The sequence below is a fragment of the Formosa sp. S-31 genome, from assembly GCF_051172795.1.
GTDB lineage: Bacteria > Bacteroidota > Bacteroidia > Flavobacteriales > Flavobacteriaceae > Formosa.
Genome location: NZ_JAENDK010000002.1, coordinates 865,073 through 922,743, shown reverse-complemented (window position 1 = coordinate 922,743; position 57,671 = coordinate 865,073). Strand labels below are relative to the sequence as shown.

Here is a 57,671-nt window from a genome sequence, read left to right as displayed (position 1 = left end):
CCCATATGAAAATGTTATTGCCAGATCATCGAAAAGTGTTTGGAATGGAATCGCAACCTTGGGGAGGTTCAAGTTGTAATCCTCAATTTATAGATAGTTATCATGCTGATGATAAGAGACTGGGAGATACTTGGTTGATTGGTGATCAGTTGAGTGCAGCTGATGGTAGTGTGATAATGACATTAACCAAAGAAATGCCAAGTATTTATTATTGCGAATTTACACAGGGATATAGAGTAGGAAAGTATGAGATAGAGTCGGGTGCAACATCATCTCTAAATAATGATTTTCCATTCCTGAGATATACGGATGTTTTAATGATGAAGGCTGAAAGTATGTTAAGAACGGGGAAGAGTGAAGCGGCTGCACAGATTGTTACAGAAGTAAGGTTAAGGTCTTTTGAAACCCCTGAAGCAGCAGCAGTAACAGGAACAGAATTGTTAGGAGATACTACCGTTAATTATGGAACATTAGCTGAGGATGGTTCTATTAGTCAGCCAGGAGATCAATCAAGTGTTCAATATGGTCGATTCTTAGATGAATTAGGTTGGGAGTTTGCTGCAGAAGGAAGAAGAAGAACTGATTTAATTCGTTTTGGAGTATATCAAACAAAAAGTTGGTATAACCACACACCACAGGGAAATCATACAATATTATTTCCTATTGGCTTAGAGGAATTAAATACCAATTCAAATTTACAACAAAACCCCGGGTATTAATATTTAAGTGTGTTTGAGTTAGTTATTGAAAACCAAAGAAGAAGGTGATTTACCTGAAGCTTTGGTTTTTTTTATTAAAAAAGATTTGTTTTACTTTAAGGAAAAAATGTCATGAAACTATTTGTATTGCCGTTAAGGCTAAGTTTGCTGGTTTTGCTGAGTTTAAGCTGTTTGTCTGGTGCTGCCCAGGTGAAATTAAATTATAAGGCTTCTTTTAAAGAACCTGAAAAGCATTATGTAGAGGTAGAATTGCATTGTGAACAATTAGAAACTGCAGAAACCAGCTTTATACTTCCGGTGTGGTCACCAGGCTATTATCAAATATTGAACACTCCAAAAAATATTGTCGATTTTAGTGTGAAAAATGAAGCAGGTCAGGATCTTGGCTGGTTTAAACAATCTAAGAATAGTTGGGTTATAAAAAATGAAGCAGAGAAAAGCATAATTATAAGTTATCGCTATTTTGCCAATGATAAATCGGTAGCCGAATCGATGGTTGATGATACTAAAGCATTTGTTATGCCGGGGAATATGTTTATGCATATAAAGGATCAAATTCAACTGCCGGTAAATCTAAGTATTTCACCATTTAAAAGCTGGTCATCAATTTCAACGGGCTTAAAGCAAACAGATGCGAAGTTGCATACTTACTATGCTGAAAATTTTGATGTGTTATACGATAGTCCCATTTATATCGGTAACCAAAAAGTCATTTCTTTTCAGCATGAAAATAAATCTTATACAATGGGGTTAGCTACACCAGAAGGTCTGGATGAAAAGACTTTTGTGGCTGATGTAAAGACTATAATCAGCACCACAACGGAGCTTATGGGGCATGTGCCCTACGAGAATTATTGTTTTATTATGATGGAACAAGGCGGAGGCGGACTCGAGCATTTAAATTCTCAGGCGGTATTTACTAATGGTGATTTTTTATTTAGTTCCGGTAAATCGTATACCGATTTTATGAATTTTATCACCCATGAATATTTTCATTTGTATAATGTAAAAGCCATTCGACCTATAGAATTGGGACCTTTTGATTATAGTAAAGAGAATTATACCGAAATGTTATGGGTCTCCGAAGGTTTAACCGTGTATTACGAGTATTTAATAATGTTGCGTGCCGGTTTGCTTGATGGGGTGGAAGCCTTAAAATATCTGGGTGAATCTATGGCGAGTTACGAAAATTATGAAGGAAAAAATCATATGTCCTTGTCCCGTTCCAGTTTCGATATCTGGTTAAATTTTTTCAATAGGGACGAAAACGCAAAAGATGTTACGATTTCGTATTACAATAAGGGACCGGTAATGGGCTTATTGCTCGATCTGGAGATAAGACAACTTACGGCGAATAAAAAATCTTTGGACGATGTGATGCGTTATTTATATAATACTTACTATTTACAAGAAAAAAGAGGGTTTAAAAAGGAGGAATTCTGGCAGGCGTGTCAGGAAATAGCCGGGCAACCACTTACTGAATTGCAGCATTATGTAGATACCGTAGCTGTTATAGATTATAACAAATATCTTGCTTATGCCGGGCTAGAGTTAGAAATAGAAACCGATTTAGAAGCGACTGAGGATTCCGGGAAAAACAGCTATAATCTGGTTCCTGTAAAAGGGGCAAATAAGCAGCAGTTACAAATTAGAAAATCCTTATTTCAATTTTAATATTGCGCTCGGAATACCGATGGAGATACCCCTTTTAACTGCTTGAATTTTCTGTTGAAATTAGCAATATCCTGAAATCCGCAAAGTTCAGAAATGGTCGAGATGGTATGCTCGTTGTTTTTATTTAAAAGTAATTTGCAGGCATTTTCGATGCGGACCTCTATTAAAAACTGAAAAAAGGTTTTATTGGTCCGCTTTTTAAAATAGCGGCAAAACGCATTTTTACTCATATTGGCAATTTCTGCAACCTCCTCCAGTGTTATGGATTTGTAATAAAATTTCATGGCATGTTCAATCACTGCACTCATACGTTTACCTTCGTCATCTGTATAGCGTTTTCTGTAAACAAACGAGGAAAGCGGGGTTGTTTCAGAATTCGTAACTAAATCTATAATGGTTAATAAGGAAGCGATTTGGTTGATTTTGTTCTGATGCTTCAGCTCATTGAATATTTTAATGATTTCGTGACTATTTTCATTTTTATTCATCTTCATACCATAAGTTGACCGTTTAAAAAAATCTTCAACTTCATTTAAATCCGATAAAAGAAAGAAATCCTTACCAAAGGACGTTTTGGTAAAAAACAAAGTATACATAATAACATGGTCTGATGCAGCCCGATCGCTCCTGAAAACATGTGGTATATTTTCACCAATAATTAATATATCATCTTCTTTATAATCGTTTATCGTATCACCTACAACTAAAGTACCGGCGCCTTTAACCACATAACTTATCTGTATTTCTTCGTGTTGATGTAACTGATCGTATAGAATTTCACCAAAGTCTTCCTGATAAACTAAGGCTTCTTGTTTGGGTTTCGGGATTTTGAATGGTAATACTTTCAATGGGTTACTAGTTTTGATTAATATATGTTCCTTCAGTTTACTCCTTATAATTACTATTGTAAATTATGTGTTGAAACCAATCTTTTTTGTTACAGAAAAAATCAGATTAGTCTTGATATAGATTCAGTAACCAAATTTTTTTAAATGCTTGGTGTTAAACTAATCTTAATTTTTTTTGTTTTAAATGTAAGGTCTTTTTTGATTCTTTGTGAAAAAACATCTGTTATTTAACATTTATGGCGTAAATGTGGTAATATAGTCTTAGTACGAGCTAATATAAACCAATAAGTCTGATACCTATAATACCTAAATTTAACCAAAGTTTAATGAGAGATGTATAGATTAAAATTAAGTGTAATTTTTACACTTTTAAATTATGTAATTGGATTTAGCCAGGGGTCTTTAATGGAATATAAAAAGGCGAACGCTGTGGATTCCATGTTTAATAATAAGGTGGAACATGCTCCAAAAGCTTTTAATTGGATAAGTAATACCTCATTTTGGTATGTGGATAATACTAATGACGGAAATAGATACCTTATAGTAAATGCTGAAGAGAAAACCCAGCAGGAACTGTTTGATGTAATACAATTGACTGCACAACTCAATAGTCTTGTAAATGCGAATGAAACGGTAAAAACTTTAAAACTGGAAGAGTTGAACGTTGATTTAGAATCTGATTCTGTTACGTTTAATTATAAAAAGTATCGTTTGTCTTATGAAACAGCACATAATAAGCTGAACTTAATAGATAGTTTAGATAATAAATCGGAGAGAGATTACGGATACTGGGGGAGTTTTTACGATGAGACTAAAGGTGAGCCGGTAAATGCTCCAGACTCCTGCAAAGTGGCCTATATTAAAAATTATAATCTATATATTAAGGATTTAAGCAGTAACAAAGAAAGTCAATTGAGCTACGATGGTTCTCAGGGGAATTTTTATTCCACGCATATTAAGTGGTCCCCAGATGGAAAGAAAATCATGGCTTACAAAGTCAGACCAGGAGAAGATCATAAAATTTATTTTGTAGAATCCAGTCCTTCAGATCAGTTTCAGCCTAAATTGCAATCCCGGGATTATCTGAAGCCAGGTGATCAGTTACCGTTTAAAAGTCCGCAACTTTTTTTAGTGGAGTCACAAAAACATATACCGGTTTCTACTCAGGAATTTAATAGCCAATATGGATTATCGAAGATAGATTGGAGAGCAGACAGCAGAGCGTTTACTTTTGAGTATAATGAACGCGGACATCAGAATTATAAAGTTATAGAGGTAGATGGCAATACGGGGAAAGTAAATGTTCTGATTCATGAATCTAGTCCGACCTTTATTGACTACAGCAGTAAAAAATACAGATATGATATTGCTGATGGAAACTCTATAGTATGGACGTCTGAGCGCGATGGGTGGAATCACATTTACTTGTATAATGGCGATGGAACGCTTAAAAAGCAATTAACCAAAGGGAAATGGGTCGTTCGCAAGGTAATTAAGGTTGATGAGGAAAATAAGCGTATTTATTTTACTGCGAGTGGATTGGATAAAGATCAGGATCCGTATTTTATACACTATTGTAGTGTAGGTTTTGATGGAAAAAACTTTAAACGATTAACATCTGAAAATGCAAATCATAAACTAACATTTTCAGAAGATTACAAGTATTACGTAGATCAGTATTCCAGAGTAGATATGGCGCCGGTATCAGTGTTAAAATCTACAGATAAAGGGAAAACGGTAATGGAACTTCAAAACGGAGATTTATCTGAACTGAAAAATACCGGTTGGATTGCTCCGGAGGTCTTTACCGCCAAGGGGAGAGATGGTGTAACCGATATCTGGGGTATTATAGTAAGACCTACTACATTCGATCCAAACCGCAAGTACCCAATTATAGAATACATTTATGCGGGACCACATGACTCTTTTGTGCCTAAGGATTTTCATTCCTATTATTGGTCGATGTCGGCTTTGGCAGAATTAGGCTTTATAGTCGTACAAATAGATGGTATGGGAACTTCAAATCGATCTAAGGCATTTCATGATGTATGCTGGCAGAATTTAAAAGATGGCGGATTTCCCGATCGAAAATTATGGATGAAAGCTGCGGCTAAGAAATACCCTTATATGAACATTGATAAAGTAGGTATTCACGGTACGTCTGCAGGTGGGCAAAATGCAGGAGCAGCTTTAGTATTTAACTCCGATTTTTACGACGTAGCAGTGGCTTCCTGTGGATGTCATGATAACCGAATGGATAAAATGTGGTGGAATGAGCAGTTTATGGGCTACCCTGTAGGACCACATTATGCTGCCTGCTCCAATGTGGAAAATGCGTCACAAATGGGCGGACATTTAATGCTTATTTTAGGCGAGGTAGACGATAATGTAGATCCGGCTTCGACTATGCAGTTTGCCAATGCTCTAATTAAAGCCAATAAAGATTTTGAATTAGTAACCATACCAGGAATGGGGCATTCTGCAGGAGGCGATTTTGGTGAGCGTAAACGAAGAGACTTTTTTGTAAAACACCTTATGGGGGTTAATCCGCCTTCTTGGAAGGAGGTTTATAATTAAAAGAAAAAAAGAATTTTAGAATAACTATAAGATTTAAAGACATTAATATGAAACGACGTAAGGTATTTATTTGTGCATTGATAGGCTTTTTAGGCGGAAGCTTTTTAAGTGTAAATGCGCAAAGCGGAGACCAGATTTTAGATGGCATTGGAGAAACAGGATTAATCGCACGGTATGTGTTTGAAGGCGATGTTAAAGACTGGTCTCGCAATAATTTACATGCGGATTTAAAAGGCAGTGGTGGAACTTTTGTTAAGGATGAACAGTTTGGTACTGTACTTTCACTGGCAGGGAACGGCAGTAATTTTATTACAATTCCAGGAGCTGCAGTAACAGGGGAAGAATCTGTAAGTGTTTCTGGCTGGGTGTATTTAAAATCGGCTGAGGCAGGACAGCCGTTATTAGACTTTGGAAAAAACAAAGGTTCTCATGTTGTCGTGTATCCATTAGGAATTAATAATGAGAAGGGGCTGTTGACCAAAGTGCAAACAGAGTCCGGTAAAAATTATGAGACTAAATCCAGTGTTATAGCGCCTTATTCATGGAATCACGTTGTGGTGGTAATCGATGTGCCTTCAAAATCTCTTAAAACTTATGTTAATGGAAAGTTAGCTGCAGAGACTAAGAATGTAGACCTGGAACTGGATGAATTACTGGCTGCTAACGGGAATGATAATACGGTTCTTTTAGGGAAATCGTTACAATCTGATTCTGCTTTTTTGAATGGACAATTACACGATTTTAGAATTTACCGAATTCCTTTAACTGCCACTCAGGTTGGAAGAATTCACTATAATGGGTTACACGGGGAAGAAACTGTTGTCAATGAGCATAAGGAAGCAGATGATAATCTACCAGAGTTTTCGGAAGCTTATCCGCAACTGTATAACCAATACCTTACAGGTGTTTCGGATGTAAAAGTTGAGACTGTCGTAGGTTACCTGCCACGTTTACCGCGGTATGTTAACGGAGTTTTTAGTAACGGTATTAAAAATGGAAAAGTAAGAGTATTATGGCCGGCTCCTAAGGATAACAGTGAAGTTTTAAACGCAGGAACATATACGATTACAGGTCATGTTCCGGGTACAAATTTAAAGCCTAAAGCTCAGGTTACCGTTAAAGCGACAGAGGCAGAAAAGACGCCAGAGCTTAAATTAGCTTCTTTTAATTTAGAACAGGTTACTCTAAACTCAGATGGTCATGGTCAGGCTACAAAGTTTATCGAAAATCGCGATAAGTTTATAACGATACTGGCGGAAACAAATCCGGATGCTTTCTTATATATGTTCAGAAATGCTTTTGGACAGGAACAACCAAAAGGTGCCGAAGCTTTAGGAGTTTGGGATTCTCAGGAAACAAAATTAAGAGGACATGCCACAGGCCATTATTTAACGGCAATAGCACAGGCTTATGCTGGAACAGGATACGACAAAAACCTTCAGAAAACATTTGAAGATAAAATGAATTATATGGTGAATACACTGTATAGTTTATCACAAATGTCAGGTCAGCCTAAAGTAGCCGGTGGTGTTTCTGTATCAGATCCTACAGCTGTACCTTTTGGACCTGGAAAATCAGCTTATGATTCTGATTTAAGTGAGGCAGGAATTAGAACAGATTACTGGAACTGGGGTAAAGGATTTATTAGTGCATATCCGCCAGATCAATTTATCATGTTAGAGCATGGCGCAACGTATGGCGGACAGGAAACACAAATCTGGGCGCCTTATTACACACTTCATAAAATTTTAGCAGGCTTAATGGATGTCTATGAAGTGAGCGGAAATACAAAAGCATTGGAAATAGCCAAAGGTATGGGAGGCTGGGTACATGCCCGATTAAGCCAATTACCTACGTCTACTTTAATTAGTATGTGGAATAGCTATATCGCAGGTGAATTTGGAGGTATGAATGAAGCTATGGCCAGACTTTACCGACTTACAGATGAAAAGCAATATTTAAAAACGGCTCAATTATTCGATAATATTAAAATGTTTTTTGGAGATGCGTCACATGCGCATGGCCTGGCTAAAAATGTAGATTCTTTTAGAGGGCTGCATGCCAATCAGCATATTCCTCAGGTTATGGGCGCTCTGGAAACGTACAGAGATTCTCAGGATGCAGACTATTTCCGCATAGCAGATAACTTCTGGTATAAAACGACCAACGATTACATGTATAGTATTGGCGGTGTTGCCGGGGCACGTAACCCTGCAAATGCAGAATGTTTTATTGCACAGCCAGCAACTCTCTATGAAAATGGATTATCCGCTGGAGGACAGAATGAAACCTGTGCAACCTACAATATGTTAAAGTTATCTCGTAATCTGTTTTTCTACGAACCACGAGCAGAGTTAATGGATTACTACGAACGCGGATTGTATAATCATATTCTGGCGTCTGTAGCAGAAGACAGTCCGGCAAATACTTATCACGTGCCTTTAAGACCTGCATCGGTTAAGCACTTTGGTAATCCAGATATGAAAGGCTTTACCTGCTGTAACGGCACAGCGATAGAAAGTAGTACGAAACTTCAGAATTCCATCTATTTTAAAAGTAAGGATAATAAAACCTTATATGTAAATCTGTATGTGCCATCAACTTTGGAATGGAGTGAGAAAAATGTGACTATTAAACAAACAACTGCATTTCCAAATGAAGACCATACGACCTTAACGGTTAAAGGAAAAGGGAAGTTCGATATTAAAGTGCGCGTACCACAGTGGGCTACTAAAGGGTTTTTTGTAAAAATTAATGGTAAGACAGAAAGGGTAGATGCTGTTCCTGGTACCTATTTAACTTTGGCTCGTAAATGGAAAGATGGTGATACTATAGAATTACGCATGCCATTTACGTTTCACTTAGATCCTGTAATGGATCAGCAGAATATTGCCAGCTTGTTTTATGGGCCTGTATTATTGGCGGCGCAGGAAACAGAACCACGTAAAGACTGGAGAACCGTAACTTTAAATGCAAAAGATTTAGGGGAGTCTATTACCGGAAATCCAGAAACTTTAGAATTTACACTGGATGGTGTTACGTTTAAACCGTTTTACAATACGTATGAACGTCACTCGGTGTATTTAAATGTAAATTTTAAATAGATCTTAATTTAAAAACACAAAACAAACCCAAACCATAACATGAAAAAAGTATTAAGCAGCTTTATTTTACTGTGCATATTTACTTCTGTTTTGAACGCTCAATCTGCAGGATTGCCAGATGTAGTAGATGAATATTCTGCAGATAAATGGGCGCTGAAGCGATTTTATAATGTAACCGAGTCCGAAGAGTATTATGATAGATTTTCGAAGTTTTACAGTACTTGGAAATCCAGACTTGCGGCCATTGATTTTAAATCGCTTTCACAGCAAGGCAAAGTAGATTATGTATTACTGAAAAATGAAATAGATAAGGCTAATTACTTTTTAAACTTGGAGTATAAGGCGTATAAAGAAGTGGCCTATGTTGCCGATTTTGAGGAAAATCTGTATCCGTTTATCAGTAATAGACGTAGAGGACAAAGACCGGATGCCAAAGCATTAGCAGAGGAAATGACTAAAGTAGCCAAGGATTTAAAATTGAAAATGGAAACTTTAGAGGCACAGCCATTTAAAGATTGGTTAGCTGCAGAAAAGGCCTCGGATATAGTGAGTTCCTTTAAAAAAGGACTGGCCGAGGCTTATAGTTTTTATTTTGACTACGATCCGGAATTTACCTGGTGGGTAGAACAGCCTTATAAAAAATTGGCAGGTGTTTTAGATGAATATGCAAGCGTATTAAAAACAAACTACAGCAAATCGAGTGTTAAAGATGACGGAAGTGGTATTGTTGGGAAACCTATTGGTAGAGAGGCGATAATTAAGAGTTTACAGTACGAATTTATTCCGTATTCTCCGGAGGCCTTAATAAAAACGGCAGAGCAGCAGTTTGATTGGTGTAAAGCAGAAATGATTAAAGCGTCTCAGGAACTGGGATTTGGTAAAGACTGGAAAGCGGCATTGGAGCATGTTAAGAATACGTATGTTCCTGTTGGAGATCAGCCGGCAGAGATCACTAATTTATATAATCAGTCAGTAGCATTTATAGAAGAGCGCGATTTGATAACCATTCCGGATCTGGCTAAAGAAACCTGGCAAATGATTATGATGACACCGGAGCGCCAGAAAATAAATCCGTTTTTTACCGGAGGCTGGGAAATTAGTATTTCCTATCCTACAATGGGTATGGCTCAGGATGATAAATTAATGAGTATGCGTGGTAATAATCCTAATTTCTCGCGCGCTACCGTTCAGCATGAATTGCTACCAGGGCATAACCTTCAGTTTTTTATGAACAGTCGTCATAAAACATATAGACGCGCTTTCGACACACCGTTCTGGATGGAAGGCTGGGCTTTGTACTGGGAAATTAATTTATGGAATAAGGAATTTCCACAGACTCCGGAGCAAAAACTGGGTATGTTATTTTGGCGAATTCATCGTTGTGCACGAATTATTTTCTCGTTGCAATATCATTTAGGAGAAATGACACCTCAGGAATGTATTGACATGCTTGTTAATGAAGTAGGACATGAGTACGCTAATGCTGAAGCAGAAGTAAGACGTTCTTTTGCCAGTGGAGATGCCCCTTTATATCAGGTTGCGTATATGACCGGAGGATTACAGTTTTATGCTCTAAGAAACGAAATGCTGGCCAAAGGATGGACGGAAAAGCAATTTCATGATCGTGTCATGCAGGAAAATATGATGCCGGTAGAGCTGTTAAGAAGTTTACTTCAGGATCTGCCGATTAAGGAGAATTATAAAACAAATTGGAAATTTTCAACAGAATTTAAATAAAAACTAAATAGATAGAACATGAAATATTGGTATTGCGTGTTGTTTTTGGTAACAGTGTTACAAGTTCAGGCCCAGGGCTATTGGGGTAAAATAGAAGAGCGGGAGCCTACTTTAGGTATCGCAGAAGTGTATCAGAAATTTAATACACCAGCGTTTCAATTAAAACTGGTAAAGGCTTCTCAAACCGTTGCCTGGTTAAGGCCGGTTAAAGATCTGGCATTTGATTTTACGCCTAGCGACCGACTTGAAATCAGGGATAAAGATGGGTTATACCATTTAGGAGATATTAATTTAAGAATCAGATCTGGTGAAGCCGCTTGGAAATCGTATTCGACAGCAACAAAGCGAGGAACAGTGACCCCTATAGAAACTTCGGGTAATGTTCTGGCCGCCGCAGATTTAGCTAATACCTTACCTGCAGATATTCCTGTGTCTGTAAAACGCTATTATGAAAGTGATGGAAACGATTTAATATTACGTTTTGTAATAAGCAATACATCGACTGCAGACATAGAAATTGGGGCTTTAGGTGTACCAATGATCTTTAATAATATTTTAGAGGGGAAGTCATTGGATGAAACACATGCTCAAAATGTCTTTTTCGACCCTTATATTGGCATGGATGCCGGTTACCTTGAGGTGAAGCGTTTAAGTGGACACGGACCCGCATTGGTTGTATTGCCAGAAGAGAATATGCCTTTTGAAGCCTATCGTCCGTTAAACGACGATCCAACACCGAGAAGTATTGTTTTTGAAGGTTTCCACGAATGGATGGTATATTCTAAAGCCTATGCCGAAAACGAATGGAAAGGAGTACACCCTTGGAATACACCAACATCTTTAGTTTTAAAACCAAATGATTCTAAAAGTTTTGCTGTGAAATTTGCGCTTGCAGAAGGAATAGAAGCCATACAAACAACATTAAAAAATGAAGCCCGACCAGTAACTACCAGTGTGCCTGGTTATGTGATTCCTAAGGATATAAATGCACAGTTATTTTTAGATTATAAAAGCGATGTTGCAGCTTTAGAAATAGAGCCAAAAGGAGCTTTAAAAGTTAAGGAAGCAGGCACAACAGCTAAAGGTGTGAATAAGTACAGTGTATCTGGTAAAAATTGGGGACGTGCGCGCTTAACGGTTACTTATAAAGACGGTTTAAAGCAAACCATTAATTATAAAGTTATTAAGTCGGAGGAAGACGTAGTAAAGGATTTTGGTCACTTTTTAACAACAGAACAGTGGTTTGACGAGCCAGATCCTATTTTTAACAGAAACCCTTCAGTTATAAGCTATGATTATGAGACAAAACAAAAACTAACTCAGGATAGTAGAGCCTGGGTAGCCGGTTTAAGTGATGAAGGTGGAGCAGGAGGCTGGTTGGCGGCTATTATGAAACAGCTGGTGCAACCCGATAAAACAGAAATAAATAAACTGGAACGTTTTGTAGATAAAACCTTGTGGGGCACTATTCAGTATAAAGATGGTCCGCGTAAATATGGTGTAAAACGCAGTGTGTTTTATTACGAGCCAGATTCTTTACCTAAAGGAACTTATAGCGATAAGATAGATTATTCATCATGGGCGGCCTGGAGTAAGGAGCACGCAGATCAGCCGGACCGGTCATATAACTATCCTCATGTCGCAGCAGCGTATTGGGTAATGTATCGTTTAGCGCGTTACAACGAAGGTCTGGTAGATAACAGAACTTGGGACTGGTATTTAGAACAGGCATACCATACATCTGTAGCTATGTTGGAACAAGCGCCTTATTATGCCCAATTCGGACAAATGGAAGGGTCTGTGTTTTTATATATTCTTAAAGATTTAAAACTTGAGAAATACGCAGAAATGGCTACAGATCTTGAGGCCAGAATGAAAGAACGCACCGACCACTGGAGAGCATTGCATTATCCGTTCGGGAGTGAAATGCCTTGGGACTCTACAGGTCAGGAAGAAGTATATATGTGGTCAGACTATTTTGGATACGAACAGAAAGCCAACGTTACTATAGATGCTATTTTGGCCTACATGCCTACTATGCCACACTGGGCTTATAATGGAAACGCTCGCAGATACTGGGATTTCCTATATGGCGGAAAACTGTCGCGTGTGGAACGTCAAATTCATCACTATGGATCGTCCCTAAATGCGATCCCGGTATTAGAACAATATAGAAAGAAAGGTGATGATTTATATATGTTGAAAGTAGGGTATGGCGGATTACTGGGGGGAATATCCAATATTACTGAAGATGGGTTTGGTCCGGCAGCTTTTCACTCTTATCCATCAACCTTAAGAATCGATTATTTATCTGGAGATTATGGCTCTGGTTTTTACGGGTATGCTGTAAATACAAGTTCGTATTTAACCAAAGACGCAGACCTGGGCTGGTTAGCATTTGGCGGAAATTTAGAAGTTAAGGGCGATGTAGTAGAAATGGATATTACAACTGCAGCAAAGTCTAAGGTCTATTTTGCACCAAAGCAATTGTGGCTAACACTGGATGCAGGACAGTTTGAACGTATTGTTTACAATACTAAGACAGGAGAATTAACGCTTACTTTGGCAGCAGCAACAGAGTTTACACCTAAGGCATACCTTAGAGTTAATAAAGAGATAACATTATCATACAAGCAGGTTAGAGAAGCTTTTGAAATTCCATTGAATAAGAAATCTATTCAAATTAAATTGTAACTGCTTTCCTTGAACGTATAATTCTGGTAAACGTTTTTTTTGATTGTTAACGTTTTAGAATTTGGTTGTATTTATGTTTTCAAAGGCAGTTTTAATTTAAAATTGCCTTTGTTTTTTAATGACCTTTTAATTAAATATTAATGAAAAATAAAAGTTTATCAGCCTTTGCTGCTCTATTGGTTTTGTGTTTTGCATCATGCGGGAAAACGGCCCAAAAGGAAATGGAAACCACAGATGTTTCTATACATACACTAAACGATAATAATAGTCCCGGAGCAGGAAACCCTGTGTTACCTGGGTATTATGCCGATCCAACAATTAAAAAGTTTGGAGATACGTATTATATCTATGCCACTACGGATAATGAAATGCTGGCTTCTGGAGCCCCTACAGTATGGTACAGTAAAGATTTAGAGAATTGGTATAATTATACTATGGAAATTCCATCTTTAGAATCTGTGAACCTGCGTAATTACTGGGCACCTGATATTATAGCAGGCGATGATGGTAAATATTACCTGTATTTTGGAAATTGCCAGGCAGGCTGTAATATTTACGGTTATGTTTCCGATAGCCCAATTGGGCCTTGGGAAAAATTAAATGCCGATGATACTCCGGTTATTGCCCATAACTATCCAAATCCGGGATTCCCCTCACTGGATGCTCAATTTTTTAAAGATGACGATGGAAAAATTTATGCCTATTGGGGTACCTGGGTACATTATAATAATGGTTATGCCGTTGGAGAATTGAACGCAGACACGATGAAGGATATGATGCATTCAAAGCAGATTCCTTTAGAGCAAACGCCCGAGCCTTTTGAAGCCGCTTATATGATGAAAAAAGGAGATAAATACATTTTAATGTATTCCGGGGCTTCTTGTCATGATGAAACGTATAATGTAAGGTATTCGTATGCCGATAATCCTTATGGTCCTTTTACTCCCGGAGCGAATAATCCAATATTAAGCACGAATGAAGATATGACGGTTCATGGGCCAGGTCACCATTCTGTATTACAGGAAGACGATAAGGCTTATATCGTATACCATCGTCATGATTATCCGATGACTCGTGGCGGTTTATCCAGACAGGTATGTATCGACGAGATGATTTTTGAAAACGATTCCACCATTAAAAAGGTAGTGCCATCTCATAAAGGCGTTGATTTTGGTCTTAAGTCTCAGGTGCCTGAAAATATCGCATTTCAGGCTAAAACAAGTGCATCGTCAAGTTATCATTTAAAGTCTCCGGAATATGATTATGGCGCACACTATGCAACGGATGAAAATAATGCCACAATGTGGAAAGCTGCAGATAACACATTTCCACAAAATGTAATAATTGATCTTGAAGAAGTAAAACCGGTAAAACGTGTTATGACGCAATTTGAGTTTGCCAGTTATTATTACCAGTACACCATCGAGTATTCCATAGATGGAAACACCTGGCAAATGTATGCCGATAAATCAGAAAACAGAACTTCCGGAAGTCCGGTTATAGATGATTCCAGTGTAGACGCAAGATATTTAAAACTGACTGTTTTAGGAACAGAGAAAAATGGATTACTTGCTGCTGTCTGGAATGTTAAAGTGTATAGTTCACTATTCGATATCCCATTGCAGTTAACAAATAAGCCATCACTAGCTGAACCTGCAAAGCCAGCGTCAAAAACGAAGCTTGTAGATGTCAATTCCAAAGTATTACAGGCAGGAGAGCAACTAGCAGAGGTTGCTAATGCCGGTAGTTTGGGAGGTGTATTTAAAAAAGTAGGCGATGTCGCTGTAGTAAAAGATTCAGAAACCAATGCTACTGTAATAGATTTTAGAAAAGGAGCCTTGGTATTAGACCAGCCGGTACCAGAGAGTTTGTCTTGGAATGGCGCTTTTACAGTTTCTGCCTGGGTAAAAAATCCAGACATAGCTAAAGAAGGCGAATTTTTGGCATCCTGGTGCAACCGTCATGAATTAAATCTGGCGTTGTCTTATAATGCCTTGGTTTACAATAGCGGTCACTATGGTGCAGCAGCACATTTAGATGGCCATTTTGATATGGCATATAAACAGCTGCCAGAAGCAAATAAATGGCACCATATCGTGTTAACATTTGATGGTGTTGTTGAGAAAATTTATATTGATGGCGTTTTAGATAATGCCCAGAATATGTTGCTGTCTTCGGTAACCCGAAATGCGAAAATTATTATCGGGGCATCAGATGTAGGCGAACATTTTTCTGGACAGATGTCTTCACTTCAGATGTATGATTTTGCCTTAGAGGTAGCCGATATTAAAAACGTGATGCAGGCTACTAAACCTTGATTTATTTTAAATAGTATAAACGACTAAATAATAAAGTAATGAGATTTTATAAATTACAACCTGTCCAATGTTTTGTTATTGCAGTACTACTGTTAATTGGCTTTAAAATACAAGCACAGGAGTATACACTTGAGTCTCCAGATGGTCATCTGGCTTTAAAGGTCAATATATCCCAAGCCATTTCCTGGGTTGCATATCTGGATAATGAAGTGGTTATTGAAAAGGCTGTTGCCGGAATGAATTTTTCTAAAGCAACGGATTTTGGAGTAAATCCACTGGTTAAGAAACATAAAATAATAGAAGAATCAGAGCTTATTACTCCGGTTGTACCTCATAAAAATGCTACGATAAAAGATGAATATCGGGAGTTGATACTTAGCTTTAAAGGAGATTATAAGTTAAATTTCAGAGTTTACAACGATGGTGTAGCCTATCAGTTTGTAGATGAAAGCAAGCAAATAAGGGAAGTTGTTTCGGAACAGGTCAACCTGACTTTTCCAGCAAATTCAAAATCGCTATTCCCAAAGGAAGAATCCATGTATTCCCATAACGAATGCTATTATTTAGATACAGCTTTGGATGCTATAAGTTCAGATGAGTTTTGTAGCCTTCCGGTATTATTTATTACCAATCAGGCCAAAGTTTTATTTACCGAAACGGCATTGCACGATTATCCGGGACTGTTCTTGAAAGGAAATGGTAATACCACTTTAAATGCTATGTTTCCTAAATATGTTTTGGAGGCTGTTGACAAAGACGGAACATCCGATCGTGTACAGACCATTACGAAAGAGGCAGATTATATTGCTAAAACTAAAGGGAAACAGGAGTTTCCTTGGCGTGTATTTGTTATAGCGAAAGACGATGGTGCTTTGGTCGAAAGTAATTTAACGTATCAGTTGGCAAGACCAACAGCTATAAAGAATACGGATTGGATAAAACCGGGTAAGGTAGCCTGGGACTGGTACAATAATAACAATATTTATGGTGTCGATTTTAAATCGGGGTTGAATACAGCGACTTATAAATATTATATTGATTTTGCTTCAAAAAATAATATCGAATATGTGATTCTGGACGAAGGCTGGACAAAATCGACAACCGATATTTTAAATGTTAATCCGGAAATGGATGTACAGGAATTAATTAACTACGGAAAGGAAAAAGGAGTGGGTATTATACTTTGGGTACTATGGAAACCTCTGGATGCAAATCTTTCCGAAATTCTGGAAACTTATAAAAGCTGGGGAGCTAAAGGGATTAAGATCGATTACATGCAGCGCAACGATCAGTATATGGTAAACTCGTACGAAGCGATTGCGAAAGCATGTGCTGATTTGGAATTACTGGTAGATTTTCACGGAGCGTTTAAACCTTCAGGATTAAGAAGAACCTATCCTAATGTTATTAATTACGAAGGCGTAAAAGGGAGTGAAAACAATAAATGGAGCGATAGGATTACTCCCGAACACAATGTAACCTTACCATTTATAAGAATGGTAGCCGGACCAATGGATTATACGCCTGGAGCGATGTCTAATAAACAGGCAGTAAATTACGCGATTAGTTTCGACAGACCAATGAGTCAGGGAACGCGTGCGCATCAGGTGGCCATGTACACAGTGTACGAAGCGCCTTTACAAATGCTGTGCGATTCGCCATCTGTATATTATGAGGAACAGGAAACGGTGGATTTTATTACGCAGATACCAACGACCTGGGACGAAACAAAAGTGTTAGAGGCTTCAGTTGGAAATTACATAGCTGTAGCCAGAAAGCAAGGCGATATCTGGTATATCGGGGCTATGACAGATTGGGATGAACGTAATTTAACGCTTGATTTGTCGTTTTTGGAACACGGCAACTATACCATGACAGTGTATAAGGATGGCATAAATGCCAATACCTTTGCAGAAGACTATAAAATTGAAACTCTGGAAGTAAGTCCTATCGATCGCGTAGAAGCTATTATGGCAAAAGGAGGCGGATGGTCAGCTATTATTCGAAGAAAATAAGAGCATTTTAAGATGCTGTCTTTAATATAAACTTCCTAAAAGAGAGCTAATATCGTTTTAAATTAAACCCTGGAAAATTCCAGGGTTTAATTTTTTTTTTAGGCTTGTTATTTTATTCCACAAGCAGGTTTTTAGATTTAGGGTATTTTACAGAATATTTCAATTCCAGCATTTTGTCTGTGTTAGGTTCTAATTCGAATTCCCATGTAATTATTCCGGTGTCCTGGTCTTGTTTTCCTCCGGTTAGTTTTTCAATATTAACCGTAATCTCTTCGAGCGTAGCTACCGGAACCTGATCCAGAATAATCATATTAATGGTTTGGTTTTTATTGTTTTTAACCGTGGTTTTCCAGGCACGTGTTTCTTCTTTTTTGTTTCCTATAAATTGTTTAGAGGTATAATCTTTAATTTTCTCACGGTTAACAGTTATCTTTTTATCGCGACCCAGAGAAATTTCCAGCGTATCCGAGGCGTAACGCACATCCATGAGTGTTTTTCCTACATAAGTGTCTTCGAAGAATACGTTAGCTTCGCCTTCCAGTAAATGGTATTGCTCCCAGTTTACAATATTGGCGATTAAGAAAGCATCTTTGTCTATTTTAGGTACGCTGTAATACTGGTAGAAGGCTGGTAACTCGTAGTTTTCCATATCTACCGAATAGTTTTTATTGTCTGAATTGATGGTATACGGCGTTTTAATTTCAAAATCTACTGTCGTCTGGTTTTCAATTTGTGCTACCGGAATAGGTTGACTGTTTTGCTCAGTTTTATCAGATAATTGTTCAGTTATAGCAATACCAGTAGCTCTACTTCTTAACATTTTTAAATTATCTTTCTTTTTACTTCCATAACCAACGACTACAACTTCATCTAGACTAACGGTATCCTCTTCCAGAGAGACATTTATCACAGCGGAGGTTATAGGCTGGGTTTTCGAGAGAAAGCCCAGGTATGAAAAGCTTAACTGGCCTGCATTATTAGGGATAGTGATGGCATAGTGGCCGTCAAAATCTGTTGTTGCTCCTATGGTGGTGCCTTCCACTAAAACATTAACACCGGGTAGTGGCTCTCCATTCGCGTCAGTAACCTTACCATTAACACTGTTTATGTTACGGTTATAAGACGGAGGTAAAGTATTGTAGTTAATAAAATAAGTTTCTAATTCCGGAGCTACACCAGATACATTTGGAGTTGCCGAAGAGAATTTCAGTTTAACATCAGTCCAGTCTACTTTTGTGTCCTGTTTAACATTGGCCTTATACATAAGTTGTACAGGTTCGTTTATGTTTTTTGCGCGGATATCGTAAGACGGATACCAGCCGGCATTGCCAACAACATAGGTTAATTCCAGAGGGTAAGTGCCTGTTTGTTTTACTTCGGCCTTTACTAAAATTTCTCCGGTAGGATAGGTCTTTTTGCTGGTTAAAGTGTTTATCTGATTTTGGATATCTCTTCGCTGATTATGCAGGGCTTTAATCGTTTTATTACGTTCAATTTCCTTTAGTTTCAGGCTAGTTAATTTTGTGCTGTAAAAATTAGAGGCCTGCTGAAGATTGTTCACACTCACCTGGTCGTTTCTTCCGCCTACATCTTTGTTTTCTTCTAAAAAAGAGAGTTCGTCTTTAATGATAGCGAGATAGGTGCTTTCTAATTGTAATTTGTCTTTAAGGTCTTCCAGTTGAGTTTCCAGCGCTGTAAGTTCTTCGGATTTTTCCAGTTTGTCCAGAAAGTTCTGTTGGTGGTTAACAGCTAAGACTGTTAATGCCCCCTGAGCTTTTACCTGTACACTTTTGGCATCGATAAAAGGCGATAAATTAATAAACTTTAAAACGGTGGTACCACGTGATAAGTTTACAGATTTTTGTCTTACAATCTGTGCGCCATCCAGGAATACAGTTACTTCATTGACTTTTGTATCAATCTTTTTTTCTGAAATGTCTTGAGCGGATAGTGTTGATGTCAGTAAACTAAAGAGCAGGGCATATACTATTTTCATAGGTTATTTTAATTTAGGTTAAGTGAATAGTTTCAGTAAGGTAGTACAGTTTAGTAGAAGAGTAGAAATTTTAATTATTACTATTTCATGTTTCTTGAACAAGATATATTAATTTTTTAATATTCCAGTACCGGTTCTCCATTAACACAACTTACACCGCTGGGTTGTGCTGGGATACTGCAATCGCTGAATATATTCCATTTGATGTTAAAAGCTTCACGAGCCTTATTATAGGCTTTTATTTTTTCAAGAAAAAGCCTGGTGTCTATTTCGGTAGAGTATGCGATATAGCCTTCGGGACCACCACAGGCTTTACTGCCAAAGGCCGTAAAAGTCCAGTTTGAAGCATCGGTGCAGGATAGGCTGTTAGCTAAAGTTTCAATGTCGGAAAACATGCGGTGTAATTGCTGTGCGTCTTGTTCCTGAGTGGTGTCATCATCATTATTATTACAGGAAAAACTTATGCAGGCCAGCATAAAAACAGCGAGTAGGTGTCTTGGTTTCATCATATGGTTTTCTTCTTAGATGTAGAATGGTCGATTTGGTTGCGTTTCGTTTTAGTGTTTTATCAAACTTAGGTTTTAATTGTTTTCAGTTTTACTATCAATTATCCTGACGTGATTTTAGATACAATCTATTGATTTTCTGATTTAGACTTATGTGTTTTTTTGTAAAAATTATTACTTAAATCGTCAAATTGAAATCCCGTAATTTCAGTCCCTGTTTTTGTAAAGCGGATTGGCGCATACATGCCCATACTATAATAATTTTCAGCAATAGGAATTAGTTTGACTTCGTTACCAAAAATAGTGGTGATAAACGTATCTCCTTTTTTATCAATATTTACAGTATCTGCATTTAAAATACTTTTGTATGTTCCCGAAATGTCCTCCCAAGGTAATCCGTTTACCGACTTTATGTCGGCGGATGTATTAGCAGCTCCCAGGCCGTGTTTGGTGTGGCAGACTTCGCAATAGGTGGGTTCAACGCCATTAGCCACAAGATGTTTCACAGGAGGTGTGCTTTTTAAGGCCTGATATATAGCCCCAAGATCTTCATCGGTCATAATCTGAAAATATTTCCAGGGCATTACTTTACTTAAAGTGCCGCTTTTTCCGGTTTTAATAACGTCTATAAAATCCTGTTTGGTCCAGCTACCAATGCCACTGCTGTCTGATGTGATATTGGTAGAGTATACGTTACCTTCTCTGGTGCCAATGGATAAACCTCCGGCATAAAAAAATTGGCTGCGACCTTCCCAGTTGGTATGACAGGTAAGACAGTGTCCTATATTTACCAGATACTTTCCTCTTTCAAGCGGATTGTTCATATCGGGTTCGGGGAGCAGGGTATCTGTTACCTGACGGAAGGGATCAGATTCTATTCTATCCTCCATGCTTTGGGTTAGTTTTCTTTTGGGGATTGTTTTGTTAACAGGATTTAGTGTTTTAAGGTACACGACAACCGATACCAGATCTTCGTTCGTTAACTGCATATAATCGTAAACCGGCATTCTAGCCAGTTTTCTGCCGTCTTTACCAATGCCTTTTCTTATGGCCGTAGCAACTTCGGCATCGGAGTAACTTCCAATGCCAGTGAGGGTATCCGGCGTAATATTCATGGAGTATAACCAAAGGGAATCCGTTTTTTTCATCATACTAACACCTGCACCTTTTCGGGCTTCAAACAGGGAATCGCCGGGTTCTGATTTATAGAAATTAGAATGGCAGGAAAAACATTGTAAAATGCCATTGGCCAGATAGGCTCCACGAGCTATACGTTGTTCTGTTATCTGAAACCTTGCATCGGGCAAGGGAATATTGGTGCCGGTTTTAAAATACTGGGCCGCGTCAGGCTGGGGGATAAGCCTGTCGTTTTTTGAATGACAGGAGATTAGGAGAATCATTATGGCTATGGCCATAAGGGACAATGAAATAGTATGGAATAATCGTTTCATGGCTTACCCGTTTATTGTAATTAAACGCGGTTAAATTCAATACGATGTTGAAGCAGATGTTGAAAACGATTAGTACTCAGGAAGTTAATTGTAAAGTTAAGATTTTTTTTTGTTTAAAATAATGAAAATCAATAGGTTAAATAGTTGTTGGGTTCTGTGGGAGATAATTTTAGGCGTCTTACTGTTCAAACTTAATCTATTGGTTTCCTTCAATATAGAAAAGGAACTTTGCGATTACGGGAGTGACTACATGGTATTAAATAAGGTTTTAATGTGAAAAATGACGAAGTGCATCTATTCTAATTCCATTAGTTTCATTTTGGCGTGCTCCAGATCTGGATTTAAGCGTAGCGCTGTTTTATAATTTTTAATGGCGTTTTCTTTATCTCCCGTGATGTCATAAGCGTCTCCCAGACTGTCAAAGGCGTTTGCAGAGTCCGGGTAATTTTCTGTGTTGAGGATAAAAAAATCAAGAGCCTTATTGATATACGCGGGATTTTCGCTGCGCAGCATAGTGTATCCAATCTGGTTTACCAGATATTCCGGAGGACTGAAATCATACGACAGTCTGTTAGATAAATTTTGAAAGTGTTGAAGGAGTTGTGTTTTGCTTTCAACATCGCGATAAGAAATGCCATAGCCTTCAAATACGGCAGAAATACCATTGTGAAATGCAATAAGTGGCACCGAGCTATGGTTCTCGTTTTCGAAGTATTCCAGTCTGCCCGGCAGTTCACCACTGCATTTACTGCGTAAGGATTCATAGAATCGGACATGTCGATCTCGGTTTCTGATATTCCGTTTTCCCCAGTTGGCCGTCGCGATGTAAATGTATCTCTTAAAAGCCTGTTCAGGCAGAAGCTTTAACTTTTTATCCATGGTTTCCGAATCCCAGGTTCCAAAACTGGGGTCGATAGCCAGAAACGCATTAAAATCAGTGTTTTCTTTCATATAGGCATGGGTGCTTAGCAGGCCTCCTAAAGAGTGCCCAAACAGCAGACGATACGGTGTCGTTCTGTAAGTTTTATCCAATTCTGGTAAAAGTTCAGTTTCCAAAAAGCTCAGAAAACGATCGCCACCACCCGAATTATTGGCTCTGGTGGTAATAATTTTGTCCGGAGTGTAGTCCCGTCTTCGGTCTACATTCTGAATGCCAACCACAATCATTTCAGGGATTTTCATGGTTCTGTACATCTCCGCACTCATATAGTCTACCATGCCGGAAATCGATTTAAAGTGTGAATTTCCATCCAGTACTATAAGTAGGGGATAACGTTTATGTGCAGCGTTTTTGGTGTTATACGACTGCGGAAGACTAATATAGTAGCTGCGGTCTTCATTAAGAATTTCTGACCGTAACACGTGTTTTGTGCCGATTATGATGGGATCTGTATTTTGAGACCGTAGTTGACTGATTCCAATAAGGACGAACAGGGTGAGTAGCATTTGTTTACGCATCGTGTGGGTTTTTAAGCTTCCAGATATCATAGGTCATTTCAAATTTTAGTTCATTTTTACTGTGCCTCCCTATTTCTGTCCAGCCTGCAATGCGATAAAACTGTTCGGCTCTGGTGTCAGGAGCTGTGCTCAGCCATACGGTTTCGCGGGTCTGACTAAAATACCAGTGTAACATCTGGTCGTGTAATGTTCTGCCAATACCCTGTTTATCGAAATCTGGATGTACAAACAGCGCCCAGATGTTATGGGCTTTTAAATCTGCAATGGCAAAACCAACGATGCGATTGTTCTGCTCGCAAACCCAGCCTTTGCCCCGTAGCGCAATAAATTCCAGACAATCTTCATCTGTTACGAAATCGGGGTTGGACAAGGTGTTTTCGGTTACGGCGTTGCGTACAACTTGCATCTGGGGTATATCGGCTTTATGTGCTTCTCGGAATATCATACAGAAACTAAAGATATACGAAATTTAAAAGTTTCAGCCTGAAGAGCGCCGTTTTTTAAAGATGAGTTATCAGGTTTGTAGTAGAAAGACCATTGCTTTGTTGCTAGAGTAGTCTAATCACTTACAAGATGGTTAGTTTTTAATAAGAGCCCCGTAAATAATTTCTTTTAGTCTGGTATTCATGTTGTTATTGTAAGGAGAATCAAATACCTGTCTCAACTGAATAACAATCAAATCGTTTTTTGGATCTATCCAGAATTCTGTGCCAAAAGCGCCGCCCCAGGTATACGTCCCGTCGGGGAATACAGAATGTCCTTTGGAAACGGCAAATCCATAACCAAATTTAGCCGGCCACCAGGGAAAAGAGACGGTATCAATCTGATTGATGTGCATGAGTTGTGCTGTTTCCGGTTTCAGGAGTTTTACGTTTCTCAAGTTTCCATTATTCAGCATGGCCTGGCAAAACAGGTAATAATCTCTGGCAGTACCTGTCATTCCGCTACCACCTGAAAAATAGTATTGTTCTTTTTGAACAGGGTAATCGGGTTTTAAATGTTCAAACCGGGTTTTCCATTCTATGAATGTGCCATCGGGGGTTGTTAGGTAAGGCTTCACCAAATCTTGCGATAGTGAATCGGGAAAGTAAAAGTCGAGCTTTTCTATTTCCAATGGATTGGTAATGTTTTCTCGGATATAATCATTTAATTGTATACCTGAAGCAACTTCGACCACGCGTCCTAAAACATCTGTATTTAATCCGTATTGCCACTGGGTTCCCGGCTCAAAAGTAATGGGAGCCCTGCCTAGTTTGTCCATGGATTCTTCAAGAGTTTTACCCGACTCACATGTATTAGCTGCAGGTACACGGCCAAGTTTTAAATATATTGCTGAAAAGTCTGTCGAACCCCAGACTAAATCAAGCTTTTCGCCATAAGTAATGCCTGAAGTATGAGTGAGAAGATGATGAATGGTAATAGGAGTATTTGCCGGGCTACTGGTCCATGTTGTATCTTCTGGCTTATAACTGGTAATAATACCAGTATCTTTGAAGGAAGGAATATATTTATAAACAGGATCGTCTAGTTGTATTTTTCCGCTCTCCACTAGTTGCATTATGGCTACAGATACTATAGGCTTGGTCATGGAAGCCAGTCTGAATAGGTGATTTTTGCGATACGGTGTTCTTCGTAATGAGTCTGACCATCCCACTTCCGATTCGTAAATAATTTTTCCATTTTTAGCGATTAAGGTCACTGCTCCGGGAAATTTTTTAGCATCTACAAAGTCCATCGCCTGCGCAGTCGGCAAAAACCTGTCCTGTCGTAATAAAACTTAGAAGTAAAATTAGAACTGTTCTCATGTCGTTTCTTTTAATGGAGGCCAACGTTTTGGCTAAACTGCGTTTTAATGCAGTTTAGGTTTTGTTATCATTTGTTTTTGAATGGCCTCTAAATAAGTTCTTATAGAATAGTTCTCACAGTGCCCACAAGTAGGAGAGAAAACTATTTCAGCATCAGACTTGGGATTAGTCGTGGATTGTAAAAATTCATCAAAATCGCGCATAGCATTATTCAAATAATAATTATCCATATCTCCCATCCAAATATGAATTTTCCCTTGAATCTTTGTACCTAATTCAGGCCAATTTTCTTTAGCATACATTAATAAATCATATTTCTTCCAATATTCTGCAACCGAGGAGTCTATTTCCCCTGTAATTGGATCAAAGATTGGTTTTGGCAAACCGTTAGTGTCTTTTGGACTGTAGACGGCATTCCAGCCTCCCCATTGATTTCGAGAGGTGATATAGGAATCTGTATATCCCTCAACGTTTTCAGTTTGAACCTCTTTCTTAATAGTAAATTCAGGTTCTCCCATCGTATTCCTTTTACTTGGGCGCTCAATAGAATTGTTATTGTAAAAGGCATTTGTATTTTCATAGATATTTATAAGTTGCATTTTATAGAACGATACGGCATCAGCGCTATAAGAAAAACAACCACCAAAATGTTCAGGATAATATAATTGTAGAGCCAATGAAACCCATCCTCCAGTTGAACAACCGGCAGTATAGCGAGTATCTGAAGTCCCTTCGGTTCTATATGTTTTGTCAATTGCAGGAATTAGTTCCTCAATCAATGCTGAACCATATGGGCCATTGTTTGCAGAATTTATTTGGTAAGAATCACCAAACTGACCATAACCATCAAGAAACACGGTAATGATTTGTGGAGCATCTTTTGATATCCACCACTCATTTAACGTTGAATCTCTAACAATTTGATTAACTCGCGTATATCTGCTGCCATATCCCCCAATGTTATAGCAAACAGGATATTTCTTTGAAGGATTGTCGGCATAACCAGACGGGAGTAGTACAGCAGTGTTTATGTTGATTGGTTTATCCCACCATTTAGAAAGCACTTTACTTTCTATTGAAAACATCTGTATGAGTTCATGTTCTTCTAATGTCCACATCCTTCTACCTTCGAAAAATTCAGCTGGAATAATTGGAGCGCTTTCGTTTGTACGCTCAAAAACTTTGGTGAACATCCTATAAGGGTGTTCCGTTCGATTTTCAATTTTAGATTCATCCCACATCACTTGGAGGTAATATTTATCAAAAGGAATGTTATTTAGTTCCCAATTGGCTGTAGATGTCCACTTGGAGCCAGCATCCAGTTCTAATATCTGATCCTTTTTCCAATCCTTAATGTTTATTCCAAATACCCAAGTACTATCTTGATTTGCCGAAAGACTTGTTGGTTGTATGTTATTTTTTAATGTGATATAAACCACTAATTTACCTGTTCCTCCAAATGATTCTTGCATTTTAGGTGCAATTGAAAATTTAAAGGACATATCTTTTTCATTTTGTCCAAAAGAATGAAGTGATAAAAAGGAGAATAATAGAAAGATTATTGTTTTGGTCATGTTTGTCTAATTAATGATAACGGTTTTGTGTAAGCGTCAGAAACGGGAAAATGCGCGAGTATTTTCCGCTGACGCAATCAAGTTAATAAAAAGGCGAGAATTTTCGGTATAAAATTCTCGCCGTTATTGCGTACAAGTTGTTGCCAGTAGTTTTTATTCTTTTTTATTCAGTTCAATCGGATTCGGACTTTCTGGTAATCCAATTAGTTTATTATTATAAAAGTACATATCATAAAACTCTCCACTATTCCAAACTTTTAATAAAATACTATCTCCGATTTTTTCATTCATTCCCATTTCTAAAATTTTAAGCGAATCAGTCGGATTAGGGTTTAATTCATAAATTCCGTAAGTATTTGGGTTTTCTGAAATATCCAATCGTAAATTTCTGTTCTCAATTTTAAAATCATATTGAGTTTGCGAGTAAGGATTATTTTCCAAGTATGAATTCCAGAAAAATGAGAATATCCAATAACAAACTACTGTGTTAACGAAAAATAAAATCGAAAGTCTTTTTTTTATAAAGAAGGCAATAATTCCAATCAGAATGTTCACTCCGAATATTTCAATTCTGTGAGATTCAACTCCAACAGACATAGTAGGGTCAGGCTTAATGCTACTAACCCAATATTTCATAAGTAAAATATCGATTAGTAAAATCAGAAATCCAATTCCGACTAATAATTTCACTTTTGATTTTGTCATTCTCAAATTATTGGCAACATATGGATAACACTAATATGTTTATCGCAGTTATATTTACACCAGCAAAATAGAAAAATCTTACAATTAACTACTAGGGAAAAAGGTCAATTTTAATTACAAGCTTATTAACATAGGTAGAGCAGGAAGCTTTATTGCAGTTAATTCCAGATTAAATATGTTTACTGAAGTCACGATTAAAATAAATGATACTATCTTTTTCATTTGAGGTAATACATCTTTGTTTTTCTATAGTTTATGTTTTACCAGGGACCATTTTTAGTTATATGAATAAACTTACCCTTTTCTAATCTAAAAGCACCGCCAAACCCAACAAACCAAAGTCGATTATCCTGGTCTTTAAATATTTGAAAAACTGCCGGCCCTTTATTATCTGCTGATTTTTTAAATTCTATGAGTTCATTGCCATTATAGGTATATAAATAGTGTTGGTTAGAAACAAACCATAAATTATTGTCTTTGTCTTCAGCTATACTTCCTATGCCTTTTCCTGTTTCAATTTTTCCATGAGTTATATTTTCAGCCGTATTATCAGTTAAATTATAGAGTCCGATTTTTGTTGATACCCATAATGTTCCCTTTTGATCTTCGAATATGCCATTGACAAAGTTTGTTTCAATTCCTGCTTTTTTAGAAACATGTATAAGCGCATTATCGGCGAATGAAAACAAACCGGCGTTGGAACTAAACCATAATGTGCCCTTACTATCTTCGAATATACTATGAACCATTTTTGTGCTTGAAATAGCAAAAGTAGTATCAGTTTTACCTTCGGGAAGTTCAAATTTTGTAAACTTCTGGCCATTAAAAACACACAGGCCATCGCTGGTTCCAATCCAGATTCTGCCATTTTTATCAGCAGCAATACACCACGCATCATTACTTATTAATCCGTCAGATTCGTAATAATTTGTTACGTTTACGCCATCGATACTGCTAATCCCATCCGTATGTGCCATCCAGATTTTTCCATTAGTGTCTTCGGTAATATCTTTAATTGTAACGTTTTTTCCTGAATCACTTCTTATACTGTCTATATGAGTAAGCACGTTGTTTGAAAATCTAAAAGCACCGTCTTGTGTTCCAAACCATAAATTCCCTTTGCTGTCTTGAAACATGGTCCTTACAACCTGACTTATTTGATTATTATGATCTGAAAAAATTAAAGCGTTTTCTCTGTTGTAGGTATTTGGTTGATGATCTTCTAATTTCTTTTCCGGGTTTACAGATTGATATATCTCTTTCTTGCTTTTTTGTCCATTGCAAGAATTTAAAATAAGCGATAGCACTATGGCAGTAAATAATTTAATGGGTATCATCGGTGTTTTTACTAGTATTTGCGGCATAACGGGTTGGTATAAGCCCAGTGCTTTTAATTTTTCATTATGTTTATTAATATTCATTTACATTATTTTAAGCACTTTTGCCCGCATTATCACTTATGTAGTGTTTTATTCTTTAATTCCCTCAATAATATTGTCATTCATATTTATAACCATTTTATCCCCGTTAAATTCAATTTTCAATTCATTGGTATAGGTTAGTTTCAAAATATTACCATCTGCGGCCAGTAGCTCATCATCTAAGAATAAACGGCCGTTAACTTCTTGTAATGTGATTTTAGTGCGTTTAATACCCAAGTGTTTGGTGAGCTCTTCTTTATTGAAAATATAAGTTCCAATTTGACGCTTAAAAGCAGTGGGATTAGCTAACTTGTCTTCAGATAGTAATGCGATATCTTTATTTCTTATGGTAAGATATAAATCCCGTAACAGTTGAAGTATAGGCGTATTTCCCCAATTTGTCGTTATTCCAATGAAATCTCCGGATTCGGGTATCCTAATAATGACACTCTTGGTACCATAACCACTACCTGCAGCAAAAAGTATTTTTTCATTTCCAAAATATTTAATGCTCCATGCATAGCCTTCAAATTCATTTTCACCACTTTGTACATGAGATTGAAACATCATGTCGACATATTTTTTACTAAGAATTTTGTAGTCTTCCAAGCCTTGAACGAACCCAAATAGATCTGAGGGATTAGAATAAAGTCCACCCCCGGCATTATCTCCATAATGCTTACTTCTTTGAGTAAACTCTAATCCATTCGAAGTTATTCGGTAAGGTACTGCTAAGTTTGAAACAACATTTCTACCATTATAATAGCCTGTATTTTTAAGTTTTAAAGGTTGTATGATGTTTTCGGTAATAAAATCGTTATAACTCATACCACTAACATTTTCAATAATTGCACCTAATAAAGTAATACCAGCATTAGAATATTCGTACCGATCTCCTGGGGCAAAAAGAAGGGTTTGTTTCCCCATAATGTCGATTTGTTCCTGGAATGTCAGTGCTTCATGTGGTTGAACTCCGGATTCTCTGGAAAGCCCCGAAGTATGAGTCAATAAATGATGTACGGTAATACTATCCGCCCAACCAGTTTTTAAGCCAGGGATATATTTTGAAATGGGTGTATTTATATCAATCCTGCCATCCTCGACTAAAATTAAAATTGCCGTAGCCGTAAATGTTTTTGAAATTGAATTTATCGAGAATCGTGTATTTGGATTATTCTTGATTTCGAAACTTCTGTTGGCAAACCCGTAGCTTTTCTCAAAGGTGCTATTATTGTGTATTACCACTTTAACAGTACCGGAAAAGCCATATACTCTTTCGTAAGTTTCTATTGTTGAATTCAGCTTTTGTATCAAACCTGAATCCTGACAAAACCCAAAATTTAAGTTTATTAATAGTAATGGTATAATGATGATATGTTTCATGATTTTTAATTACATACAACATCTGGTTCACACTAATAGTTTATCCTTGTTGTATTTACACCAGTAAAATAGAAAAATCTTACCATTATCTAGTAGGGAAAAGGTCAATTTTACTCGCATGCTTATTAACATACATAGAATAGCGGGTAAGCTTTACTCCAAGTTTGATTCGATATTTGGTTTACAAACTCGATTTATAAAATATTACATCAAGCCAGAGACGAACAATCCCTTTAGAAAAAGGCTTCCACAGATTAGTTTTTGCGAAGTAGAAGGCGTAAATATTATTTTTTAGTCTTTTTACGCCTGGCATTCCAGATAATAAATCCGCTAACCGATAGAAACGGCCCGGATAAACCTACAAAACAATACAGTAGTTTTATGCCCAGACCACCATATTGCCCGAAGTGCAGAGGCGATACCATACTATCCAGACGATTAAGAAGCGGGGTTTCTGCAACCTTGGTCACTGCCGTAATGGTGCCGGTATTGGCATCTATACTAATTTTATTAAAATACTTGCTGTAATAAAACGGGTCGTTGTTAAAGGTACCATTTACAGTAAGCGTTGCGCCCGGGGTTTTAGGTAATCGCAGATAGCTGGCATTAAAATCGGGATGGCTGGCAGCAAGCTGTTTTAAAGCGCCTTCCACCGAAATACTCAGTTGTGGCGGATCAGGGATTTTAGGTGTTTGTAAACCCGATTTGGAGACTTTATAAGCCAGAACCGTTCCGGTAATTACCAGTACTAAATTTAAGAGCAGTGCCCAGACCCCCACATAGCGGTGCAGTGCGGAGTAGAAGTTACGGCGGTGCGATCGTTTAATTTTTACCTTAAATAACAGTGTTTTTACAAGGACTTTGCGGTATAATATAAGCCCGGTTATTAGAGAAAGGAAAAAGAGTACGCCCATAATAAGTACCAGAACCCTGCCATAAGGTCCGGCATGAAACGAGTAGTGGAGTTTTAAAATCCATTTACTAACGGTAGTATTGGCATCGATGTTGGCTATAATGTTGCCCGTTTCTGGATGTACAAATATAAAGCGTCGGGCATCAGGTAAACGCAGATTAAACAGGATGGATTCGCCGGGTTGAAAATGGACTACTCTGGTTTCCCATTCCGGAAACTGCTGTTGTACGGTGTGTATTGCCTTATCTAAATGTAAGATCGTGGCAGAAGCATCTTCGGTTCGATAGGCTTTAAAAGTTATATCGTCCAGATCTTCATTAAAAGCCAGTATGGCTCCTGTAAGTCCTAAGACGATAAGAAATAGCCCGGCTATTAAACCGAAATAAGAATGATATTTTAAAAGGCTTCTGTTAGTCACGTTTCAATTAAAATGCAAACATTGGGAATAAATCCCTTAAAACAAAAACATCCTGTAAAATAAATTACAGGATGTTTTAATGGTGTTGGTAGGTTTAAATTTTCACTTTAAGCGATACATTAAAACGCGTACCGTTGGCTTTTATATAATCGTTATCGCGGGCAGCAAATTGAGATAACAGGTTGTAGTAATCTTCGTTTAGCAGGTTTTCTATACCCAGACCAATAGTAGTAGATGGCGACATTTTGTAACTGGTTGTTAAGTTAACCAGATTAAAGCTTGAAATAGGACCCTGACCGTATGAATAATCTCCGTTGGCGTTAGCTTCAAAATGATCTCTGTTACCAGAATAGATGTAAGAGATACGAGCATTAAAGTCAGAACCTAAATTATAACCTAAATAAAGCACACCTTTTAATGGTGGAATACGGTCGCTGTTCATATAGGTGTCGTAATTGTCATTATTTTCCACATCTAATTTACCTTCGGTGTACGATAGTGATCCTCCTAAGTTAAAGTGCTGAGATAATCGGGTGTCGGCAGCGATTTCAAAACCGTAAACACGTTCCGGCTGACGGTCAATTTCGAATATACCGCTTGGTAATTCGGTGTAAGTCGCTCCAAACTTAGAGGTACTTATAAAATATGCTCCACTGAAGTTGGTTTGCCCGATACGGCTGTTAAATCCTATTTCGTAGTTGTTGGCAATTACCGCATCAGAATTAATCTGACTTACCGTACTTTCTGTCGCCGAACGTAATGTACGTCCTAAATCAGCAATAGAGAAACTTTGTGAGAAACTTACAAACGGCTTAAATACAGCCCATTTGTTATAACGTAATCCAACATTAAAAGTTGTAGCGTTATAGTCTAAGTCGCCACCTTCTACAGCAACACCACCGCTGCTAGGCGTAGTTGCGCCTGCTGCATAACGTGTAAGGGTTACGTAATCCGGAATGTGAATACCTATGTTCTCAAAACGGATACCGGCTTTAATTACAAAATCGCTGTACATGGCTTTTAACTGCGCGTAAGGTGCAATGTTCGTCATGTCAGTTTCCGGTACCCAAGGTCGGCCATCTATTAATTCCTGAGCGGTAACATCGTTTAATACATCCAGACCGTATAAGATATTTCCTGTTACAGAACCAAACTCATAGGTCGTGTTGAAGTTAAAACGGGCACCCATTTTAGTTGAGATGATAGACGACTGGCCACCATCGTAACCTAAATCTGGATCGTAAAAACTTACAGTGTATCCATAAACCGTTCTAAAATCCTGAGCGTACAGGTTTAATTTAAAATCGGTGTTTTTAAAGATGTTTGTAAAGTCGTAGGTTAACTGTGCATTGTGGTTGTAACGGTTTCCCTGGTCTACACTTAGGTCTTCACCTAAAATACCAATAGAAGGTGTTACACCATACTCACCAACCTGAGCCACATAATCGGAGTTCTGATTACTGCTGAAGTAGTTGTACATAACTTCTACTTTGTGGTTGTCTGCAATCTGGTAGTTTAATTTACCAAATAAGCTGTACTGATCGGTTTCACCGATACCGTAATACGGAGAAACAACTTCGCCGTCTGCATCGCGGAAAACCCCCGTTTGTCTGAAGGTTCCGCTAACCACGTAACCTAATTTATCTAAATTACCAGAGAAGGTCTGAGAGATGTTGGCTCCAACGGTTTTATCTATGATTTTTAAAGCTCCAGTACTACCTAAAACTGTTTCACTGTTAAAACGCTTGGCAGCATCGGTTTTCTTGGTAATATAGTTGACAATACCACCATCGGCACCGTTACCATAAATGGCTGTTGCGCCTTTAATAACTTCTATACGCTCTATGGTACTTGGGTCTATCGTGTTAATATCGCGACTTCCGTTACGTAAAGGCGTCGACTGCGGAATACCGTCTATAAGTACCAACATTTTTCTACCTCTAAGGGTTTGTCCCGTATTACTGGTCTGGTTGGTGCTTAAGGACATTCCCGGAACCTCGAGTAAAACATCGGCCACGTTGGTACTGGTTTGCTGAAAGGTTTCAAGTTCTTTAGCTGAAATTACTGATACGGAAGATGGTACTTCATCCAGCGTTTCGCGCACACGGTTAGAGGTAATAACTACTTCGTTTAAAGCTTTTAAATCGGTTTGCAAACTGATGTTAACTTCTAGGTTCTGATTGGCCGTTAAGGTAATTTTCTGAGATATTTTAAGGTAACCAATACCAGAAAACTGTAGTGTATACTGGCCACCATCAAGTTGTTCTATGCGGTAGTATCCGTCTGCGTTAGCCTGAGCACCTTTAGTAGTTCCTGCAAGGGTAACCGTAGCATAAGGCACTGGCTGGTTGTTTTCGTCGGAAATGGTTCCGAAGATTGAAGCATCCTGAGCATAAAGTCCCAGAGTACTTATAAAAAACATACAAAATAGTAAATGTTTCATTATTATATTTATTTAGACTGATTATAAACGAGCGCAAAAATAGTATTTTATTTAGGTCTGAAAAGATTTATCTGATGAATTTGTGATGGAGGAGTGGTATGTGGTTTAATTTGAAGGTATTATGTGTCTTGGTGTTTGGTAGGAGTGTTTTTTACTCATTCAAAGTATCCGAAATTTTATCGAGATTCAAACTGTTGGCCGCCGCCTGAAAGATGTAATTTTAAGATACAGCATTCATTTTGAAATATATTTGTTTAATTTATTAGGAATAGTTAAATTTATAAAGAACTGATTATTAGTGTTTTGTAGTGTTTTAGCTGTTTTTTGGAAATGGTTATAACACGTTGTGAATTTATTAACACGTACTAGTCATGATTTCACTTCACTTTATTCGTTTTTATTTTGTCGTTAGTTTTTGTTTATCACTTAGCGTTTATGGTCAGGAGCCAACGTTAATTATAGAAAATGGTCGTGTAATTATTGGAGATGGCTTGGTGTTGGAACAAGCTACAGTTGCACTAGATGGAGAACGTATTCTTTCTGTGACTCAGGAACCGATAATATCCTCGACAGTAAAAAGAATAGACGCTACCGGAAAAACAGTAATGCCCGGGTTAATAGATGCTCATGTACATTTAACTGTGCCCATGGCTAAAGATTTGGAAACATTTAATGTGTTTTTATCAGATACTTTACCATATGTATTGAAGGAATTTCTTCGGCATGGGATTACCACGGTACGATCTACTGGGGATGCCTGGCCTTATATAGGAGAGGTAAGAGACCAGATTAATGCGGGAAAACTGGAAGGTCCACGTATTCTTACCAGTGGACCGGTGCTTACTTATAAAGAAGGACATCCTGCAAACACTGTTTGCAAAGGTAATCCGTTATGTCGCAAATTAGTAACACGTGAGCTTGGTACTCCTGAAGAAGCTAAAATTGTGGTACAGCAGTTGGCAAAAGAAGGGGTGGATTTCATAAAGTTTGTTTCAGATAGTATTCTTTACCCCGTATCACTTCCTAATGATATAGAGGAAGCTATCATTCAACAAGCTCATAAGGAATACAAACAGGCAGTAGCCCATATCGCAGAAGTGTCGTTTATAGAAAGAGCTGTAGAAAACGGATTAGATGGTTTGGTTCATGCGCCAAATATGCCTTTTTCAGTAGAAACAGCCAAAAACATGGGAAAGATTTTAGCTAAGCATCATGTGCCGTATACAACAACAATCACTCCGTATATTGTTTTTTATTTACCTAGTAAGGAAGCCTTCCGTACTGAAGGTGTGAAAAAAAGAAAAGAGGCGGGGTCACGGTTTAATGAGATGAACGCTATGGGGGCACAAATGCTTGTTGGAACAGATTGGACTTCATGGACAGCTGATAAAGGTCCTAACTTTGGTCCGGGGGCTATGTTGTTAACAGAAATGATTCATTTAGTTAAAGGAGGAATTCCTGTATTGGAGGTTATTAAAGCTACAACATTAAGTTCTGCCCAGATTCTCGGTCTTGATAAAAAAACAGGAAGTCTTGAGCCTGGAAAACAGGCGGATATCCTTATTGTTGATGGCAATCCGTTGGAAGATATCAATGCACTTAAAAAAACAGTTTATGTTTTAAAAGGGGGGGGAACAGTGTTTTCTAAATAAGAAGTTAAGTTTTTTATTGTATTAATCAAATAGATGAAAGTGAAATAGTTAACTGTTAATGTGAAATTCTATTCATTCAACGTATCCGAAATTTTATCAAGGTTTAGGCTGTTAGCTGCCGCCTGAAAAATCTCGTAATAGGTGGATTGGTTTTTGTACAGCTCGTCGTGTGTACCTTGTTCTATAACCCGACCATGGTCTAAAACAATCACATTTTCGGCATCGATAATCTGCGAAATACTGTGCGAAATAATAATCACTGTACGGCCCTGTTTAATAGCATCGAGGCTTTTCTTTATTTGTTCTGTGGCTACAGCATCCAGACTGGCTGTAGGTTCGTCTAAAAAGATAATAGGCGGGTTCTTTAAAAACAGGCGGGCTATGGAAATGCGCTGTTGTTGTCCTCCGGATAGGAGTTTGGCCTTAGATTCGTAGCCCTGGGGCAGGGCCATAATATCGTTGTGGATGTAAGCCTTTTTTGTAGCAAGTTCTATGGCTTCCTGTGTGGCGTCTTCGTCGCCATATCTGATATTTTCGGATATGCTGCCGTTAAAAATATGGTTTTTCTGAAGCACAAGTCCGATATGCTGGCGCAGCCATTCGGTATTGTAGTCCTGTAAATCAACCCCGTCCAGAGTGATGCTTCCGGTTGTTGGCTTGTAAAATTTATCAAGCAGGTTTACCACTGTACTTTTTCCGGCACCACTTAAACCTACCAGGGCTGTAATTTTATTGGCGGGAATTTCCATAGAAACATCATGTAACGCTTTAGTACCGTTAGGATATTTAAAGTCCACATGGTTTAAAGTAATATTGCCCACTATGGTTTCGGGCATGAAGTTTCCTGAGGTTTCCTGTTCGTCGTCGGCATCAAGAATATTAAAAAAGGCTTCGGAATAAATAAGGGCGTCGTTCACCTCGTCGTAAATCATATGCAGTCGGCGTATGGGAGCAGAGACATTATTAAACAGCAAAATATGGAACATAATCATGCCTATACTCATGGTGCCTTTTAAAACAAAATAGGCGGTAAGGATAATAATAAGCACAACACCAAACTGTTCAAGAAAGGTTTTTAAACTGTCGAACATAAAACCAATCTGGTGGGTTTTCATCTGGTTTTCGGTAATGTCATACTGAATCTTTTCGTGTTTTTCGGCTTCCAGATCTTCGCGGGTAAAGGATTTAATTACAGAAATAGAATCAATAATACTAATAATGACATTGCTTTTGGTTTCCCGGTAATGCCGCATACGGCGTCTAAAACCACTGAGTTTATGTGCCTGAACCACACTTACCCAATAATAAATGGGGATAATGGCCAGACTAACCATACCAATCCAGAAATTGGCTGAAAACATGGCAATCAGGGCAATCAGGGCATTGGCGAAAAGCGGGAGAATATCGATAAAGAAATTCCGAACCAGTCGCGTCAGGCTGCTAATGCCCAGATCTATTCTGGCCTGCAATTTTCCACTTTCATTTTCCGAAGAGGTATAAAAGGCCATGCGGTAGGACAGGATACGCTCGACTACGGCCTGAGAGAAATCCCGTGAAATGTAAATACGCAGCTTTTCGCCAAAGAATTTCTGTCCGTATTGTATAGCAGCGTAAATGAGTTCTTTCCCCAGTAAAATACCACTGATGAGAAACAGCATGTGCATGCCTTTTTTTAAAGGTTCGTGCTGTTCTACTAACACAGTGACTTCATCGACAGTATAACGTAGAATATAAGCGTTAACCTGAGCCATCACCGATCCGATTAAGGTAAGGACCAGGGTAGCCAGCACCAGAAAGCGATACGGACGTACAAAGGCCCAGATTTCCCTGAAGAGCTCAGAGAGACTCATGGTGCGTTCGGGCTTTTCCAGTTGTATCTGTGGTTTTGGCATTGGCGTGCTAATGGTCTGTTTTTAAGTCTTTCTAAGATACTAAATAAATGATTTGTAACGGATTAAATTGAATTTAATCTTTAGCAGGATAATCGAGGGATGTGCTTTAAAGCTGTATTTAAAATTGGCGTAGTAACGGAAAATAGCAAGGAAAATGTGAAGGAAAATCAGTATTAGCAAGTTTTAATTATTATTTAATATGGTGCTGAATCGTTAACATTTTAGTGATTTGCGGTTCACTTTTACTTTAAAGGTCTGCTCATACATTTGCAACCGAAAATTAAAAGAAAATAATAGAGATGAAATCAATTTTATGTTATGCAGGGGCACTAAGTGCTGCTATGGTTATGTTAAGCTCATGTGAGTCTGATGATGCGCCTAAAAATGAAAATTACGATGGACTTATGATTAATGAGGTTTATGCCTGGGGTACCGAAGAAGATGTGGAGAACCTGGATTATATTGAATTATACAATGCTTCCGATCGTGAGATTAGTCTTAAGGGCTTACAAATCTGGGAAGCCGGAGGACAGGAAGAGGCGTTTCAAATTACTAAAAAAACAAGCATAGCTTCTAAAGGGTATTTCACCTTAGAATGCGATAAATCTTTAGTAGACAGCGATACATATGCGGCTTATGGATTAAGTAAAAACGGAGATGAGATTACGCTTGCAGACAGCGAAGGAAATGTATTAGATTATATTGAAGTACCGGGAACTGCTGATGGTGAAGCATACGGGCGTTTAACCGATGGTGCTGATGAATGGGTGATTTTTGCCGAGCGCTCTAAAAATGGAACGAATAACGATACACCTCAAAGATCTGGACTAGAAAGAGACGTAAAGTTATTTATTAATGAAGTGTTTACCAACGACCAGAAAGAAGATGCTACAAATGAAGATAATGCTGCCGACTGGATTGAGCTTTATAATGGCGGTACTTCAAACCTTGATATTTCAGGGTATGTGGTGTATGATGATAAAAAAGAAGATCCTTTTGTAATTGCGGAAGGTACAGTATTAGCACCTGGCAATTTTTATGTTATCGATGTGGATAAAAATAATACTGATGGTACTAAAGCCGTATTTGGTTTAGGTAAAGGTGGAGACAGAATTTATCTGTTTACGGCACTTGAAACAGAAGGTGGTGAATTAATCGATGAGTTGGAAACTCCAAGATTTGCCGATTTGGATTTATATTCTACAGGACGTAAAACCGATGGAGCCTATGGAGAAGAGGATAGTGAAGTGATTTTAAAAGCCATAACAAAAGGAGGAAGTAATAACGGTACCGATTACTTTTTAAGATCGGAATATATTATAGAAAAATAGTTACTAATGTATGGACGAAAGGCTGCCTCTAAAACTGTGTTTCAGGGGTGGCTTTTTAATTTTAAAACGATGTATAAAAGTATTTTAATTGCACTTGCAGCTCTGGGTATATGGTCTTGCGAGAGCAGCGATAACGATTCTGAAATCCAAAACAGTGTTGGTTTTACCGAGATAGGAGAGGTGAGAGTAGGCGGTGCTGCGGCTGCCGAAATTACTGTTTTCGATGTTACTACAAATAAGTTGTTTGTGGTAAATAACAATAAGGGCAGTAAAGTATCTGTCGTAAATTTTGAAGCTCCTGAAACTATGGAAGTCGAGCAGCACCTCGATTTTTCATCTTATGGCGGGGTAAATTCGGTAGCTGTAAAAAACGGTTTGTTAGCCGTTGCTGTTCAGGCTCAGGACAAAACTGATAATGGATTTGTAGTATTGTATGATACTGCGAATTTAAATGCTCCGCTTGCAGAAATTGGAGTAGGAGCCTTACCCGATATGGTGACGTTTTCACCGGATGGAAAATATATTGTTACTGCAGATGAAGGAGAACCTAACGACGATTATAGTATAGATCCATTAGGAACGGTGTCGATTATAGACACGGCCGCTTTAACGACGACTATACTTGATTTTTCCAGATTTGAATCGCAGTTACAAGGTCTAGTGGCTAATGGTTTTCGCGTATTCGGTCCGGGAGCTTCGCTGGCAAACGATGTGGAACCGGAATATATCAGCATAAACCAGGCATCAACAACAGCCTGGGTGGCTTTACAGGAAAATAATGGAATGGCCAGAATCGATTTACAGACTAAAACCATTACAGATATTTTTCCGTTTGGAGTAAAGGATTTTTCTGAAGCAGGAAACGTGATGGATGCCAGTAATGAAGATGGTAAGGTGGCTTTTGTCAACCAGCCCGTAAAATCGTTTTATCAGCCAGACGCTATTACAAATTTCGAGGTAGGGGGCACGACGTATATTTTAACGGCCAATGAAGGCGATATTCGCGAATACGACGGTTTTAATGAGGAACTTCGGGTTAAAGATCTGGTTTTAGATAGTGCTGAATTTCCGGATGCTGCACAACTTCAACAGGATTCAAACTTAGGTCGTTTAGTTGTAACGAATACTCTGGGAGATACTGATGGTGATGGCGATATAGACGAACTGTATGGTTTTGGTGCCCGTTCTTTTAGTATCTGGAATGGGGAAACAGGGCAATTGGTTGTGGATTATAATATGCTGGAACAGGATTTATACACAGCGTTTCCCGACCGTTACGATGATAACCGAAGTGACGATAAAGGTGTGGAACCAGAAGGTATTACAGTGGGAACCATTGATGGTGTGGTTTATGCTTTTGTAGGACTGGAACGTGCCGACGCTGTGCTGGTGTATAATGTAACCAATCCAATATCTCCGACTTTTGTTAAGGCGATAAAAACAGGAAATGCTCCGGAAGGCGTACTTTTTATTGCAGCCGAAGACAGTCCAAACAAACAGGATTTGTTGGTGGTGTCGTCAGAAGATGATGGTTTTGTAAAGGTTTTTGGACTTTAAATTATCAGATTAAATTTTATCAATAATAACGTATAACTAACCCCTCGAATCTGTATTGGTTTGAGGGGTTTTTAGTATTTACTTTTTTGTAAGTATTATAATGGTTTAATTGTTTTTAAGTTTCTGAAGGTATTCGCTGGGGTTCATACCAAATTCATCTTTAAAACACTGTCTGAAATAACTACTGCTGTTAATACCAACCTGATACATGATTTCGGAAATATTAAACTGCCCGGAAATTAATAACTGCTCGGCGTAATTTATTCGTACTTTACGTATAAACTCATTAGCGGTTAAATCCGTTAAGGCTTTGATTTTTCGGTACAGCGTGGAATGGCTCATGTTGAGCTGTGCTGCCACATACGAAATATTCATTTTTTCATCTTCAAGGTTTTCCTCGATAACTTCTGTGAGCTTATTTAAAAACTCCTTGTCCAGTTCGCCTACAGATTCATTAAGCAATTGTTGCTTTTGTTTGAATTTAGAGACACTGGTTAACGAATATTGTTTTCGGGTATCGATAATGTTTTTCAGTCGACTTTTAAGCAGGTTGCTGCTAAACGGTTTGGTTAAGTACGAATCTGCACCCACATCGTAACCTATTTTCTGGTCGTGTAACGATACTTTAGCCGTAAGCAGCACTACAGGAATATGGCTGGTACTAATGTCTTCTTTTAAATGTTTACACATCTCTATCCCATCCATAATTGGCATCATAACATCACTGATTATAATATCAGGAATCGAGGCTTTTGCTTCTTCCAGACCAACTTTACCATTCTGAGCGGCAATTATTTTGTAAGTATCGCTAAGTGAATCTTTAATATATTGAATGATGTCCTGATCGTCGTCTACAATTAAAACAACATTTTTGTCGTCTTCTTCAATTTCTTCTTCTTCCGGGTAATAATGAATGGCATCCGGGTAACTGTTATTGGTGAGGAATTTAATCTTAAATTCTGTGCCTTTATTCAGTTTACTGGAGACTTCTATACTGGCTTCATGCAGTTCTACCATATTTTTTACCAGCGCCAGACCAATACCGGTACCTTTAATAGGATGCGACACATTTTTTGCCTGATAGTAGCGCTCGAAAATATGTGGTAAATTGGTTTCTGAAATCCCGTAACCTGTATCGGAAACGATAACTTCGGTATAGTCTATATTATCTTCGGTATAGGCATTAAAATCCAGAGTAACCGATCCATGCTGCGTGTATTTAAGGGCATTGGATAACAGATTGTCCATAATAATGGTTACCACATTCGGGTCGAAAAATACCTCAGTTTTGTGTTTGGGTTCCTTAATGATTACATCTATCGCTTTATTCTGGTTCAGGTCTTTGTATTTAACACCTATTTCGTAAATGTAATGTGTTAAATCATCTTTGATGACGCTTAATTTGCGGCTTTTATTTTCCGATTTTCTGAATTCCAGAATCTGATTTACAATGCGTAACAGGCGGTTCGCGATACGCTGTATCATTTGCAGTTTTTTGGTCTGATCTTCAGAGAGCGAATTTTCAGAGATCAGATCTTCCAAAGGTCCAAGAATTAAAGTCATCGGACTTCGTAATTCGTGTGTAATGTTGGTGAAAAACTTGAGTTTGTCCTCGTTTAAATCGAATTCCTGTTGTCGGCTTTCCTTCTCCAGAATCAGGGCATTTTCAATTTTTAATTTGCGTTTGTAAAAGCGTGCTCCAACGATAAATAAGGCTGAAATAAGCAGAAGATAAATTAATTTCATCCACCATGAGAGCCAGATGGGAGGCATTATGGTTATATGCAGTGTTTTAAATTGCTGCGACCATTCGTTATTGCGGATTCTTGATTTTAAATTAAACACATATGACCCCGGTTTCAGGTTTCTAAACGTCACTTCGCGTTCGTTTTCCACAAGAAACCAGCCTTTATCCAGGCCTTTCATCTGATAGGCAAATTCGGCTTTGTCGGAAAGGGAATAATCCAGAATATTAAATTTAATCTGAAAGGTGTTTTCGTTATGGTTTAGAGTAATATTTTCATCGAAAGGAATGTCTCTAAACTGATTTAAATTGTTTTTGTTTGTCGCAGCAAGCACACTGGTTATGGCTGGGCTGGGCGCTTCGGTGGTAGTAGTCTCCAAATTCTCGTTAAACCAGGTAATACCATTTTGAGAACCAAAATAAATGTCACCTTCTGCAGTTTTGGTTACAGCACCAAAGAGGTATTCGCCATAGGCTATGCCATCATTGATATCAAAATTACTGATATGCATGGTATTAAGCTCGATTTTGCTTAACCCGTTTATGGTACTCAACCAGATTTCATTTTCGGTTTTGCCTTCTGTAATGGCTTTTATATTGGTTTCGGCAAGGCCAGACATTTTACCTATACGCATAACCGAATCTTTTTCAAGGTCTTTTATTAAAAATAAATCGTTCTGGCTGCCTATCCACATCCGGTTTTGGGAGTCTTTAAAGATGCTGTTTACGGCATAAAAGTCGTATGTTTTACCGTAATTTTGAATGAAATTAAAGTCTTTGTCAAAAACGCAAAGTCCGCCGATTAAGGTGCCTACCCAAAGATTGCCCTTGTCATCTTCGGCTATGGTTCGGATTAAATCGTCTGATAATTTTGAATTTTCAGCCGTAAAGATGTCGCCGGTTTGATTGGTCTGGTTATACCGCAGTAAACCACGGTCGGTAGCTATCCAGATATTATTTTTAGAGTCTTCTAAAAAACAGTAAATAGGAGTGTAGGGAAGGTCGTTAAAACAGGATAGTCTTTTAAAATCAGAATCATAAGAATAAATTTCGCCATCAGATGTGCCTGCCCAGATTTTGGTTTTACCTCTATAAATACTCGTAATATGCTGCGAGGCTTTATCTGGATTAATTGAGGGAATCCGTTTTATTTTTTTTTCCTTATTAAAAATAGCAATTCCTCCAGCACTGTTAGCCGCCCAGACATTCTGGTTGTCGTCTACACATAAACTTTCAACCCATTTACTGTCTAAACTGTTAGGGTTGGAAATATACGGGAGATAGCTGATCTGATGAAATGGACTTTCATTACTGGAAATAAAATTAATACCACTCCCCAGACCGCCCAGCCAGATATTATTAAAACTGTCTTCGAAAATAGTCTGTACAGAGGCACTGGAAAGTCCGTATGGGGTGTCCGATTCCTGGATGCGTTTAAAATGAATATCGCTGATTTTGAAATTGATTGCCAGATCTTTTAAATCTAAAATATTCAGTCCGCCGCCTTCTGTCGCGATATACAGTTTATGGTCTTTGGTTTCCAGGGTTTGCTGGATAAAGTTGTTGGATAAGGAATTTGGGTTTTTCGGGTCGTGTTTAAAATTTAACATGCGCTCGCTTACAGGATCGAAAAGGGTAAGGCCTTCTCGGGTTCCAATCCAGATGCGACCGTTGGAATCTTTAAAAATATGAGTGACCGTATTACTGGGGAAGGAATCAGGATTATTCGGGTCGTGTTTGTAGTGTACCGCTGTATTGGTTTTGGTGTTTATAATACTGAAGCCTTCGTTTACATGACCGGCATATACGCGTTCTTCAGACTCATAAAACACACACCAGTTATAATTAGAACCGAGTCCGGGAGTGTTGGCTTGGTTATAGTTGATGAACGTATCATCCGCTTTGTTTAGCATATCTATGCCGCCATCATATGTAGCAAACCAGATATTACCTTCCGGGTCACTGTCTATATGTGTAATACCGTTAGCACTAATCTGATTGACATCCGGAGATTGATAATCGTGTTCGTAATGCTTAAAAGTATGGGTGTTGTAGTTGTAGGCATCGACACCATTTTTCTCTGTACCAATCCAGACCACATCGTCAAATCTGTCGGCATAAACAAAATTTAAAACATTACTGGATATGCTGTTTTGTTCGGACGTTGAGGTTTTAAAAACAGTAAAATTTTTAGAGTCGAATCGGTTTAAACCATCTTTAGTACAAAACCAGATAAAGTGGTCTTTGTCCTGAGTAATGCTTATCACGTTGCTGTTGGACAGCCCTTCTTCAATATCTATTTTTTCTACCAGAATGTCCTGTGCAGATCCGTATAGGGTGAAAAGAAAAAAGAGAAATTGGACAAAAGATTTTAAATACGTCATTCTAAAAACTCAAATGGGGTTGATAGCAGGTAAAAATAAAGAAATTCCTGAATCAATAGAGCATCGTCTTTAGTAGAATCTGGTGTTGACCGTTTCGTGATTCTATATTGACGAGTTTGTGAAGCTAGGACTTTTTAATTCTGAATACATTTAACTAAAGGGAATATAAGCCAAATGAAAGCCATTAAAGGATTAACCGGAATTTTTATTTATAACTGCAATTTATGAGATTAAACAAGATAAGAAACCTGTGTTTGTTTATAATTATTGTGGTTTGCAGTTTAAGTTGTCATGATGATAAGGAAGTGGGTAGTACCCGAAAATTATTTGACTTGAACTGGAAATTTAGTTACGAATCCAGTAGCGCTGCTTATAAAGTGGATTTTGATGATAGCGCATGGCAGCATGTGGATTTTCCTCATAAAATTGCCAGGATACCGGAAGATAAGCAAAGTAAATATAATTCGGTTGTTAACGATACCATCTGGTATAGAAAGACCTTTGATATTCCCGGATCCTGGGAACGGAAAACAATTTACGTTGTTTTTGAAGGTATATCTCATGTAGAAATTATTTTTGTAAATGGCGAGATGTTGTCGTTTTCCGATTGTGATAATAACTCATGCCGTGTGTTAATTAGTCCCAATTTATTGCATAATACCACAAACCTGATTGCATTTCCTGTAAGTGTTGAAAACAGTCCTGTGTCATATGAAAAAAGCAACGGTGTTTTAGGGGTGTATAAACATGTCTGGTTGCAAATTGAAGAGCCTTGATTCTAAATTTAGATTCTAAGCTATTGTAAAAACAAGATATTGTATGGTGTTTATTGTGAGTGTTTTATGAGAATGAGATGCTGTTTGACGAATTATAGATGTATCGAGTGTTAATAAAATCTTAACATTGAAGTATAAAAATGAACACAGCAGAAAGAAAAAATAAAGTTTTTAAGAACGAACGAAAACGTTAGCGTAAAATTTAAATAAACAACAAATAAATGAAACCTTAATTAAAACGAATTCTTATGAAATGAAAAATTGAACACACTTTCTCATACTTATAATAACCTTATAAGTAGGTAAAAATTAAACAAACAAAAACTAATAAATATGATAAACCTAATTAAAAAAAGAAAAGTGTTTTTTTCTTGCCCTGAATTTGATTTCAAATTCAGAATAATGATACTGCTGTTATGTATCACCTCCTATCAGGTTTCTGCTTCCGGTAATGGAATTACAGAACTTAAAACAGAACTTCAAAAACGCATAATAAAAGGAACGGTTAACGATCAGAACGGGGTGCCTTTACTGGGAGCCAATATACTTGTTAAAGGTACGGCTCAGGGAACGGTTACAGATTTTGATGGGAAATTCGAACTCGAAGTGGAGGCCGGAGCTTCTGTACTTGTCGTGTCCTATGTAGGATATGAAACGCAGGAGATTGATATTTCCAGTGTGTCAGAAATTACGGTGAGTTTAAAAGAAAATTCAGAGTCTCTGGATGAAGTAGTTGTTGTGGGTTACGGTAAGCAATCTAAACGAAAAGTTACAGCTGCGGTAAGTAGTGTAGAATCTGAGGATATTATGAGAACCACGTCTACCACAACGGCCGGCGCCTTATCTGGTAAAATGGCTGGTATTTCAACACGTTCGTTTGATGCAAGACCAGGTCGTGGAATTAATCTTGAAATCAGAAACATGGGGAATCCCTTGTTTGTAATTGATGGAATTCCCTATGGTGGAGATAATTCAAGAGACTGGCTTGGCGTTTCCCGAATTTCCGGTAACGATATTTTTAACTCGCTGAGTTTAGAAGATATAGAAAGTATATCTATCTTAAAAGATGCTTCGGCAGCGATTTATGGTTTACGAGCGTCTAACGGGGTAGTATTAATTACAACTAAGAAGGGTAAAGGCAATAATAAAACCGTTGTAAATGTAAATCATTATTACGGGTTTCAAAACCTGACACGTTTTCCACAACTGGCAAATGCAGGGCAATATGTTCGCGGTCAGGTAGAAGCGGCGCAGAATGCTGGTATCGATCCGAGCACGCTGTATTCCCCAGAAGAACTGGCAAAATGGGAAGAAGGTAAATTACCAGGCTATAAAAGTTACGATTACCAGGATATGGTATTTAGAAAAAATGTACCACAGTACAATTTTAACGTCAACGTAAACGGTGGTACAAATAGCACAAAATACTATATGTCCTTTTCTAAGATTGGTCAGGAGGCCATGATGAAAGATTTTAATTACGAAAGAAGTAATTTACAAATCAATTTATCCAGCGAAATTTTTAAAGGACTGACTTTAGGAACACAGACCTCGTTTAAACTGGAAGATACTCAGGATGTTGGACTACAGGGAGGAGACGGTTATTTTTCTTCTATTTTAGCGGTGTTTGCTAACAGACCAACTGTTAGTCCGTATGCTAACGATAACCCGGAATATATTAATAATACGCCAAACAGACCAGATTTAAATCCGGCGCTGTTTTCAAGAGATATCGTAGGGTATAAGGATACACATACCAAAGCGGTGAATGTAAACCTGTTTGCAGAGTATAAGTTTGATTTTGGATTAACAGCTAAATATACTTACTCACAAAACTATACTAATATTTTCTTTGACGGTTTTCAGTATACTTACGATCTGTATACTTATAACGAGGCTAATGATGCCTATAACATATCAGGTGGACAAGGGGCACGCTGGAGATTCCAGAATAAAACCGAATCCATGTCACACTTTCATCAGTTTCAGTTAAATTATGCTAAAACCTTTGGCGAAGATCATGATGTGTCTGCTGTATTTGGTTATGAAAGAAGTGACTGGGACAGAAGTTTAACCTGGCTGGGTGCGGCACCTACCAATAACTATATTCCTTTAAACAATTTAGCGAGTTTAACCGGGTATGGAGACGAGTGGACCTACCAGGCACGTGCAGGGTATTTGGGTAAAATCAACTACTCTTATAAAGATAAGTATATGTTAGAATTGCTTGGGCGTTACGATGGTTCTTATTTATACGCTCCAGGTAAACGCTGGGGATTCTTCCCTGGGATGTCTGCCGGATGGCGTATTTCGGACGAGAACTTTTTTGAAGGTCTGAGAAATACAGTAAACAATTTAAAATTCAGAGCTTCTATTGGGCAAACAGGTCAGGAAGCTGGAGTAGGCGCCTTTGGTTATCTTGCCGGGTATAGTTTCGGTAGATTTGATAACAATGCACTTGTGCCAGGGTCTGTTTTAGACGGACAGTATGTTACAGGTTTACAGCCTCAGGGCATTCCTGTTACCAATTTATCCTGGGAAAAGCATACCATGTATAACCTGGGGTTAGATGCAGCTTTCTTTGATAGTAAATTATCCTTAACTACAGATATATTCAAAAAGGTTATTTCTGGTATTCCGGCAGGACGTTATGATGTGTTAATCCCAAGCGAAGTAGGGTATAGTCTTCCAAACGAAAACCTGAACAAAAATGAGTATCGCGGTATGGAAGGTATGATAACGTTTAAGAACAACGACCATGCACTTAAATATACAATAAGCGCTAATGCAACCTATTCGCGATTCCGTTATGTGGAATCTTATAAGCCACGTTTTGGTAATTCCTATAACGAATGGAGATACTCTAACGAAGACCGTTGGGGAGGTATCTGGTGGGGCTACCAAGCCATCGGACAGTTCCAGTCGGAAGACGAAATCAGAAATCATCCGATTGATAACGACGGACAGAATAACGCAACACAGTTACCGGGAGATATTATTTATAAAGATGTTAACGAAGACGGTGTAATTAACTGGCTGGATGAAAAGCCTATCGGATTCCCTGATGGCTGGGCGCCAATGTTAAGTTACGGTGGAAATATTGGTTTACAGTGGAAGAATTTCGACTTGAATATCGATTTCGCCGGAGCGTCCATGACCTCATGGTTTCAAAATTACGAACTTAGAAATGCCTTCCATGCAGGAGGAAATACTCCGGAATATCTGTTAACCGACAGATGGCACAGAGCCGATCCTTACGATCCGGATAGCGAATGGATTCCAGGTAAATATCCTGCAATTCGAAATAATACCAGCCAGAATAATGGTAGAAACTCAGACTTCTGGTTGCATAAGGTGAGATATTTAAGATTGAGAAACGCTCAGTTTGGATATACGGCGCCACGAGAACTTTTTGAAGACTTCGGTATTACCAAAGCCAGAGTATATGTAAGTGGTTCTAACTTATTTTCTATAGATAATGTGCACGAATTTGGAATTGATCCGGAAATTCAGGCTAACGCAGCTGTAGTTTATCCGCAGCAAAAAACCGTACTGGTAGGATTCAATCTAACATTCTAATACTAAAAGACATGATGATAACTAAGATATATAATAAAATAACACTGCTACTTACTGTACTGGTTGTTATTACAACGATAACTAGCTGCGATAACGATGGGTGGTTAGAACGCGAACCTAAAAACCGAATTAGTGACTCGCAATTGTGGAACGATCCGGGATTAATATTAAGTCTGCTTTCCAATTATTACGACAGGATGCCAGGCGATGTGTTTAATACTCAGGCCGATTGTCAGATAGACGACGCCATGTGGTCCGGACATAATGATGCAAACTGGCTGAATGATTTTCAATATGGTAACGATTACGGGAGATACTGGGATTACGGATTTATAAGAGATATAAATCTGGGACTTACCAATCTTGAAACCTATTCTAATTTATCAGAACCGGAAATCGCTCAGTTTAATGCAGAATTGAGGCTGATAAGAGCTTTCGTTTACTTTAATCTGGTAAAACGTATGGGCGGCGTGCCGATTGTAACGGAACTTTTAGTTTACGATGGCGGAGAAGATGTATCTAACTTACAGATTCCTAGAGCTAAGGAAGAAGAGGTTTATGATTTTATTTATAACGAAATCCAGGAGATTAAGGATAATTTCTCACAAACTGAGAATAGCAGATCCCGGGGAAATAAATATATCGCTCTGGCTTTACAAAGCCGCGCTATGCTATATGCTGGTTCTTTAGCCAAGTATAACAATTTAATGGGAACTTCGGTGTCTTTACCTGGCGGTGAAGTTGGTATTCCTGCTGGCAGAGCAAATGATTATTACCAAAAATCTTTGAGTGCCTCTAAAGAAATTATCGAGAGTGGAAGATATAGTCTGGATACAGATTTTTATCAGTTGTTCATGAATAAAGGCTCTTCTGAAATCATTTTTGCCAAGGATTACTCAAGGTCTGCTGAGAAACTGAATTACTTTACTTACGACAATGTTGTGAAGAGTTTACGTACAGATGTAGAAGGATCTTCTATGATTTCGCCGTCTTTAGGTCTGGTTGAAAGTTTCGATTATTTAGACGGCTCAGAAGGGACTCTTATGGATAAAGATGGCAATGGTAATTATATAGTTTACGATAATCCGGAGGATATTTTTGCTAATAAAGACAATCGTTTAAGCGCTACAGTTATTTATCCAGGTAGTGAGTTCAGATCTCAGGATGTAGATATACTTGCAGGGGTTGCTGTTTGGAACGGGTCGGGTTACGATTTTAATACCGGGGAACCAGGTAGTACTTTAGCTGATGGTGAAAAACTAACAGGATTCGATGGTCCCGTTAACGATGCTATGTTTATAAGTAATAGTGGTTTTTACCTGCGCAAACTGGTATCGGATGATCCGGATGCTGGGATTAGACCAACTTTAGGTGAAAACTGGTGGCCCTGGTTTCGTTTAGGTGAAATTTACCTGAATGCGGCTGAAGCAGCTTTCGAGTTAGGAGACGGCAGTGCAGTAAGTTATGTTAATGAGGTAAGAGAAAAGCATGGCGGATTCCCTGCTAACAGCATATCGGCACTGGATAATGAGATTATTCGTAAAGAGCGTCGTGTGGAACTTGCCTTTGAGGATCAGCGCTATTTTGATATGAAACGCTGGAGAATTGCCGATCAGGTATGGAATGGAAATATAAATAATCCGGATGCTATTGTTGAAGGTTTATATCCATACAGAATTTCCAGACCGGGACATGCCAGTGATGGGAAGTATATTTACAATCGCATAAAGCCTGTGCGTTTCAGACAGGCCAGATTCTTCAGACCGGCAAACTACTATTCTTCAATAGATCAGGGGGTTTTAAATAATAATCCAAAATTAATTCCTAATCCGTTTCATTAGAAGGTGTTATGACAATTAAAATTGTAACACGATTCATTGAAATTTTAAAATAGATCACAGATGAAAAAACTAATAATAGTATTTACAGCAGCGCTAAGTTTAACTTTCGCTGGTTGTGAAATAGATAATTACGATGCACCAACTTCAGTTCTAAGCGGAACGGTAGTTTACAACGGAGATCCTGTTGGTGTAAGAACTAACGGCGCTCAGTTTGAGTTGTGGCAGGATGGCTACGCCTTATATGAGAAAATTGGTGTGCATATTGCTCAGGATGGTACCTATTCGGCACGTTTGTTTAACGGTCAGTACAAACTCGTGAGACTGGGAGGGGCACCTTGGGAAGCGCAGTCCAGTGATACTATAGTGGTAGATGTACAGGGAGATACAGTTAAGGATATTGAAGTAGATCCATTTTATACCATTTCAGAATCATCTATTACGGTAAACGGGAATACGGTAGTAGCAAATTTTACCGTAAACCAGATAGATTCAGATGCTTCAATAAGTGATGTAAGATTGTTTTTAAGCAAAAGAATTCTTTTAGACGATAACCAGAGAGACTTCGCTGTAGATGCCAACCTTTCAGAAGTAACTTCCGGACAAAATGTTACGCTTACAGCAACTTTACCGGAATCTTTGGCGAACGAGGACTATTTTTTCGCACGAGTAGGAGTACGTTCAAATAAATCGAATGAATTCTACTATACGCAGGTTACAGAGTTGAGAGGGAATTAACAGAAGATGCCAGTTAAGCCTTTCTGGCGGCACTGATAATAGAATTTTCGAATATCTCAGACGATGGTAGCGATGTTTACAGGCTTCGCCCATGTAGATTTAATGATGAGATAGTTTTGTTGTGTGAAAGGCGTGGGTTGTGTGTTCCTGCGCCTTTCTTTAAACAACAACATCAATTATAAATGGTTTAAAAAGAACAAATGAGATTACAAGTTATAGTTTTCGTTTTACTCCTGAGTACTGTGTTTAAAACAGCAGCTCAATCTGTAATATGGGAGTGCAGTACTGAAGAATCAGTATTAAAAGAAACGAAATTAAAATTGGAAAAAAAGGCAGTTGGACAGAGCAGTTTAGAAGTTAACGGAAGCGAGCATATTGTTACTTTTAAAGCCTGGGGAACCTGCTTTAACGAACTGGGCTGGGATGCCTTAAATATGCTTCCTGAAACAAAACAGGAAGATATACTTAAAAAGTTATTTGCTCCTGATGGTGATTTAAAATTTACTATGGGGCGCTTTTCAATGAATGCCAACGATTATGCCAGAGACTGGTATAGCTGCGATGAAGTGAGTGGCGATTTTCAGTTGAAATATTTTAATATAGACCGAGATAAAACAACCCTTATACCTTTTATAAAAAAAGCTCAGGTGTATAATCCTGAATTAAGCTTCTGGATTTCTCCCTGGTCTCCTCCGTCATGGATGAAAATAAATCACTATTACTCGGTGGTGAGTAATGCTGAATATAATAAACAGGACCCAGAATTAGATTATTTGCTTTTCGAGGATAATACAAAAACTTACGACCATGTGTTTCCAAAGCAATTGGCCGTAAACGATTACTTTATTCAGGATCCACGCTATTTACAAACCTATGCTAATTATTTCTGTAAGTTTATTTCCGCTTATAAGGAAGAGGGGATTCCTGTAGATATGGTTATGTTTCAAAACGAATCCTGGAGTTATACCCCGTATCCGGGGTGTGCTTGGACGCCCGAAGGCATAATTCGTTTTAATGCCGAATATCTGGCGCCAACATTAAAAGCAGAGCATCCGGAAGTGGATTTGTATTTTGGAACCATAAATACCAATCATTACGAAGTTATAGACGAAGTTTTATCAGATCCGCGTATGCCGGAAACTTTTAAAGGTGTAGGTTTTCAATGGGAAGGCGGACAGATTTTACCAAAACTGCGTGAGAAATATCCGAATTATAAATATGTACAAACCGAGAGTGAGTGTGGCTGGGGTTCTTTCGACTGGGGCGCAGCCGAGCATACCTTTAATTTAATTAATCACTACCTGGGTAACGGCTGTGAGGAATATACGTTCTGGAATGCCATTTTGTTTGATGATGGTGTTAGCGGCTGGGGCTGGAAACAAAACGCTTTAATCCGTGTGGATTCCAAAGCTAAAACAGCAACTTTTACCCCGGAATATTATGCCGTAAAACACTATACACAGTATGTGACACCAGGAAGTAAAATAAAAAACTTTAAAACAGGAAAGTCAGATAAATTGCCGATTCTGGTAGCTGAAAACCCGGAAGGCGAAACCCTGGTTTTTGCAGGTAATTTTAACGAAGAGGCCAGACAGATCTCTGTAAAACTGGGTAAGCGCTTTTTAAATGTAAGCTTGCCGCCTCATTCTTTAAATACTTTTAAAACGAAATAAGATTTTAATATGAAAGCATATTGTAACTGTTTGTTTATTATGTTTTTAAGTGTTCTTTTCTTTGGGTGTGCCTCCGAAACGGCACATGAAGATGACACTTTATTTGAAAAGCAGAATTTCGATTTTAACTGGAAATTTTCCTTGGGTGATTATCCGGAAGCTTCCAACTTAAATTACGATGATACCGGTTGGCGTACTTTGGATTTACCACATGACTGGAGTATCGAAGGCCAGGTGAAGGCGGATAACCCAACTGGAAATGATGGCGGATATTATCCTGCCGGAATAGGCTGGTACCGCAAAAGCTTTAATGTCGATAAAACCTTAGAAGGAAAGCAGCTTAGTATCTATTTTGAAGGGGTGTATATGAATGCGGAAGTATTTATAAACGGTGAGTCTTTAGGGGTACATCCTTATGGTTATACCTCTTTCGCTTTCGATTTAACCCCTTATGTTAAATATGGAGCCTCAAATCAGATTGCAGTGCGTGTCGATAATTCACAACAAAAAAATTGCCGCTGGTATAGCGGCTCAGGTATTTACCGACACGTTTGGCTTATGGTTGATGCTCCGGTGCACATAAAACACTGGGGTATTGGTATCTCAACTTCCAAGGTAACGCAAGCATCGGCTTTAGTAGAAATACATACCACATTAAAAAATGATTCTGAAGAAACACAGAATTTTGAATTGCTAACAGTTATAACTGACAAAAACGGTGAGACAGTAGCAGAGGAAACAGCGAGTGTAAGTTTAGAAGCGCATGCCGAAAAAGTAATTCCGAAAAACATTCAGGTTCATCATCCGGATTTATGGAGTCCGGAGTCACCTGATCTGTATAAAGCTGTTTTTATACTGAAACAGGGCGAAACTATTTTGGATAAGGAAACGCATGAATTTGGAATTCGTACGATAGGATATTCGGCTGAAACAGGATTTCAGTTAAATGGAAAACCCATAAAATTAAACGGCGGCTGCGTACATCATGATAATGGTATTTTAGGTGCAGCAGCATACGACAGGGCAGAAGAACGCAAAGTTGAGTTGTTAAAGTCGGCTGGTTATAATGCGGTTAGGACAGCGCATAATCCACCATCAGAAGCATTTCTTGAAGCCTGCGACCGCTTAGGGCTATTAGTTATTGATGAATCTTTCGATGGCTGGAAGGAACAAAAAACACCTTTCGATTACGCCAGTATATTCGATTCCTGGTGGCAGCGCGATATTGAAGCTATGGTATTGCGCGATCGTAATCACCCTTCAATAATTATGTGGAGCAGTGGTAACGAAATTATAGAGCGTACGAAACCCGAGGCGGTGGAAACGGCAGGAATTTTGAATAGTTACATCAGAACTCTGGATCCAACACGTCCGGTGACGTCTGCGATGACATCCTGGAGTCAGGGATGGGATATTTTTGATCCGCTAATGGCAGAACATGATATCTGTGGCTATAATTATATGATGCACGAATCTGAAGGCGATCACGATAGAGTCCCTTCTCGCGTCATTGTGCAAACAGAATCTTACCCGAAAGATGCCTTTTACAACTGGAAAATGGTACAGGATCACGATTATATTATTGGAGATTTTGTTTGGACAGCGATGGATTATCTTGGAGAATCCAGCATTGGTCGGTATTATTATCAGGGAGAACCGGAAGGACAGCACTGGGAAAAGGATTTTTATCCATGGCACGGGGCTTATTGCGGAGATATAGATTTAATAGGCTGGCGTAAACCAATTTCTCACTATCGCGATCTGCTTTGGAATTCTACCGAAAAGATTTATATGGCAGTACGCGAGCCAAACCCTTCGGAGGGCGAAATTAAAACCACGATGTGGGCTGTATGGCCAACCTGGGAAAGCTGGAACTGGCCGGGCCATGAAGGTAAACCAATAGCTGTTGAAGTGTACTCTAAATATCCGAAGGTAAGATTGTACCTTAACGATGAGCTGATTGGGGAGAAAGCAACCGGAATAGCAGAGGAATACAAGGCTGTTTTTACTTTGCCGTATAGCGAAGGCGTTTTAAAGGCCGTTGGAGTAAATGACGAGCAGGAACAGGAATCTTGTGTTTTAAAAACGGAACAACAGGCAAGTGAGATAAAATTGATAGCCGATAAAACAACAATGAAAGCCAATGGTCAGGATTTAGTATTTGTAACCGTAGAGGTCACAGATAATGATGGTCAGTTAGTAACCATAGCCGATAACAGTCTGTCTTTTACGGTGAGTGGCTCGGGAAGTATAATCGCTGCGGGTAATGCAAATTTAAAAGACGAAACACCTTATGTAGCTCTAAGCCAAAAGGTCTGGAAAGGGAGAGCTTTAGTAGTTCTGAAAAGTTCGCAGGCTACAGGAGAAATCAGGCTTAAAGCAGCGGCTGAAGGCTTAAAGAATGCGGAACTTATTGTGAATGTTGTAGATTAAGAAATCAAACAAAAAAGGGAAATAAAAAATTTAGGAATATAACTTTTTTTAATGGTATAGCTATGACGTTAAAATTTCCGAAAAACATTTAAGATGAACATAAAAGCCATATTTCTATTTTTACTATTGATATTCACTGTTTGGAGTCATCAGGCACAAATTAATCCGGATATTATACAGCCACGAAGTCGTGTCATTATTGATAATGATTTTGGAGGAGATCCGGATGGATTATTTCAATTGGCTCATCACATATTATCACCGGCAGTAGAGATAAAAGGTATAATTGGATCCATTCAATATTCAAACGGATTTTACGGATATCCTGGTAATGCTGAATATTCTACAGAGCGGGCTAAAGCCTTACTAGCGGTGATGGGGTTTCATGACAAATTAAGTGTGTATCAAGGAGCAGATACAGCATTAAAAGATACGCTTACGCCAATAAAAACAGAAGCGGCAAAGCTTATTATAAAAGAAGCTTTAAGAACAGATACTGACAAACCATTGTATGTGGTTTGTGGTGCTGGTTTAACAAATATTGCCAGTGCTGTATTAATGAAACCGGAAATTGGAGATAAAATAACTTTAATCTGGATAGGAGGTACAGAATACGAAGGCCTGTCCTGGCCACCTCCGGGAGCGTCTAAACAATGGGAATACAATACCGGAATTGATGTCAAGGCCTGCCAGGTTATATTTAATCAAAGTTCAATCCCTATATGGCAGGTTCCTAGAAATGCTTATAGACAGGCATTGATTTCGTATGCAGAATTGTTTCATAAAGTGGGAAAAAATAATCCGACGGGTAAATTTTTAATGGAAAGTTTAGAAGATCTTATGAAACGAGCTAATGGCGCATTGGGAGAGGCTTATGTTTTAGGCGATAGCCCTTTAGTACTACTTACAGCGCTGCAATCCTCCTGGGAAGTTGATCCGTCTTCCTGTAAATACGAATTACGGTCGGCTCCAAAAATTACCGATGCCGGGGTGTTTAAGGAAACTCAAAATAGACGAACCATCAGAGTGTATTATGATTTGGATATTCGCCTGATGTTCGAAGACTTTTTTACTAAACTCCATACCTTTAATCTTGATAACTAATGGAGTAATTACGGAGCTATATTGTCGTTTATAAGCGACGTTAAGGAATAAAATAAATGAAATTAATTAAAATAATATGCTGATAAAAGGAATTTTAAAACGGGTACTACTGGCGGTGTTTGTATTATCGCAAGTGCCGGTAATGGCCCAGATCTCTTTTGGAGATCCTGTAAAGATTAATGAGAACTGGAAGTTTAAACTTCAGGATAACACAGCGTTTAAGACCGCATCTTTTAAAGATAAGGATTGGAACACTGTTGACTTACCTCACGACTGGAGTGTGAAGGGACAATTAGATTCCACTCTGGCCAGTGCTACGGGGTATTTGCCTGGTGGGGTGGCCTGGTACAGGAAAACGATAGACATTCCTAAATCTAAAAAGGGAGAAAAAGTGTTTTTGTATTTTGAAGGCGTGTATAACAGAAGTGAAGTGTTTTTAAACGGAAAGTCCTTAGGAAAACGTCCTAACGGATATATCTCTTTCGCTTACGATGCTACTGAAGCCGTTAATTATGGTGGAAAGAATACCATTGCTGTTCGTGTAGACCACAGTCAGTCGGCAGACTCACGCTGGTATACCGGGTCCGGAATTTATCGCAATGTTTGGTTAGTGTATGCTAATCCAATTCATATCGGACAATGGGGCGTATTTGCCTATCCTGAGATGGATGGAGATTCAGGGACCTTACAGGTTGAGGTTAATCTGGAGAACGAAACGTCTAAACAGGAAACGGTTACCGTATTGAATCAATTAGTAAATGCAGCAGGTACAGTTGTGGCTTCAGATTCACAGGAAATTCCAATTGATAAAGAAGCTTCTGCTAAAGTAAATGCAAGCCTGAAATTAACCAATCCGGAACTTTGGAATTTAGAGCATCCGTATCTGTACACTTTAAAAACAACAGTGTCAACGCAGGGAAAAACAATCGATCAGACCAGTACTAAAACAGGGTTCAGAACATTTACCTTCGATGCCGATAAAGGCTTTGCCTTAAACGGGGAATGGATGAAAATGAAAGGCGTTTGTTTACATCACGATGCCGGAGTTTTAGGTTCTGCAGTACCTCGTGAGGTTTGGGAAACACGATTAAAAACCTTAAAGGATATTGGAGTCAATGCCATAAGAACCAGTCATAACCCACAGTCGCCGGATTTCTATGATTTGTGTGACAGCTTAGGGATTCTGGTTTTGAATGAAGCGTACGACGAGT

Annotated in this window: 34 protein-coding genes (2 of these 34 running past the window's edge); 19 read left to right on the top strand and 15 right to left on the bottom strand. The window is 38.3% G+C overall.

Annotated elements, in window-relative coordinates:
• Both I3217_RS04250 and I3217_RS04245 read left to right on the top strand, forming a co-directional pair.
• Positions 1 to 719, top strand: the 3' portion of a protein-coding gene (locus tag I3217_RS04250) for a RagB/SusD family nutrient uptake outer membrane protein (protein ID WP_435048489.1). 715 nt of this gene lie to the left of the window's left edge; the window shows 719 of its 1,434 coding nt (coding positions 716-1,434); the start codon falls outside the window, past its left edge; its stop codon occupies positions 717 to 719.
• Positions 720 to 830: 111 nt separating this feature from the next.
• Positions 831 to 2,393 (top strand): M61 family metallopeptidase, encoded by a 1,563-nt coding sequence (locus tag I3217_RS04245; RefSeq protein WP_435048488.1) that lies wholly within the window; start codon positions 831 to 833, stop codon positions 2,391 to 2,393.
• On the opposite strand, the gene I3217_RS04240 is transcribed toward I3217_RS04245, so the two are convergent.
• Positions 2,390 to 3,241 (bottom strand): AraC family transcriptional regulator, encoded by an 852-nt coding sequence (locus tag I3217_RS04240; protein ID WP_435048487.1) that lies wholly within the window; start codon positions 3,239 to 3,241, stop codon positions 2,390 to 2,392. The two genes, I3217_RS04245 and I3217_RS04240, sit on opposite strands and share 4 nt — an antisense overlap.
• Positions 3,242 to 3,574: 333 nt before the next feature.
• On the opposite strand from I3217_RS04240, the gene I3217_RS04235 reads away from it, so the two are divergent.
• The 6 genes from I3217_RS04235 to I3217_RS04210 all read left to right on the top strand — a co-directional run bounded on the left by I3217_RS04235 (position 3,575) and on the right by I3217_RS04210 (position 17,686).
• A complete protein-coding gene (locus I3217_RS04235) occupies positions 3,575 to 5,818 on the top strand; it encodes a DPP IV N-terminal domain-containing protein (RefSeq protein WP_435048486.1) in 2,244 nt (747 codons plus the stop codon).
• A 47-nt stretch (positions 5,819 to 5,865) separates the two neighbouring features.
• Positions 5,866 to 8,922 carry a beta-L-arabinofuranosidase domain-containing protein gene (locus I3217_RS04230; protein WP_435048485.1) on the top strand — a complete coding sequence of 1,019 codons (3,057 nt, stop codon included), beginning with the start codon at positions 5,866 to 5,868 and terminating at the stop codon, positions 8,920 to 8,922.
• Positions 8,923 to 8,961: 39 nt separating this feature from the next.
• Positions 8,962 to 10,659, top strand: a complete 1,698-nt coding sequence (locus I3217_RS04225) for a DUF885 family protein (protein WP_435048484.1) — start codon at positions 8,962 to 8,964, stop codon at positions 10,657 to 10,659.
• 18 nt (positions 10,660 to 10,677) lie between these two features.
• Positions 10,678 to 13,353: a DUF5695 domain-containing protein gene (locus I3217_RS04220; protein WP_435048483.1), complete on the top strand. Its 2,676-nt coding sequence runs from the start codon at positions 10,678 to 10,680 to the stop codon at positions 13,351 to 13,353.
• Positions 13,354 to 13,493: 140 nt separating this feature from the next.
• On the top strand, positions 13,494 to 15,671 hold the full coding sequence (locus tag I3217_RS04215; RefSeq protein ID WP_435048482.1) for a family 43 glycosylhydrolase: 2,178 nt from the start codon (positions 13,494 to 13,496) through the stop codon (positions 15,669 to 15,671).
• A gap of 38 nt (positions 15,672 to 15,709) precedes the next feature.
• Positions 15,710 to 17,686, top strand: coding sequence for a glycoside hydrolase family 97 protein (locus tag I3217_RS04210; protein WP_435048481.1), 1,977 nt, complete (start codon positions 15,710 to 15,712; stop codon positions 17,684 to 17,686).
• Positions 17,687 to 17,798: 112 nt separating this feature from the next.
• Here I3217_RS04210 and I3217_RS04205 read toward each other — a convergent pair whose 3' ends face one another.
• From I3217_RS04205 to I3217_RS04150, 12 genes are all read right to left on the bottom strand, one after another.
• On the bottom strand, positions 17,799 to 19,682 hold the full coding sequence (locus I3217_RS04205) for a mucoidy inhibitor MuiA family protein (RefSeq protein ID WP_435048480.1): 1,884 nt from the start codon (positions 19,680 to 19,682) through the stop codon (positions 17,799 to 17,801).
• Positions 19,683 to 19,798: 116 nt separating this feature from the next.
• Positions 19,799 to 20,191 carry a hypothetical protein gene (locus tag I3217_RS04200; RefSeq protein ID WP_435048479.1) on the bottom strand — a complete coding sequence of 131 codons (393 nt, stop codon included), beginning with the start codon at positions 20,189 to 20,191 and terminating at the stop codon, positions 19,799 to 19,801.
• 125 nt (positions 20,192 to 20,316) lie between these two features.
• Complete coding sequence (locus I3217_RS04195; protein ID WP_435048478.1) at positions 20,317 to 21,639, bottom strand: hypothetical protein; 1,323 nt, start codon at positions 21,637 to 21,639, stop codon at positions 20,317 to 20,319.
• A gap of 294 nt (positions 21,640 to 21,933) precedes the next feature.
• Positions 21,934 to 23,097, bottom strand: a complete 1,164-nt coding sequence (locus tag I3217_RS04190) for an alpha/beta hydrolase-fold protein (protein WP_435048477.1) — start codon at positions 23,095 to 23,097, stop codon at positions 21,934 to 21,936.
• Positions 23,090 to 23,503: a GNAT family N-acetyltransferase gene (locus I3217_RS04185; protein ID WP_435048476.1), complete on the bottom strand. Its 414-nt coding sequence runs from the start codon at positions 23,501 to 23,503 to the stop codon at positions 23,090 to 23,092. The genes I3217_RS04190 and I3217_RS04185 overlap by 8 nt, the downstream gene beginning before the upstream one ends.
• A 171-nt stretch (positions 23,504 to 23,674) precedes the next feature.
• The gene (locus I3217_RS04180; RefSeq protein ID WP_435048475.1) at positions 23,675 to 24,850 is read right to left on the bottom strand and encodes a serine hydrolase domain-containing protein; all 1,176 of its coding nucleotides are present in this window, start codon (positions 24,848 to 24,850) and stop codon (positions 23,675 to 23,677) included.
• 96 nt (positions 24,851 to 24,946) lie between these two features.
• Positions 24,947 to 26,476 (bottom strand): alpha/beta hydrolase, encoded by a 1,530-nt coding sequence (locus I3217_RS04175; RefSeq protein ID WP_435048474.1) that lies wholly within the window; start codon positions 26,474 to 26,476, stop codon positions 24,947 to 24,949.
• Positions 26,477 to 26,629: 153 nt separating this feature from the next.
• Positions 26,630 to 27,181: a hypothetical protein gene (locus tag I3217_RS04170; RefSeq protein WP_435048473.1), complete on the bottom strand. Its 552-nt coding sequence runs from the start codon at positions 27,179 to 27,181 to the stop codon at positions 26,630 to 26,632.
• A 260-nt stretch (positions 27,182 to 27,441) separates the two neighbouring features.
• Complete coding sequence (locus I3217_RS04165; RefSeq protein ID WP_435048472.1) at positions 27,442 to 28,602, bottom strand: ligand-binding sensor domain-containing protein; 1,161 nt, start codon at positions 28,600 to 28,602, stop codon at positions 27,442 to 27,444.
• A 48-nt stretch (positions 28,603 to 28,650) separates the two neighbouring features.
• Positions 28,651 to 29,985, bottom strand: a complete 1,335-nt coding sequence (locus tag I3217_RS04160) for a serine hydrolase domain-containing protein (RefSeq protein ID WP_435048471.1) — start codon at positions 29,983 to 29,985, stop codon at positions 28,651 to 28,653.
• 284 nt (positions 29,986 to 30,269) lie between these two features.
• Positions 30,270 to 31,316 (bottom strand): PepSY-associated TM helix domain-containing protein, encoded by a 1,047-nt coding sequence (locus I3217_RS04155; RefSeq protein WP_435048470.1) that lies wholly within the window; start codon positions 31,314 to 31,316, stop codon positions 30,270 to 30,272.
• A gap of 94 nt (positions 31,317 to 31,410) precedes the next feature.
• Positions 31,411 to 33,759: a TonB-dependent receptor gene (locus I3217_RS04150; RefSeq protein WP_435048469.1), complete on the bottom strand. Its 2,349-nt coding sequence runs from the start codon at positions 33,757 to 33,759 to the stop codon at positions 31,411 to 31,413.
• Positions 33,760 to 34,130: 371 nt separating this feature from the next.
• Between I3217_RS04150 and I3217_RS04145 the strand changes: the two genes are divergently transcribed.
• Entirely contained in the window at positions 34,131 to 35,411 is a 1,281-nt protein-coding gene (locus tag I3217_RS04145; RefSeq protein ID WP_435048468.1) for an amidohydrolase family protein, read from the top strand.
• 68 nt (positions 35,412 to 35,479) lie between these two features.
• On the opposite strand, the gene I3217_RS04140 is transcribed toward I3217_RS04145, so the two are convergent.
• On the bottom strand, positions 35,480 to 37,261 hold the full coding sequence (locus I3217_RS04140) for an ABC transporter ATP-binding protein (protein ID WP_435048560.1): 1,782 nt from the start codon (positions 37,259 to 37,261) through the stop codon (positions 35,480 to 35,482).
• Between the two features lie 341 nt (positions 37,262 to 37,602).
• Here I3217_RS04140 and I3217_RS04135 point away from each other — a divergent pair, with 341 nt between their 5' ends.
• Together I3217_RS04135 and I3217_RS04130 are read left to right on the top strand one after the other, a co-directional pair.
• Positions 37,603 to 38,634, top strand: coding sequence for a lamin tail domain-containing protein (locus I3217_RS04135; protein WP_435048467.1), 1,032 nt, complete (start codon positions 37,603 to 37,605; stop codon positions 38,632 to 38,634).
• 6 nt (positions 38,635 to 38,640) lie between these two features.
• Positions 38,641 to 40,191 carry a choice-of-anchor I family protein gene (locus I3217_RS04130; RefSeq protein WP_435048466.1) on the top strand — a complete coding sequence of 517 codons (1,551 nt, stop codon included), beginning with the start codon at positions 38,641 to 38,643 and terminating at the stop codon, positions 40,189 to 40,191.
• A gap of 105 nt (positions 40,192 to 40,296) precedes the next feature.
• On the opposite strand, the gene I3217_RS04125 is transcribed toward I3217_RS04130, so the two are convergent.
• On the bottom strand, positions 40,297 to 44,319 hold the full coding sequence (locus tag I3217_RS04125; protein ID WP_435048465.1) for a hybrid sensor histidine kinase/response regulator transcription factor: 4,023 nt from the start codon (positions 44,317 to 44,319) through the stop codon (positions 40,297 to 40,299).
• Between the two features lie 224 nt (positions 44,320 to 44,543).
• Here I3217_RS04125 and I3217_RS04120 point away from each other — a divergent pair, with 224 nt between their 5' ends.
• The 8 genes from I3217_RS04120 to I3217_RS04085 all read left to right on the top strand — a co-directional run.
• Positions 44,544 to 45,095 (top strand): sugar-binding domain-containing protein, encoded by a 552-nt coding sequence (locus I3217_RS04120; RefSeq protein WP_435048464.1) that lies wholly within the window; start codon positions 44,544 to 44,546, stop codon positions 45,093 to 45,095.
• Positions 45,096 to 45,497: 402 nt separating this feature from the next.
• Positions 45,498 to 48,674 (top strand): SusC/RagA family TonB-linked outer membrane protein, encoded by a 3,177-nt coding sequence (locus tag I3217_RS04115; protein ID WP_435048463.1) that lies wholly within the window; start codon positions 45,498 to 45,500, stop codon positions 48,672 to 48,674.
• Positions 48,675 to 48,685: 11 nt separating this feature from the next.
• Positions 48,686 to 50,515 (top strand): RagB/SusD family nutrient uptake outer membrane protein, encoded by a 1,830-nt coding sequence (locus tag I3217_RS04110; protein ID WP_435048462.1) that lies wholly within the window; start codon positions 48,686 to 48,688, stop codon positions 50,513 to 50,515.
• 60 nt (positions 50,516 to 50,575) lie between these two features.
• On the top strand, positions 50,576 to 51,250 hold the full coding sequence (locus I3217_RS04105) for a DUF3823 domain-containing protein (RefSeq protein WP_435048461.1): 675 nt from the start codon (positions 50,576 to 50,578) through the stop codon (positions 51,248 to 51,250).
• 200 nt (positions 51,251 to 51,450) lie between these two features.
• Positions 51,451 to 52,923 carry a glycoside hydrolase family 30 protein gene (locus I3217_RS04100; protein ID WP_435048460.1) on the top strand — a complete coding sequence of 491 codons (1,473 nt, stop codon included), beginning with the start codon at positions 51,451 to 51,453 and terminating at the stop codon, positions 52,921 to 52,923.
• A gap of 9 nt (positions 52,924 to 52,932) precedes the next feature.
• Positions 52,933 to 55,356: a sugar-binding domain-containing protein gene (locus tag I3217_RS04095; RefSeq protein ID WP_435048459.1), complete on the top strand. Its 2,424-nt coding sequence runs from the start codon at positions 52,933 to 52,935 to the stop codon at positions 55,354 to 55,356.
• Positions 55,357 to 55,449: 93 nt separating this feature from the next.
• On the top strand, positions 55,450 to 56,460 hold the full coding sequence (locus I3217_RS04090; RefSeq protein WP_435048458.1) for a nucleoside hydrolase: 1,011 nt from the start codon (positions 55,450 to 55,452) through the stop codon (positions 56,458 to 56,460).
• 76 nt (positions 56,461 to 56,536) lie between these two features.
• A protein-coding gene (locus tag I3217_RS04085; protein WP_435048457.1) for a sugar-binding domain-containing protein crosses the window boundary here: on the top strand, positions 56,537 to 57,671 show its 5' portion. Its footprint extends 1,298 nt past the window's final position; the window shows 1,135 of its 2,433 coding nt (coding positions 1-1,135); its start codon is at positions 56,537 to 56,539; its stop codon lies beyond the right edge, outside the window.

Coding starts and splice junctions, on each gene's coding strand:
- I3217_RS04245 (WP_435048488.1), top strand. CDS start 831: ATGAAACTATTTGTATTGCCGTTAAGGCTAAGTTTGCTGGTTTTGCTG.
- I3217_RS04235 (WP_435048486.1), top strand. CDS start 3,575: ATGTATAGATTAAAATTAAGTGTAATTTTTACACTTTTAAATTATGTA.
- I3217_RS04230 (WP_435048485.1), top strand. CDS start 5,866: ATGAAACGACGTAAGGTATTTATTTGTGCATTGATAGGCTTTTTAGGC.
- I3217_RS04225 (WP_435048484.1), top strand. CDS start 8,962: ATGAAAAAAGTATTAAGCAGCTTTATTTTACTGTGCATATTTACTTCT.
- I3217_RS04220 (WP_435048483.1), top strand. CDS start 10,678: ATGAAATATTGGTATTGCGTGTTGTTTTTGGTAACAGTGTTACAAGTT.
- I3217_RS04215 (WP_435048482.1), top strand. CDS start 13,494: ATGAAAAATAAAAGTTTATCAGCCTTTGCTGCTCTATTGGTTTTGTGT.
- I3217_RS04210 (WP_435048481.1), top strand. CDS start 15,710: ATGAGATTTTATAAATTACAACCTGTCCAATGTTTTGTTATTGCAGTA.
- I3217_RS04205 (WP_435048480.1), bottom strand. CDS start 19,682: ATGAAAATAGTATATGCCCTGCTCTTTAGTTTACTGACATCAACACTA.
- I3217_RS04200 (WP_435048479.1), bottom strand. CDS start 20,191: ATGATGAAACCAAGACACCTACTCGCTGTTTTTATGCTGGCCTGCATA.
- I3217_RS04195 (WP_435048478.1), bottom strand. CDS start 21,639: ATGAAACGATTATTCCATACTATTTCATTGTCCCTTATGGCCATAGCC.
- I3217_RS04190 (WP_435048477.1), bottom strand. CDS start 23,097: ATGCGTAAACAAATGCTACTCACCCTGTTCGTCCTTATTGGAATCAGT.
- I3217_RS04185 (WP_435048476.1), bottom strand. CDS start 23,503: ATGCAAGTTGTACGCAACGCCGTAACCGAAAACACCTTGTCCAACCCC.
- I3217_RS04175 (WP_435048474.1), bottom strand. CDS start 26,476: ATGACCAAAACAATAATCTTTCTATTATTCTCCTTTTTATCACTTCAT.
- I3217_RS04170 (WP_435048473.1), bottom strand. CDS start 27,181: ATGACAAAATCAAAAGTGAAATTATTAGTCGGAATTGGATTTCTGATT.
- I3217_RS04165 (WP_435048472.1), bottom strand. CDS start 28,602: ATGAATATTAATAAACATAATGAAAAATTAAAAGCACTGGGCTTATAC.
- I3217_RS04160 (WP_435048471.1), bottom strand. CDS start 29,985: ATGAAACATATCATCATTATACCATTACTATTAATAAACTTAAATTTT.
- I3217_RS04150 (WP_435048469.1), bottom strand. CDS start 33,759: ATGAAACATTTACTATTTTGTATGTTTTTTATAAGTACTCTGGGACTT.
- I3217_RS04145 (WP_435048468.1), top strand. CDS start 34,131: ATGATTTCACTTCACTTTATTCGTTTTTATTTTGTCGTTAGTTTTTGT.
- I3217_RS04140 (WP_435048560.1), bottom strand. CDS start 37,261: ATGAGTCTCTCTGAGCTCTTCAGGGAAATCTGGGCCTTTGTACGTCCG.
- I3217_RS04135 (WP_435048467.1), top strand. CDS start 37,603: ATGAAATCAATTTTATGTTATGCAGGGGCACTAAGTGCTGCTATGGTT.
- I3217_RS04130 (WP_435048466.1), top strand. CDS start 38,641: ATGTATGGACGAAAGGCTGCCTCTAAAACTGTGTTTCAGGGGTGGCTT.
- I3217_RS04125 (WP_435048465.1), bottom strand. CDS start 44,319: ATGACGTATTTAAAATCTTTTGTCCAATTTCTCTTTTTTCTTTTCACC.
- I3217_RS04120 (WP_435048464.1), top strand. CDS start 44,544: ATGAGATTAAACAAGATAAGAAACCTGTGTTTGTTTATAATTATTGTG.
- I3217_RS04115 (WP_435048463.1), top strand. CDS start 45,498: ATGATACTGCTGTTATGTATCACCTCCTATCAGGTTTCTGCTTCCGGT.
- I3217_RS04110 (WP_435048462.1), top strand. CDS start 48,686: ATGATGATAACTAAGATATATAATAAAATAACACTGCTACTTACTGTA.
- I3217_RS04105 (WP_435048461.1), top strand. CDS start 50,576: ATGAAAAAACTAATAATAGTATTTACAGCAGCGCTAAGTTTAACTTTC.
- I3217_RS04100 (WP_435048460.1), top strand. CDS start 51,451: ATGAGATTACAAGTTATAGTTTTCGTTTTACTCCTGAGTACTGTGTTT.
- I3217_RS04095 (WP_435048459.1), top strand. CDS start 52,933: ATGAAAGCATATTGTAACTGTTTGTTTATTATGTTTTTAAGTGTTCTT.
- I3217_RS04090 (WP_435048458.1), top strand. CDS start 55,450: ATGAACATAAAAGCCATATTTCTATTTTTACTATTGATATTCACTGTT.